Below are 47,307 nucleotides of genomic sequence, written 5' to 3' on the forward strand. Positions count from 1 at the left end.
GCACAGACCGAACAGGATCGCGAAGCCGGCCGCGCACCAGTACGCCGCCGTCGAGTACACCCGGGTCGCCGCCATCACGCCGATGTTCTCCGCGTACGTCGTCGTCGCCGGGCCGCCCACCGCGGTGGAGAGCACCGTCGCCGCGCCGTCCGCCATGATCGCGGTGCCCATCCGGTCGTCCAGCGGGTCGCCCGTCATCTCGGAGACCGCCTTCACGTGCCCGGCGTTCTCCGCGATCAGCGCCACCACCACCGGCAGCGCGACCAGGACCGCGGACGCCGAGAAGCTCGGCGCGTGCAGGGACGGCAGGCCGATCCAGTCCGCCCTGCCGACGCCCGACAGGTCCAGGCGCCAGTGCTCGGTGGCCGCGCCGCCGCCCACCGGCGAGTCGATCCGCCCGAAGACCCGGTCGAACAGCCACGACACCGCGTACCCGAACACCAGCCCCAGGAAGATCGCGATCCGCGACCAGAACCCGCGCAGCACGACGAGCGCGAGCGCCGTGAACGCCATCACCAGCAGCGCCGTCCACTGGTCCTGCGGCCAGTACGTCCCCGCCGCGACCGGCGCCAGGTTGAAGCCGATCAGCATCACCACCGCACCCGTCACCACCGGCGGCAGCACCGCGTGGATCACCTTCGCCCCGAACCCCTGCACCACCGCCCCGCACGCCGCCAGCACCGCACCCACCACCAGCAGCGCACCCGTCAGCGTCGCCGCGTCCCCGCCCTGCGTCTTGATCACCGCCGCCACGCCGACGAACGACAGGCTGGAGCCCAGGTAGGACGGGATCCGCCCCTGCGTCACCAGCAGGAAGAACACCGTCGCCACACCCGACACCATCACCGCGAGGTTCGGGTCCAGCCCCATCAAAATTGGGGCAACAAAAGTTGCCCCAAACATAGCCACCACGTGCTGCGCCCCGAGCCCGACCGTCCGCCCCCACGCCAACCGCTCGTCCGGCCGCACCACCGCCCCGGGCCGCGGCGCCCGCCCGTCCCCGTGCAGCTTCCACCCGAACCCGACCTTCATGCCGCTCCCTGTTCCACTCGACTGAACCACCCCGGCGCCGAGCTCCGGGGCCGTACGCTAACCGCACCATGATCCCCCGGCCGCAGAGCAGGCCGTTTGAAGAAGCTCCGATGTCGGAAACCGCGCTTGAAGAAGCGCACGCTACTTCGGCCAGGACGGGAGCCACCGGCCCCCTTGGAGGGATAGCAGCCGGCGCTACTGAGTGGTGGTGCGGTCGACGTCCATCGCCCGCACCACCGAGGCCACCGGTCAACGGCGCCGAACCCGCTGGCCTCTGCGTGGGCGTCAGCGGACTCCGCAGATCGCCAGCGGTCCGTATGGAGGGAGAAGCCGTTCGAAGCACTGCCGGGCACGACCTGAGAGGGCGTTAAGTCCGTTTTTGGTAGAGGCCTCGTCCGGGTTGGGTGAGGGTGCCTTGGCGGACGAGTCTGCCGAGACGGCTCCGGGTGATGTTCACCGAGGCTTCGTCGGTGGGGAGTTCGAGCAGTTCGTGCAACTCACGGGGGCGGAACGGCTGCCCGGGGTGGTCGTTGAAGACGGTCAGGAGCCTTTGGTAGGAGTCCGGTGTCGCGGCGGTCTGCGGCTCGTTCCCGGGCTGGACGAGACCTTCGACGATCTTGCGCGCGGTCTGCAGCTCCGCGAGGTGCGTCTGGGCCTGGGCGAGGGCTGCCGCGAGGTCGTCGAGCTGTCGTTGCAGGCTGTCGACGTGCGCGGTGGCCAGGTCCTGCCCGGCTTGGAGCTGGCTGAGGAGTTCGGTGACGTTCATGCGACGCACTCGGTCTCGCGCCAGGCCGGCGTGGGGGCGGTGAGCCGGCGGGCCATGTTGGCCGTGGTGGCCCAGTAGACGCGGGAGGCGGAGTTCTCGGGCCGGTGGTCGTACTCGCGCACCAGCCGCCGGTGCAGTATCAGGGTGCCGTTGACCTGCTCGACCACCCACCGCTTGGGTTGCGGCACGAACCCTCGATCCGCAGGATTGCGGCGCACGACGTCGACCGTGATGCCCAGCAGTGCGCCGTGGATGATCACGGCGTCCTTGAAGCCCTGGTCCACCAGCACCTTCTCCAGGCGGTTGCCGCAGCGCCCGGCCGCCTGGTCCAGCAGGGCGATACCGGCGGTGTTCTCGTGGGCGGAGGCGGCCAGGACCACCACGCCGATGACCAGGCCCAGTACGTCCACGGCCAGCCCGCGCTTGCGACCGGGCGTCTTCTTGGCCGCGTCCAGTCCCGTGGTCCTCTTCGGCACGGCGGCCGCCGCCCGCAGCGTCTGGGTGTCGATGATCACCAGGGACGGGTCCTCTAATCGGCGGGCCCGCTCGCGCACCTGGCAGCGCAGCAGTTCCTGGATTTGCTGGTCCAGACCATCCTGGCGCCACAGGGTGAAGTAGTAGAACACCGCCGACCAGGCCGGTAGGTCGTGCGGGAGGTAGCGCCACTGGCAACCGGTCCGGTTCTGGTAGAACAGCGCGTTCACGACCTCCCGCAGATCACACGAGCCCGCATCGCCGGTCGCGCCACCCGCCTCTGCTTCCACGACGTGATCACGGGCTCGATCAAGGTCCACTGATCATCCGTCAGATCACTCGGATACGCACGTCGTCCCATAGCCGCCATGGCACCACCCACGATCCGGCAGGCACCCCGGAACTGCAGCCACCCCCACGATCGAGCGACGCCAAACCATCAAGAATGGGACTTAACGCCCTCTGAGACCTCGCGCTCTGCCTGGGAACAGTAAAGCGGCGAGTTACTATCGGACTTCGGTCTCATCATGCTTCTGCGGGGGCGACGAACGTCGCCCCGAACATCGCCACCACGTGCTGCGCCCCGAGCCCGACCGTCCGCCCCCACGACAGCCGCTCGTCCGGCCGCACCACCGCCCCGGGCCGCGGCGCCCGCCCGTCCCCGTGCAGCTTCCACCCGAACCCGACCTTCATGCCGTTCCCCGCTCCACTCGACCGACCACCCCGAAGGGGCATCCAGGACCACACGCTGACGCACCATGATCCCCCGCCGGTGCAGACCGCCCGCGGAGGCGCCGGTATCGGCCCCGACACGCCCCGGGCAGCGGGGCGGACGCCCTCGGCATCCGCGAGAAGGGAAAACCGGTGTCCCGGTGGGAGCACCTGGTCACGGGCTTCACCGCATTCCTCGCCGCCGTCCTCTATGGCGGATTCGGCTCAGCCGTGAGGCAAGTCCGGGCGTTCCGTCTCGCGGGTAACTCCCCGAGACGGAACGGCCGTTGCGATCTGACGGACGGCACCGGTTCCTGGCCGCGCCGGAGGGCCCGGGTGGGCTAGACGATGGGGGTCATGCGAGTTCGGCGGTCGTGAGCCAGCCTCCGGTGAGGGTTTCGCGCGGGCCGAGTTGGATGGGGGCCTGCCACTTCTGGTCGGTGTAGTCGGCGCAGTTCCACAGGATGAGGCGGGTGAGGTCGGCGGTGCTGGAGCCCGGTGAGGCGAGGCACTGGTTGTAGCCGGTGTTGCGCAGGTTGCCGTTGGGGAGGGCTTCCCACCGTTGGCTGGCGGAGCCGGTGCAGGTGGCGATGAGCGCGAGCGGGTTGGAGTTGGCGGGGTGTTCGATGTCGAGGCACTTGCCGAGCGTGGTGAGGGTGCTGTTGTTCCAGGTCCAGTGCTGGTTGTTGCCGCCGTTGCAGGTGAAGAGGATGACCTGGGTCTGGGAGTTGGTGACGTCGACGCACTTGTTGCCGATGCCGGTGATGCTGCCGGTGAGTGAGCTGGCGAAGCCGGCGGCGTTGTTGCCGTGCCAGAAGCGCATGCTGCCGGTGTTGGTGGTGCCGACGAGGTCGATCCTGCCGTCGAGGTCGATGTCACCGGGCGCGGTGAGGGTCGGGAGGGCGGCGGTGTCCCAGCCGATGGTGCCGATGGCGACGCGGGTGCTGCCCATGCCGAGGCCGACAGGTCCGTTGGTGGCGGAGTAGGGGTACATCCGCAGTCCGTCGGTGGTGGAGGTCTTGTTGCGGGCGATCAGGTCGGGGTTGCCGTCGCCGGTCAGGTCGGTGGCGCGCAGGATCTGCATGCTGTTCCAGCCGCTGATGCCGATCTCCTGGGGCTGGCTGAAGGTGCAGTCGCCTTCGGTCGTGCAGGGTCGGCCGTAGACGGCGTAGAGCTTGTCGGTGGCGACGACGAGCAGGTCGGGGTTACCGTCCTTGGCGGTGTCGGTGGGCGAGGTGCCGATGTCGCCCGCGGTGGCGAGTTGGGTGACGTCGTTCCAGCCGAAGGCGGCGCCGCCGACCTTGGGGTCGGTGACCGGGGTGCCGAGGGTGCTCTGGAAGCGCACGGCTCCCGCTTCGGGGCCGCCGCCGTCGTTGGCGTAGAGGTAGAGCGTGCGCAGCGCGGGGTCGTTGGAGATGTCGGGCTGGAGGGCCAGGACGTCCTCGGTGCCGTCGTCCCAGCTCTGGCGCGGTTGGCCGGCGGGCGGGGTGTCGGCGATGCCGTCGTTGACGAAGTCGCCGCCGCGGGCGATCAGCGCGTTCGTCCACGGCGGCAGGTCGGCGCTCAGCGGGTCGGTGTTGCGGGTGAAGCCGGTGGTGACGAGGGTGGTGGCGGGGTCGATGGAGGCGGTGCCCTTGTAGAGGTAGAGCTTCTCCTCGTCGTTCGCGGTGCCGATGAGGTCGACGTAACCGTCGTTGTCGAGGTCGCCGGGGACCTTGGGGGCGTTGGCCGGGCGCACGGGGTAGAAGCGGTAGGCGGTGGTGGAGGAGCGGTTGCCGGCGGTGTCGACGCCGACCGCGTAGAGCGTGTGCAGTCCGGCGCTCATGGGCTTGAACTCCGGGAGCGTCACCTTGGCCCCGGCGGTGGTGCTGACGGTCTGGCCGAGGGCGTCGCTGTCGTACGAGTAGCGGTAGCCGACGATGTCGGGGTCGCCCCTGCCGTCGAGCGTGAACTTGGTGGCGGTGCCGGCGGGTGCGCCGAACTGCTGCTGCGGGTACTCGGGGGACGCGGCCAGTGGCGGGTACTTGGGGCCGACCGGGTCGACCTTGAAGTGGCAGGGCGTGGCGGGCACGCTGGGCGAAGCGTCGGAGCCGTCTTCTGCCCGGACCTGCCAGCGGAGGCTGACGGGGCGGTCAGTGGGGATGAGGTTGCTCGGAACGGCGAAGCTGACGGGTGTTCCGCTGTTGACGAAGCCGGACGTCCATTCGGTCAGTTGGGCGTTGGTGTCGGCGTTGGTGAGCCAGAAGTGGGCCCGGACCTGGTCGCCCTGCGGGTCGCTGACGGTCGCCTGCAGCTGGATCGGGTTGGTGGCGGTGGTCGCCCCTAGGGTTGTCGCGCCGGCCGCGGTGGTCGCGCAGGCGGTGTACGGGTTGGTGCCGTAGTTGGTGGGGCTGTTGGGCGGGTAGTTGTAGGTGACGACCAGCCGGGGGTTGTTGTCGAACTTCTTCCAGGCGTAGGTGTCGTTCTCGTCGCTGGCGCGCAGGCCGAGGGTGAGGTTGGACGACTGGGCCTGGACGGCGGCCGCGACGGCGTTCCAGGCGTTGAACTTGACCCAGTCGTCGCCGCAGCCCTTGCTCTCGTTGCCGTGGGCCACGTCCTGGGTGTCCGAACGGCCGATCCAGCCGGGCTGGTTGTTCCAGGTGGTCGAGGAGTTGATCGCGCCGGTCCACCAGAGTTCGACGGGGCGCGCACTGCAGCTCCAGGAGTGGGTTTCGACGATCTCGAACCTGGCGTCCGTGACGTGGACGCCGGGCCGGGTGAAGGCCCAGGTGTCCATCTGGAAGAACGAGCGGCTGGTCATGCCGTCCTCGGTCTCGTGGCCGACGCGGGCGATGTCGTTGGCGTTCCAGTAGGGCTGGTTGGGGAACGCCTTCTCCACCCGGGTCCAGACCTGCCGCCCGAAGGCGGTGACGGAGGGGTCGATCACGAGCGGGAACTCGGTGTCGGCGGCGGTCAGCAGGCTCTGGTCCGGTGTGACCTCCAGGGTGGTGCCGGCGACGGTCATCGGCACGGGGGCGGTCCGGTCGGTGGGGTCCGGTGCCTGCTCCGCGGGGATGCCGGTCAGCTCCGGAGGGGTGGTGGTGTCGCCCTCCGCGGATGCGGCCACGGCTGCCGTGGAGGTTGCTGCGGAGGGATCGGTGGAGGGATCGGCGGCACCGGAGTCACCGCGGGAGTCCCACATCAGGGCGCCCGGTCCCGCCCAGACGGTGGCGCCCGAGGCGTCCGTGACCTGCAGCCCGCCGGTGGGGCCGGTGGAGACCTGGACGTTCTGGGTGTTCAGGTCGAACTTGAGGGAGGCCAGTTTCGGGTCGAGCGCGGCCTGACGTGTCTTCACGACCAGGACCTGGGTGTAGCCGTCGCCGGTGGCGGTGACCTTGAGGTCGACGTCGGGCAGGACCGCGTAGGTGGCGGTGGGGCCGTCGAGGGTGGGGGCGGGCAGGGGCTCGGGCCAGTCGATGCTCAGTTTCCGCGGGCCCTTGGCGAGGGTGATCAGGGGAGCCGATCCGCCGTTGGAGAAGGACACGTCGACGGTGGACACGGCAGGTTTCACCGTTCCGTCGCCTGCGGCCTCCAACGTAGCGTCGATCGGCGCCCACTCTCCCCCCTTGCGGGCCCGGACAGGTCGCAGGTGCTGGGTGAGCGTATGGCTGCCGTCGGGGTTGACGACCTGCTCGCTGGTCTCGGTGCGCGCGTTGAGGATCTCGACCGGCTGCCCGGTCGCCGCGGCGCGCTGTTGGGCGCTCTGCTCCTCGGTCGAACTGTCGGCAGCCAGGACGGGTGCCGCGGGAAGCGTCAGAAGGGCGAGCAGCAAGCCGCTCGCCGTGAGCGCGGATATCGGCTTCCCATTTCTTCTCGTGAATCTCATGCACATTCCTTATGAGAAATACGGGTGACTGCGGCCAGAGTACTAGTGCCCCCCGTCAGGCCATGCGCGAATATGAGCAGGAGAACTTTTATGCAGATTGGTGGGCCGGGCTCCCAAAGCTGGCGACCCATGACCTTCTGTCAGCCGGTGCCCGCATTCGCAGGGGGCATGACGCTATGTCAGTTTTGCGTGAGATCATGCCAACTTGCCTGGCATTGGCTTGAGTTGGATGCATGTGGGGACCGCGGTCTTTTACCTTTCCAAGAGGAAAGAAGGACTGATAGATTCCATCGGCCGCTAATCCGTCTGGGGGGTGCAGACATGCCCGGGTCCGCCATGAGGACGTACCGGAAATCTGGGATATCGGGGGCACCATTGCGCCACCGAAGACTGGCGACTCTTGCGTCGTCGGTCGTTCTGGCACTGGGCGTTTCACTTCTTTCCCCGGTTCCGTCCCTGGCCGAACAGTCGGCCAAGGCCCGTGAGCTGCAGCAGGACCGGCCGCTCAAGGGCAGCCCCATCGCCTCGAAGCCGTTCGACGCCGCACGGCTGGCTGAGAACAGGTGGCCGGGGGCCTCGTCCGTGCAGTGGCCTGACGCCCGGTCGGCCGAGGTGGACCTGCAGACTGCAGCAAGCCCTGCCCCGGGGGCGCGGCCGGTCGCGTCGCAGGCCGGATCGCTGCCGGTGCGGATCTCCGCGCCGCAGGCCGGGGGCGCGGTCAAGGCCCAGGTCTCCAAGGTCAAGGTCACGATGGCCGACCGCTCGGCGACCGAGCGGGCCGGCGTCCACGGTGTCCTGTTCGGGGTGTCGCGCACCGACGGCGCCGCGGCGGCGGGCCGGGTGGCGGCCGAGGTCGACTACTCGTCCTTCAAGGACGCCTACGGCGGCGACTGGGCGTCACGGCTGACGCTGGTCGAGCTTCCCGCGTGCGCCCTCACCACACCGGAGTTGGCCGAGTGCCGCACCCGCACGCCGCTCAAGTCGTCCAACTCGGTGGCGCAGTCGAAGCTGAGCGCCGAGGTCGACCTCGCGGCAGCGACGGAAGCCCCTGCCGCGGACGGCGGTTCCCGTGCGGCGGCCTCCGCGGGTTCCGGTGTGATGCTGCTGGCGGCGGAGGCAGCCCCAGCGGGCCCCGGCGGCACGTACAGCGCCACCTCGCTGGCGCCGTCCGGCTCGTGGCAGTCCGGCGGGTCGGCGGGTGACTTCACCTACTCGTACCCGTTCGAGATGCCGCCCTCGCTCGGCGGCCCCTCCCCGCAGGTCGGGCTGACGTACTCCTCCGGATCGGTGGACGGCCGCACGGCCGCCACCAACAGCCAGGCCTCCACGGTCGGTGACGGCTGGGAACTGGGCACCGGCGGCTACGTCGAGCGCCGCTACAGGCAGTGCGCCGACGACAAGGGCAAGAACCCCGCCGGGCAGAGCCCGAACAACACCGCCGACACCGGCGACCTGTGCTACGCCGGTCCGGTCGTGGCGATGTCGCTGAACGGGCGCACCACCGAACTCGTCCTGGACGACGCCACGCAGAAGTGGAAGCCCGCGAGCGACGACGGATCGAGCGTCGAGCTCAAGTCCGGCGCGGCCAACGGCGCCTACGGCGGCGAGCACTGGGTCGTCACCACCACCGACGGCACCCGCTACACCTTCGGCGCGGGCCGCCTGCCGGGGTGGGCCTCCGGGAAGCGCGAGACCCAGGCGGTGTTCACCGAGCCCGTCTACGGCAACCACCCGGGCGAACCGTGCCACGCGGCCACCTACGCCGCCTCCCAGTGCGCGAACCTCGCCTGGCGGTGGAACCTCGACTTGGTCGAGGACGTGCACGGCAGCGCCATGTCGTACTACTACGCGGCCGAGACCAACAGCTACGCGCCCAACATGGGTACCACTCCGTCCTCGTACGTACGCGGCGGCCAGTTGGAGCGGATCGACTACGGGCTGCGCTCCGACAACCTCTACGCCACCGCCCCCGCCCAGGTGTTCTTCAGCACCGGCGAGCGCTGCACGGCCGACTGCGGCACCTTCGACTCCGCGCACGCGGCGAACTGGCCCGACGTGCCGTTCGACCAGGTCTGCTCCACTGCCACCTGCACGCAGCACACGCCGTCCTTCTTCAACCGCAAGCGGCTGACCGGCATCTCCACCCAGGTCTGGAACGGCACCGCCTACCAGCCGGTCGACAGCTGGGCCCTGGACCAGGAGTTCAAGAGCGCCAACGACGGCTTCGCCCCCGCCCTGTGGCTGAACTCGATCACCCGCACCGGCAAGGCCGCCGGCACCGGCATCACCGGAGCGGAGGTCAAGCTCCCGCGCACCACGTTCGTCGGCACGCCCATGGCCAACCGCGTGACCGGGAGCGCCACCACCGACCAACTGCCCTACCTGGCCCGCCTGCGCATCACCGCCGTCGGCCTCGACACCGGCGGCCAGATCGACGTCACCTACTCCGACCCCGAGTGCCGCCGCGACGCCCCCGCGGTGATGCCCACCGCGCTCGACCAGAACACCCTGCGCTGCTACCCCGTCCACTGGACGCCCCCGCAGTCCCAGATCGCCGCCGACGACTTCTTCCACAAGTACGTCGTCCGCCAGGTCACCGAGACCGACCGCCTCGTCGGCGCCAGGAGCACCACCGTCCGCTACGAGTACCTCGGCGGCGCCGCCTGGCACTACGACACCTCCGAGACCGCCGACGACGCCGACCGCACCTGGAACGACTTCCGCGGCTACGGCCGCGTCCGAACCGTCACCGGTGACTCCGCGCAGGGCGACAGGGCCACCCGCACCGAGACGGTCTACTTCCGCGGCATGAACGGCGACAAGCTCGCCAACGGCACCCGCAGCGCCTCGGTCGCCGACTCCCAGGGCGTGGCGATCGCCGACGAGGAGGGCCTCGCCGGGACGCAGCGCGAGACGGTCACCTACTCCGGCGAGAACGGCACCCCGACCGGCAGCGTCTCCACCGAGCCCTACCGATCCGCCCCCACCGCCACCCGCAACCGCCCCGGCGCCCCGGGGGCGCTGAACGCCTACCAGCGCGACACCGCCAGGACCGTCTCGTACACCCTGACCACCACCAGCTCCGCCGGCGCCACCGCCTGGCAGCGCACCGAACTGTCCAAGTCCTTCGACAGCCTCGGCCGCACCACCCAGGTCAACGACGAGGGCGACCCGACCCGCTCGGACGACGACTCCTGCACCCGCTTCTGGTTCACCGACTCCAGCGGCCGCATCAAGGACAAGCCCTACCGCACCGAGAAGGTCGCGGTCGACTGCGCCACCACGCCGGTCTACCCGCAGGACGCCGTCCAGGACGCCCGGATCTACTACGACGGCTCCACCAGCCTGACGGCCGCCCCCGGCCGCGGCCTGGCCACCAGGACCGAGGAAGTCGCCTCCTACAGCGGACAGAGCCCGCAGTACCAGACCCTCACCCAGGCCACCTACGACGCCTACGGCCGCCCCGAGTCCAGTACCGACTCCTACGGCGACACCACCCTCACCAGTTACACGACCAACCCGGGCGGCCTGGCCACCTCCATCACCACCAAGGCCCCCCTGGACCGGCCCGCCACCAAGTGGCTGACCAGCGTCGCCTACCTCGACGGCCTCCGCGGCGACCAGATCGCCTCCCAAGACGCCAACGGCAACCGCACCGACCTCGAGTACGACGCGGTCGGACGCCTCGCCAAGGTCTGGAGCCCGCTGTGGACCAAGGCCGCCCACCCGACCGAGCCCAGCAGCAAGTTCGGCTACGGCCTCCCCGTCAACGGCGCCAACGACGTCAGCGACGACATCTCCTCCAGCACCTCGACCCGCCTGGAGGCCGGTGGCTACCGCACCTCCTACCAGATCTTCGACGGACTCGGACGCGCCCGCCAGAGCCAGGAACCCGGTGCGAAGTCCACCAGCACCACCGTCACCAACCGCAACGTCAGCGACACCTACTACAACTCCCTCGGCCAGGTCGTCCAGACCAACCCGCCGCACCTCGTGAGCGGAGCCCCCGCGGGAACGGCCGTCGGCAACATCCCCGACAACGAGATCCCCGCCCAGAACGGCTTCCTCTTCGACGGCCAGGGCCGCCCCACCGACGAGATCACCTACACCGGCGGCGTGGAGAAGTGGCGCACCCGCACCCTCTACGGCGGCAACTGGACCACCACCATCCCGCCCACCGGCGGCACCCGCACCCTCACGCTCACCGACGCCACCGGCCGACCCACCGAGCTGCGCCAGTACCACTCCCAGAGCGCCGTCCCGGCGATCGACGCGCCCGAGACCGACTACGACGCGACCCGCTTCACCTACACCAAGCGCGGTAAGCAGGCCTCCGTCACCGACGCCACCGGGCAGAACACCTGGAGCTGGACCTACGACCTCAGGGGCCGACCGACCGTCACCACCGACCCCGACAAGGGCACCACCACCAGCACCTACGACTTCGCCGGTCGGCTCCTGTCCACCACCGACGCCCGGGGCCGGGTCCTCACCCCCCAATACGACGTCCTCGGCCGCAAGACCTCCCTGCAGGACGGCACCGGGACGACCCTCGCCACCTGGGCCTACGACACCGCCACCAAGGGCCTCGGCCTGCCCGCCAGTTCCACCCGCATCAGCGGCGGAGCCTCCTACACCACCGCGGTCACCGGCTACAACGCCGCCGGTTCCCCCCTCGGCGTCAAGGTCACCGTCCCGTCCGTCGCGGGCGAGGAACTCCTGGCCAACACGTACAGCACGACGATCGCCTACAGCTCGACCGGCGCGCTGTCCTCCACGCTCCTGCCCAAGGCCGGCGGGCTGCCGCTGGAGAACCTCGGCTACGGCTACACGGCGATGGGCCAGCCCAGCAGCCTCTCCGGGGCGAGCCCCTACGTCCGCTCCACCGTCTACAGCGACAGCGGCGAAATCCTGTCCCACGTCGTCGGCACCGCGGCCAACCCGATCACCCAGGCCTACTACTACGAGGACGGCACCCGCCGCCTCACCGACTCCGTGGTCTCCCGCACCACCGGCACCGTCCCGGAGATCTCCGCCACCAGCTACAGCTACGACGACGCCGGGAACGTCACCGGCATCAAGGAGAAGGCCGACACCGGGGCCGTCGACCAGCAGTGCTTCCGCTACGACCACCTGCAGCGCATGACCGCCGCCTGGACGGCCAGGACCGACTGCTCCACCACCCCGACCCCGCAGAACGCCGCCACCACCGTTGGCGGACCCGACGCCTACTGGAACACCTACGGCTTCGACGTCACCGGCAACCGGCTCTCCGAAACCGTCCACGACCCCGCCGGTGACACCACCAAGGACATCGGCCGCGCCTACGCCTACCCCGCCCCCGGCAGCCCCCGGCCGCACGCCTCCACCTCCACCACCTCCACCGGCCCCGCGGGCCAGCGCCTCGACGAGTACGTCTACGACGAGGCCGGCAACCAGATCACCCGCCGCGTCTCCGGCTCCGAGCAGACCCTCGAATGGGACGCCGAAGGCCACCTCGCCAAGGTCACCGGAGCCACCGGGACCACCTCCTTCCTGTACGACGCCGACGGAACCCGCCTGCTCAAGCGCGCCCCCGACGGGGTCACGCTCTACCTCGGCAACACCGAACTCAAACTCACCGGCTCCGGCTCCACCGGCACCGTCTGCGGCACCCGCTACTACAGCCACGGCACCTCCCCGACCCTGGTCCGCACCTGCGACGGCAAGATCTCCATCCAGATCGCCGACCACCACGGCACCGCCCAACTGGCCGTCGACAGCGCCACCGGCACCGTCACCCGCCGCAGCACCACCCCCTTCGGCGCCGACCGCGGCACCCCGCCCACCCTGTGGCCCGGGAGCAAGGGCTTCGTCGGCGGCACCAAGGACGACTCCACCGGCCTCACCCACCTCGGCGCCCGCGAGTACGACCCCGCCACCGGCCGCTTCATCTCCGTCGACCCGGTCCTGAACCCCTCGGACCCACAGGCGCTGAACGCCTACGCCTACGCCAACAACGCGCCCGTCTCCAGCAGCGACCCCAGCGGCTTGATGCGCTCCATCGACTACGGCGGCAGCGACGACATCGGCGGCGAGCCGCCCATCCCGGCACCCCCGGCCGAGAAGGTCGAAGAAGCCAAGAAGATCCAGAAGATGACCCTCGTCGACGTCATCGTCGAAGCCGGCGGCGAGATCCTCATGGAAGTCCTCGGCATCAACGACATCCGCGACTGCTTCACCAAGGGATCCATCGGTGCCTGCGCCTCGATGATCATGGGTGCCATCCCCTGGAGCAAGATCTTCAAGGCCAAGAAGGTCATCAAGGCCCTCGAAAAGGCCTACGACGCCTACCGGGCCTTCGACAAGCGCCTCGCCGAAGCCAGGTCCCTCCTCAAGTGGGCCGACGACGCGGCCGCCTACGCCTCCCGCAAAGCCGACGAGTTCCGCAACCTCATCGCCAAGAAGGGCACACCCGACTCCAACGGGCCGAACGTACCGACCGCCTGCGAAAGCAACAGCTTCACCCCTGACACACCCGTCCAGATGGCCGACGGCACCACCCAACCCATCGACCAGGTCCAGGTCGGCGACCAGGTCCTCGCCACCGACCCCGAACAGGGCACCACCGAAGCCCACACCGTCCTCGCCACCATCATCGGCACCGGCACCAAGAACCTCGTCGAAATCACCGTCGACACCGACGGCCTCGCCGGAACCACCACCGCCACCATCACCGCCACCGACCACCACCCCTTCTGGACCCCCGAAACCGGCCAGTGGACCGACGCCACCGACCTCCAACCCGGCCAGTGGCTCCAGACCAGCGCCGGCACCCACGTCCAGATCACCGCCGTCAAACGCTGGACCCAGCAAGCCACCGTCCGCAACCTCACCGTCGCCGACATCCACACGTACTATGTGCTCGCGGGAAATACGCCGGTCCTCGTCCATAACAGCAATGGTGGAGTTTGCGATCTCCCTGGTGCCACTGCTGACCTTCCGAAGGACTATCCCCGAAGGACAACCGGAATTCTGGACGTGGGTGGCGATCGGCTGCCTATCTCAAGTGGTCCAGATGGTCAATCTCAACTGCTTTCAGATCTCCCCGGGCGGACCAAGCAGAACTTTGATCACGTCGAGACTCACGCTGCTGCGTTCCTGAGGATGAACCCGGGAATTCGAAAGGCCGTGCTGTATATCGACAATAAGTTTGGAGTCTGCCCGTACTGTGCGGGTGGCCTGGAAGATATGCTCCCCGAGGGAGTCAAAATGTGGGTGATCGCGCCCGGCAGGGAGACTAGGATGTTCACTGGTAATGAACGCTAACTGCAAGTGATATAAAAATGGCCCTCCCGGTCGAACTTTCGACCGGGAGGGCCATTTTTGTTGGCTTGGACGACTTTGCTTGGCCCTTGCTTCAGCGTCGCCTAGCGTAGAAAGTCAGGGATCGGCTCAACGGCGGATCCTCCATGGCTGGAGGCTGCCGGACGCACTCTCCAGGCGACGTCTGGCACGTTGGCGAGATGTGCCAAAAGCTCTGGCGATGGTGCAGCGATCGACACGTCGAAGCTTGGACGTTCGGTAGCTGGATCACTGTTCATGCTCACAGACGCCTCGGCCAGCAGATCCCTACCTACCAGGATCCTGACATCGGGCGCAGGCCACCTCCAGTTCGGCAGGGGGAGGGGGCGAAAGCCCGTCAGGATCTGCGACAGCTGATCGCCGGTGACATTCTCCGCACTCCACAGGTTGGTTGCTCCGAGGATTGCCTCGAATACCGTGGCCTGAAGGAGAAATTCAGACAGCGTCTCGCCTGTTGAGGTCCATGGATCTGGATCTGCACTTGACTGCCGATCGAACACGAGTGGATCGTCCCCATCTGGAGACGTAGCCCATGTCCAGCAGCCCTGATTCTCGACCCAGAAGACCAGTTTGCCATCTTCGAGTTCTAGCTCGTGCGGCCCGACCGGGTAATTGAAAGACGTCACCCCTGCCGACCAGCGGGAAGTGATTTCGTGCCACGTCCGCAAAGGGATTGGCATCTCATTCACTACTGACAGATCTACGGCAGCGGGGAGATCCGGCTCACCGTACCATCGTGTCAAGAATCGGATAAGACTGTCGCTGGTGACATTAAGGAGCTCTTCCACCTCCACAGTATGCGCCATGTTCCGCCAGGCTGGGGCTGCTGGGGGCAGTTGTTGTCTGGTCGTTGCTCTTCGTATGCTCAGAGGTCGAGCTGGTGCACAGATGAGCGGGCAGACCGGATATCCACTGTTCTCCCTTTCCCTTGGTCGCGGCGGATAGGCAGATGCCCCGCCGAGGCAGTCGCTCGGCGAGGCATCTGGCCGCCTTGACGGCAACGCTGACGGCAACGTCAGCGGACGGGTTCTGCACGTGGCGGATCGTCAGGGCTCTCGGCGGCTCGGAGGGCGTCGCCGAGAGTGTCGATGGCCTGGCGCTGGAGGCGGAGGCGGACGTGGGCGTACACCGAGGCGGTGACGCCGATGTGGGAGTGGCCGAGTAGCTCCTTGATCACTACGAGCTCGACGCCCCGTTCGAGGAGCAGGGTCGCGGCGGTGTGTCGGAGATCATGAAACCGTATGCGGCGAAGCCTGGCCGCCCGGCACAGCGCGGTGAAGTGTCGGGTCAGGGTTGACGGGTCGGTGGGTGAGCCGTTGGGCGAGGTGAAGACGTGCCCGCTGTCCGTCCAGGCCGCGCCGGCGGTCTCGCGCTCTCGGTCCTGTTGTTCGCGGTGGCGCTTGAGGGCGTGAATGCATTCGGTGGGGAGGGCGATGCGGCGTTCGGAGCTGACGGTCTTGGTGGGCAGGGTGGTCAGGCCGCCGGTGGGGGTGCGCTGGAGGGTGCGGCGGATGCTGGCGGTGCCGCCGTCGAGGTCGAGGTCTTCCCAGCGCAGGCCGAGCAGTTCGCCCTTGCGCAGTCCGGTGCGGAGCGCGAGGTCGAAGAGGGCCTGCAGCCGGTGGCCTTCGATTGACGCGAGGAAGCGCCGGGCCTCGGCGACGGTGAGCGGTTCGAAGCGGCGGGGCCGCGGCGTTCCAGCCTTGATGTTCCGGGCGACGTTGCGCGGCAGCTCGTCCTCCCGGACGGCGTGCTCCAGGACGGACTTGAGGACCGAGTGCACGTAGGTGACGGTGAGAGGGGACAAGCGCTTGTTGCAGCACTGGCCGATGGCGCAGCAGCCCTGCTGCTTGTCGAGCCCGCGGGAGCAGCATTGGCAGGTGGTGCGGAGCCGGTCGAGCCAGGTGCGGATGTCCTTGGCTGTGAGATGGGCGATCTTCTTCCGGCCGAGGCCGGGTATGACGTAGAGCCGGGCGCAGGTGCGGTAGCGGGTGTGTGTGTTCTCGCGGAGGCGGTGGACGGCGACGCTGTCCAGCCAGTAGGTGAGGTAGGCGGCCACGGTGCTGTCGGCTGCGGCGACGGGTCGGCCCTGGTTGCTGGCGGCGATGCGTTCGGTGAGTTTGACGGCGGCTTCCTTGCGGGTGGTGCCGTAGACGCGGACGCGTTTGCGGCTGCCGTCGGTGGCCAGGACGTAGCCGGCGGCTTCCCAGCGGCCGTCCTTGCGCTGGTAGATGGTCCCTTCGCCGTTGGCGCGGTTCTTGCGGGGTGTGGTCATCAGGCTGCTTCCTGTTCGAGTTGGGTGCGGATGAGTTCGGTGAGCGCGTGGGCCGGAATGCGTCGGGCGCGGCCGAGGGTGAGGGAGGGGAGCTGGTGGGAGCGGAGCAGGTCGTAGACGGCGGTGCGGCCGAGTTGGAGGCGTTCCATGACCTGGGGGACGGTGAGGAGTTCAGTGGCGGTGGTCATGCGACTGCTCCCGTCAGGGCAGCCCTCATCGGGTGACCGACCGGCTGACCGGCGGAGTGACCGGGTTGTAGCGGCCGGCGGATTCGGTTCGGGCTCTTGCGATGTGTCGGTCGCCTCTCGGCGAGGAGTGCGGAGAGGTGGGTGAGTTCGGGTAGCAGACCCGTTCCTGCGTACTGCCAGTGGGAGATCACCAGCGTCGAGCCCGAGACCCCGCGCTGACCGGTGCTGTCGCGGTGACCGGCGGAGTGACCGGGGTGCTGACCGTGACCGGATCGGTGGCCGGCGGTCAGGTCGGTGGAGTGACCGGGCCGGTCACCGACCGGACGGCGGTCGGTCACCTGACCGGGCTGTGGCTCGGCCGACGCCGAGGCCGCCCCCGGCGCGTCGGACCGGCTGGTGCGCCAGGCGGTGCGTTCGGCTCGGAGGTGGGTGAGGGTGGTGGAGTAGTGGCGGGTGCGGGTGGAGAAGTGGCCTCGGAATCCGAGCATGTGGGCCCACTGGCGCAGGCGGAGGTGGGTGTGCTGGGGTTGGGTGCCGAGGTGCCAGGCGGTGTGGATCATGCGGCGGGCGTGGTCGGTGAGGTCGTGCTGGGCGAGTTCGGCGAGGAAGCGGAGTCGGCGGTCGAGGGTGCCGGTGGTGGTTTCGGCGCCCTTGGTGGCGTATTTGGCGATGTAGGCGGCGACGTGGCGGTCGGTGACGGGGGCGTCGCCGGTGAAGTCGGTGCTGCGGATGGCGCGGACGTCGATCTGCCGCCCGAACCCGAACACCGAGGGCTCCGGCGGCTGTGCCGGGTCGGCCTCCCCGGTCCGGGAGGGGTGTTGGTGCTGGACGCGGGTGCGCTTGGCAGCGGCGCGGACGGAGTGGTCGAGGAGTTCGGTGGTGGCCCAGGCGGGCGGGGTGCTGGCGGGGCCGGTGGGTCCGTCGAGGCGGATGACGGTGTGGAAGTGGATCTGGCCGCGCTTTTGGTATTCGGCGACCTTGGCGTAGGAGAGCGTGGCGTGGTGGCGCAGGGTGCGCTGGGTCAGTCCGGCGGCCTTGGCGATCTCGCGGCGCAGGTGGGTGGTGAAGCGGGCCCACAGGGCGGGGGCGTGGGCGTTCCACAGCACGGCGCCGGTGTAGTCGTAGCGCTGCGGGTTCAGCGGCGTGCCGAGGAGCGGGTCGCCGTCGGCGTGCCGGGTGCCGCAGGCGCAGGGGGCGGTGCCGGGTTGGTTGTGTACGGGGCCGAAGCCGGGGGCGGTGAGGGTGGCGAAGACGCGGGGGTGGGTGGCGACGGTTGTGGGGATGGTCTTGCCGCCGCGTAGTCCGGCGGCGATGAGCTGGTAGGTGTCGTAGCGGTAGAGGGTGGAGCAGGCGGGGCAGCGGGTGGTGCGGCGGTTGCCGCAGCGCACCAGGAGTTCGCCGGCGGGCAGGTGGCGGGTGTCGAGGTGGTCGAGGATCTGGCCGGTGGCGGTGTCCAGGCGGGTGCGGTGTCCGGTCATCCGGATCGGGCGGGCGCAGCCGCCCAGTGAGCCGATCTGCCGGGCCAGGGGTGCGAGGTATCCGGCGGCGGCGAGCTTGGCCAGCCTGGCGGTCAGTCGCGCCCGGCGTTCCAGCGCCGAGTTCCTGCTTGCGGACGCGTCGGCCTTCCTGTCGTGCGCCGGTGCGGCGAACGCCGCGCCGGCGTGAGTGGAGGTGGTTGCGGGGGTGAGGAGTGGGAGCTGCGCGGGCATGGGGACAGACCTCCGGCAGGAGTCGGGAGAAGAGGAGAGGCGATTGAGGGGCGACCCGGGTGATCGGCGCACGTGGGCACGGTGCGCGTGACGGCGGGCGCGGATGGTGGGCCGGGGACGTCTGGCCTGGTCAGCGGTGGTGTTCACCAGCGGTGCGTGAAGGTAGCATCGCTTCAAGTGCGCATTCAAGTGCATCCCTCCTCATCTATTTCGGTGGCCGGTGGCGACGCGAGTACTGTGGCCCCGGTCTTCCGTTTTGGACGGGCCGGATTTCGGTGGTAGAGGCGCGGAGAAAGCGGGGTGACCTGCGGTGACGGTGGGGCGGCGGGGACGTAGACCGGCGGGCGGCACGGTGTTGCTGACGTTCGAGGTCATCGCCGAGGCCCTGCGGGAGCGGATCCGCTCCGGGGAACTGAACCCCGGGGACGCGCTGCCGACGCAGGCCGTGCTGATGGCGGAGTACGGGGCCTCCAGCCTGTCCGTGCAGAAGGCCATGGCCCTGCTGAAGCAGGACGGCTACGCGATCTCCCGCCCCGGCAAGGGAGCCTTCGTCGCCCACCCCGACGCCGACACCGACGGCGACTCAGATAATGGGGCGGCGGGGAACACGCCCGTCGGCGGGACGGCGGCGCGCGTCGAGGCGCTGGAGCTGGCACTGGCCGAGACGCTTGATCAGCTCACCGCCCTGCGTGCCCGCGTCGAAGCCCTCGAAGCGGGCAGCACCGAGCGAGGCTGCTGACGCGTCGGCCCCTGGACGGCCAGGGGCTGGAGCTGTGCGTCCAGATTTTCTCTACGAGGTTCAAGGCGGGCCCCGCCCGCTGGAGGTGGCCCGACGTCGCCGACCGAGCCAGAGTCGGACCGACCCCGAGGTCTGCACGGGTGTCGGCGGTCAGCGGTCCGCCGGGTCGTGAGCGGGGCTCGACTGGTGCCCGATGGGAGCAAGTTGTGGGGTAAGCGCTGCTTACCCCAGCACTGCCCAGGATCGGAGCAAGTTGTGGGGTAAGGACTCCTTGCGCCTTGCGGAGCAAGTTGTCGCCTGCGACCGTCCTACGGTCGGATCGCGGGCAGAGGGTCGGCCAGGAGTCCGACCCTCCCTCTCCCGCCACCGGGCCCGCCGTGGGCGATGTCCGACGCCGCCTCGACTCCGCAGCGCAGGCTCCCCGCCGACCCGCCGACCGCTCCTGTGCCGAGCGATCAGAGCGCGCGCAAGCCCGCCGAGTGCCGAGACGCCCGCAAGCAGCAGTCCGAACTCGACCCCCGCGCGATCGGGACGATCAGGACGCCAGCAGCTCGGCGACTTCGGGAACGTCGCGGAACGCTCGCAGCCGGTCCATCACGATCCGTGCGCGCTCGGTGGTGCGTTCGCTGCCGCTCTGCCCCAGGGCGAGCATCCGGCCAGCGGTCCCGGCTGCGGCCTCGGGCTCGTTCGCGTCGGCGTAGGCCACGGCCAGCCAGGACAGGTACAGCGCCAACTCCCTCGCGTGACTTGCGTCGTAACGGCCCAGGACGTCCGTCAGCAGCGGTACGGCGCGAAGCGGCCGGTGCAGCTCGGTGTAGACGCGGGCCTCCATGACCTGGAGTTCCCCGGCGTCCATCCAGTACAGGTACGACGGCGATTCGGTGCCGGCCGAGTCCTGGGCCAGCGCTTCGCCCGCTTCCCCGAGGGCGGTCATCGCCGGGCGGTCCTGCCCGGCGCGGGTGTGGGCCCAGGCCACGCGGTCCAGGTAGAGCGCGCGAGCCTTGGGCGGGGCGTCCGGCCCGGCGCTGTCCAGGGCGGCGCGGGCCAGGTGCACCGCGTCGGTTGCCCGTCCGGTGTTGCTCCACTGGTAGGCCAGCGAGCCCGCGACGTTCCCCGACAGCACCCCGTCCCCCGCCGCACGGGCCGCACTCATGCCGAGCCGGTAGATCCGCTCGGCCTCGGCATGCTCGCCCGCGTCGGAGGCCACCCACCCGGCGATCTGAGACAACTCACCGATGACCCGAAGCAGTTCGCTTCCCACCTCCTCGGTGTGGGTGCCCTCCCGGTAGAGCTTCACCGCCGCCCGCAGCTCCCGCAGGGCGGGGCCGATCAGGTCCTTGCCGTACACCACGTCGTCGGCCAGCCGCAGGCCGTGGACCCGCTGAGCCAGGTCGGCCACCTGCCCAGCCCCGATCCGACGGCCCGTACGGGCGCTCAGCAGGGACAGCGGGTCGCCCTCGGGCAGGAAGTCGGCCACGGTCAGCACACGCGGCGCGGGCTCGGCCAGTGGGACGGTCTTGGCCGCCTCCATCAGCTCGCGCGGCACCTCCAGCACCAGGGCGAGGAAGGGCAGCCACTCGCGCGGGGACCGCGTGCCGATCTCCCAGCGGGACACGTCGTTGCGCGTCGGAGGAACGCGCTCAGGAGCAGCATCGGCCAGCGCCTCGGCCAGCCGCCGCTGACTCCAACCGCGTGCCAGGCGCAGCCGCCTGACCAGTTCCCCGACCGTCTCCCTCACCTGGCCAGCTTGGCAGACACAGAGGCAGACACGCTGGCTACTCCGCAAGGTTCGCGCCAAAGGGGACCCTGATCAACAGTCACAGCGGAGCCGACCACGGGCGGGCACGATGAACCAGAACAGCAGCCAAGCGGAACGCTTGCCTCACGGGAGTGCGGAGTCCGTAGGGGAGGGGCCTCGGTTGCTCCCTTGGACCACCTCGGACGGGAACCCCTGCTACCTGAGCACCGACGGCAGGGGCTACCTCTCGACCCTCGCCGACGACATCGAAACCGTGCAGATCGGCATGGGCGAGGAACTGTTGGAGTACGCCCGAGGCGTCCTGGCGCCTGGAACGCTCGCGCGGCCGGCCGTCGAATACCGCTGGCTGGCCTGCCGGCTGACCGAGGCCCTGTCGGATGCCCTCAGAATCGCGGACTCACGCGGGCAGCGCATCCCCGCCCCGCAGGAGGCGACCGAGGGTGCCCGACCTGACGAGCAGTGACGGCCAAGTCCGCTACGTCTCCACGGCAGCAGACCTTCGATACCAGATGAAAGGACACGCTGATGGGCACGACCACCCGCTACCGGTTCCGCGAGTACAACGTGACCACCGACCCTGACCCCCTGGCGCTGCCGATCTTCGAAGCCGTCTGCATCACCGGCGAAGAACAGGACTGCGGAGCCGCGTCCGGCGAGCTGCACACCCCGGAAGAGCTGACGCGCTGGATCGCCGGACACTGCGCTCAGACCGGCCACCAGTCGTACGAGCAGACCACCCGCACCGTCGTCCGCGCCGAGCCCGGAGCTTGGCAGTAGGATCACGCGCGCGGCCGACAACAGCACGACTGGTCTATACCTCTGACGGCAGTAGTGACGGCAACAACCACGGACTTCAGCGCACATCTACGGACGCCGACGGACCGTCAAACCACCGTTGACCTGCGAGAAAGCAGGTGGGGAGGGGTCGCGTAGCACACGTACTATGTGCTGGCGGGGACGACGCCCGTACTGGTGCATAACTGCAATGACCCTGTTTATCGAGGCGATGCACGGCCACCGGAAGAGATTAAGGCTGCCGGGGGGTTCATACCTCAGGATCCTTCGAGCGAAAGGTCGCTTCTCGACTACGCCAGCGATATCCGCAACAAGAGTCGCTTTGTCGGAACTTCGAAGAGTGCCGATATAGCCGCGACCTACTTTGGCGGAAGAGAAGGGTATGTGTATGAGATCAGCGGGGCGCCTGGCGGAATTGATGTGAATAAGGAGCTTGGCTCCCTCAGCCCATCGCCGCACGAAAGGGAAATCGCTTTCGATGGCGGGATACCCTGGGAGTATGTGACTAGGGTCTGGAAGAAGGATGAATGGGGCGAGGTTGATTTCGACTATGACGAACCCATCTGGGAAAGGTGATCTCCTCTTCACTAGCCCATCCCTGGCGGATCCAGTCTCAACTGTGCGGCATGGAGGTAGAGCTCATGGGCATGCTTGAGCGGGAGCAGCGTGGGTTGGTCTATGCCGCGGACATCACGATCGGTGACGTAGAGGCGATCGACTCGTTCCTGACTGCACGAACCGCACGGCCCGCCCGTGCGGAGCGCGGCAGTGACGAGCGTCAGGTGGCTCGTAGCGTAAGGGCGGCGCTGATTCATGTAGTGGGCACGCTGCAGCACGCGCTACCCCTGTCCAGGGAAACAGTTGAGGATATCGATGCTCAGAGGTATCTACGCCTGCAGGTGCAGGGGGCATGGAATACTCTGTGGGCGCTGGTATCCCCATGGCAGTCGCACGACGAGTACGACCACGAGCGCTGGCGGCACGTAAAGTACTGGGATGCAGAGCAAGAAGCGGAAGGGAAATCCCTTTTGGCGCATGCACTGGACCGCAATGCAAAATAGGCGAAGTTCGCTTGGGAATTAGTTAGGCAAGAAGCCCCGCCGGGCATTCCCGGTGGGGCTTCTTCACGCCTTGACGGCAGTAGTTGACGGCAACGTCAGCGGACGGGTGCTGCACAAAGCGGCGGGCCGTCGCCGTCGTCGGGTTCGCTGGTGGCCTCCAGGGGATGGCGGAGGGCGCGGCCGAGGAGGTCGATGGCGTCGCGCTGGAGGCGGAGGCGGACGTGTGCGTAGACGGTGGCGGTGACGCCGATGTGGGCGTGTCCGAGGAGTTCCTTGATGACGACGAGTTCGACGCCCTGTTCCAGGAGGAGCGTCACGGTCGAGTGCCTCACTGGGCGTTTCACCCCGGATTCTGATGGTCAGGTTCCGCGCCAGGTAGGGGTTGATTCGCCGGTGAGGCGGCGGGTCATGAGGCTGATCATGGCGACGTGGACCATGGCTTCGGAGCGGGCCGGGAGGGCTTCGTAGTCGCGGGCGAGACGGCGGTGGTTCACGAGCCAGCCGAAGGTCCGCTCGACGACCCAACGGCGGGGCTGGACGACGAATCCCCTGGTGGCGGGGTCGCGGCGGACGATCTCGACGTCAATGCCGAGGGTGGCGCCGTGTTCGACGACGGCGTTCTTGTAGCCCATGTCGGTCCAGACCTTGCGGACGGCGGGGTGCTCGACCGCCACCGAGGTCAGCAGCTGTCGGCCGGCGGTGCCGTCGGGCACACTTGCGGCGGTGACCAGGACCATCAGCAATAGGCCGATCGTATCGGTGACGATGCTGCGCTTCCTGCCCACGATCTTCTTCCCGGCGTCGACGCCCTGCGAGGAGGCGGGGACGTTCGTGGAGGTCTTCACGCTCTGGGAGTCGACGATGCAGGCCGTCGGCTCCGGACTGCGGCCCTCGGCGGTGCGGACCAGGCGCCGCAACAGCCCGTTGAGCTGCTCGAACACGCCTTCCTTCTGCCATCGGGCGAAGTAGGCGTAGACGGTTTCCCAGGGCGGGTAGTCGTGCGGGAGGTAACGCCAGGGAATGCCGGTGCGGTCGACGTAGAGGATCGCGTCCAGCAGGTCGCGCAGCTCGTGCTCGGGAGGCCGGCCGAACGCCAGGGCCCGCTCGGTGCGGGCCCTGCGCCAGGCGGTCAGGGTGGGTTCGACCAGGGCCCAGCGGGCGTCGGACAGGTCACTCGGATACGGTCGACGATCCGTCATGACAACGGCATACTGCGGGATTGCCGCGCTGCCCAGGACTCGCGCCACTCGAGAGACAAAAGCCAGTGGACTCGACTTCTTGGGATGAGACAGGAGGAACCGCGCAGTTCCGGCGGACATAGGCGCAACAGTGGCCCTCCTGCCACCAGGACCCCAAGCGTCACCGAACGCCAGCAGCCCGAGCTCCCCGGCAATCAGGATGAACCATCACGACTACGGGTGAAACGCCCAGTGAGATCCTTTCGCCCTTTACCATCCACGTGCGAGTAGAGCTACCGCGAGTTCAAGGTGCCTTGGCATATATCGAAAGGCAATTCAGTCGGTCGGCCGAAGGTACGTACCCGCCATACACCCCCGGCAGGCAGAGTTGTGTAACCTACTGCATGAACGTACTCGAGGCCGGCGGAATCGAAGGGCTTCCTAAGACCACGAAGCGCGCGACAGAGTGGCTCCTTGAGCATCACGGGTGAAGAAAGGAGCGGAGTGTCACTACCGCCGAACTGGGGATGGCTGGATGGAATTCCGGATGAATGGGAACCTCCTGAGGAACTGCTAACCCCATCCAACTCCATCGAAAACAATCTGGCTATCAAGATCCTTTCGTCCGAACTTGTCGGAGCTGAAATCTCAGAATGGACAGGTCGCTTCGTCGTGGAGCAATCGCTCGTTTTGGCGTGGCTCCACCAGGCCAAGCAGGGCGACGCGGAGATGGCTATGCGACTTTCAGGGGAAGCGCTTGAGCAGACACGTCTCGTCTTTGAGGCGTGGAAGCCCCTCGAAACGCTTCTGTCTCCGCAGAGTGCGAGCCCTGAAGGTCGCAAAGAGGTTCGGCAGCAGGCTGCCAGATTGGTGGACACGCTTCGGCGGTCTGTTGATGCACTGAGAGCCATGCGTGGTGCTACCTCCTGATTTTCGGAAAACGATCTGGAGGTGCCACTAAACCGTCCTGGGCTCAGTGGAGACTCGATTTGGTGTAAGAACTCGTAACACGATCTTGGTGATCGTTGCTGGTGGGCGTGACCGATGTGACGATTCGTCCGTTCGCCACCCTCAACCTCAAGGACTACGAGGACTTCCAGGCCCACCACGGCCTACGCATTCTCGGCGCCGAGTAGCCGACGCGGCGAACGCCGACGTGTCACCCGAACCACGCCAATGGTCTATACCTCTGACGGCAGTGCTGACGGCGACAACCACGCACACCCGGGTACATCCACGGACGCCAGCGGAGCACCAAACCGCCGTTTACCTGAATAAACGCAGATGGGGAGGGGTCGCGTAGCACGCGTACTACGTGTCGGCAGGCGCCACTCCGGTCCTCGTTCACAACTGCCCGCCAGGTATCTGGCGCTTCTCCAAGAAGGCGAACGAGGAACCGCCGGCTCCGAACGCGACAGTCGCAGACCTGACCCGCATCACAATCCGGGACGTCGGCGGGACCAAGAAGAGCAGAGAACAGATGGACGCCCTGAAGGGGTTGAACCAAGAAGAACTCCTGGCATCTGTTTTCACGCCAAAGAGCGGCCCTGGAGACGTCCTGACCGTCGGAACAGTGGAAAAGGCAATGCTGAACGGCAATCATCGCGCCCATCTACTGAAGGCGGCAGCGGATCATCACAGGCGGACCGACGAGGGGATAATCACCTGGGACACTCCCATTTGTATTCGAAACTACGAACAATGGGCGGACTGACCGATGGTGGGATTCTGGCGTGGGCGCACAGCGCCTCGGCAGGCAACGGTGGCAGGCGCACTGTCCTGCCTCATGGCGAACGGATTGCTGGAGATTCGTTACATGGCGGAGAACGGCCGCGTATTCCAAGGAGTGGAGAACCTCGACCCCGACGAACCGAGCGACAACGATCCGATATCCCGGATTGCCATGATCTCGGATATTTGCCACAGCTTTCCCGGGGCGCTCGCCGAGCACAGGAGCCACCAGAGGGAGCGAGTCGCCGCCGAGGCGATGAAGTGGCGCTGGAAATGCTCCGGAACCTCTGCCCGGCGGTGGATCAGAGCAAGATTGACGGATTGCGACAAGGACTACCGGAACGAAATGTACAAAATTGGAATAGACCTGGACGGCATCGGCCAGGGCTGAAGGAAGGCCGGGCATCCGCCTACTGCCGAATTCACCACTCGATTGAAAAGTCGAGACATCGAACCGAAACGGCAAGGTTCCGGACTCGTCGGTCTGGGTGCGACGAATCTGGTGGGGGATGCGCGGCGGTTGTCGCCGGACGCGCAGGAGGCCTTGCGGATGCGGGCAGTGGCCGCCGTCATGGCCCTCGACTGCCCGGCCTCGTCCTCCGACCGGCCCGAACACGTGTCGCGCCGTGATCCCCCATCGCCCGGCGCCGCGGGCGGAGGGTGTGGTCGGGGGGTGGCGGGAAGCTACCTGGTGGCGGGGGTTCAAATGGGCGGGGTGGGGGCGGAGACTGGGAGGTACGGGGCAGGTCGAGCCCCGGGAGGCGATTTCCCATGCACACCCCCCGTCTCCGCCCGGGCCGCGACGACGACTACGACTACGACTACGACTACGACTACGACTACGACGCAGAGTCACGTGACGGCCTGGACCAGCGACGGCTGGGGCGGCGGCACCGTGGTCAGCAACCCGGCCGGCATCAACTGCCACCAGAGCGAGTGGAACCCGTACGAGGAGGACCCGGCGCCGCAGCCCGACACGTCCGGTACGTGTGACGCGCTCTTCCCGGTGGGGACCGTGGTGACGTTCACCGCCACGCCGGACCCCGGATCGAACGTCAACTACGGTCCGGACCCGGCGAGTCTGACCGTCCGGGCCGGTTACAACGCGACGTACGTGGTGTTCTGCCCGAACGACGGCCTCTGCTCCGCCTGGTACTGACCGCACGCACCGGGGTTGATCTAGAGCGGACTCCAAGCCCTACTGTGGCCGGCGGCGCGCCCGAGCGGGCGCGGTCGGAGGGGGTTGGAGCATGCGTTACCGGTTTCTCGGCGGCACCGGCATCGAGGTGAGCACGCACTGCCTGGGCACGATGATGCTCGGTGCGGTCGGCAACCCGGACCACCGGGAGGGCGTGCGGATCGTGCACGCCGCGCTGGACGCCGGGATCAACTTCGTCGACACGGCCGACATGTACTCGGCGGGCGAGTCCGAGGAGATCGTCGGCAAGGCGCTGCAGGGGCGGCGCGAGGACGTGGTGCTGGCCACCAAGGTGCACTTCCCGATGGGTGAGGGGCCCAACCGGGGCGGGAACTCGCGGCGGTGGATCCTGCGGGCGGTGGAGGACAGCCTGCGGCGGCTGCGCACCGACTGGATCGACCTGTACCAGGTGCACCGGCCCGACCACCGCACCGACGTGGAGGAGACCCTGTCGGTGCTCGGCGACCTCGTCCGGCAGGGCAAGGTCCGGGCGTTCGGCTGCTCGACGTTCCCGGCCGCGGAGATCGTCGAGGCGCACTGGACGGCCGAGCGGCGCGCCCTGCCCCGGTTCCGGACCGAGCAGCCGCCGTACTCGCTGCTGGCCCGCGGCATCGAGTCCTCGGTGCTGCCGGTGGCCCGCCGCCACGGCATGGGCGTGCTGACCTGGGCGCCGCTCGCCTCCGGCTTCCTGACCGGGCGCTACCGCAAGGGCGGCCCGGTCGACCTGGGCGGCGGGCGGGCCGCGCTGACCCCGCACCGCTTCGACCCGGCGCTGCCGGAGAACGCCCGCAAGCTGGAGGTGGTCGAGCAGCTCGTCGAGCTGGCCGACGGCATCGGCTGCACGCTGCCCGAACTCGCCGTCGCCTTCCCGCTCGCCCACCCGGCCGTCACCTCGGTGATCCTCGGGCCCCGGACGCCCGGACAGCTGGACGGGCTGCTCAAGGGGGCCGCACTGGTCCTGGAGGACGAGGTGCTGGACCGGATCGACGAGATCGTCCCGCCCGGCACCGACCTCTACCGGCCGGACGGCGCCTGGCGCTCCCCCGCCCTCGCCCCGGCCGCCCTGCGCCGCCCGCGCGCGGAGCGGGCCGCGGCCGGTGGTGAGTGACCGGACGTCCCCTTCGAGCCGCCGCACGACGACTGCGTCGGCTCGTCGGGTCCTCGCCGACAGACGAGGGCGCCCGCGAGGGGGGCGGGTGAGCCGTGGAGCTCGGGGCGCCGGTCCCGGCGGGGGCGGGGAACCGGGAGGTGACGGTGCGACAGGGCCGTCCGTGGCCGGTCAGGAATCGATCTCGTCGTAGAGGTCGGCGGCGTCCTCCTGAGTGATCAGGTTGCGCTGGCGGAGGGACCTGACGACCGCGCGGGCGATGCCCTTGTCGTGGGCACAGGCGTCCATCACGGCAGCGTCGAGGAGGCCGGTGAGGCCGCTGGCGATGGCGAGTTCGGCCATCAGCAGCCATCCCGCCTGCGAAGCGTGCTCCTGGGCCTCCTCCACGAGGATCTGCCTGCCGACCGGGTACACCGGCGCCCGGTGCTGCGCGATGGCGGCCAGGTGCCGCTGCACCGCGGGGACGGCGTGCAGCACCAGCTCGTGCAACAGGCCCTGGTACAGACCGTCACCGCGGGCAGCGATCTCCACGGTGACCGATATCTGGGTGTCCGGCGCCGCCCAGGAGACCCGGGTGTTCTGGTTCCGGTCACCGTCCACGGCGTCCACCAGCACCATCAGCCGGATGTTGGGGTCGTCGATCGCGGTCTGGACGGAGGTGTTCAGCCCGCCGATCCCCCGGATGAGCTGTTCGGCGCGGGTGCGCAGCAGTTCTGTGGCGTTTCCCCTGATGGAGAGCACGGCATCCCCCCGGTCGGTGCTGGTCGGCAGTGCACGGTCGCGGCCCGCCGTACGGACAACGTTAGGGCGGAGCCGCGCCCGTCACCCGCTGTTTGGGGGAACCGGCCCCGATCGCGCCGGTGGTGGGTGGAACTCCCCTTCCAGCAGCGCCGCGAAGACGCCGCGGGGGCGCCTGCCGACGGTCGGTCGGTGGGCGCCCCCGCGGGCTTGGGCCGGGTCGGGCCGGGCCGGGTCGGGCCGGGCTTGGGTCGGGCCGGGCCGGGTCGGGATCAGTCCAGGTCGGCGGCTCCGCCGATGACCAGGTTGATCAGGGCTTCGCTGTCCATCTCGTCGATCGAGCTGTCCGAGAGGGGCTCGCGGTCCTCCGTCCCGTCCTCCTCGCCCTGCGGGGCGCGGACGCCCGCCAGTTCGAGCAGGCTGTCCAGCAGTCCGGCGTCGCGCAGCCGGGTGAGCGGGATGGCGCCGAGGATCTCGGTGATCCGCTCGTCGGTGAGGGGTTCCTCGCCCGCTTCGTCCTCCTGCGGGAGCAGTTCGGTGGCCAGGTGGTCGGCCAGCAGCTGGGTGGTGGGGTAGTCGAAGATGAGGCTGGTGGGGAGCTTCAGGCCGGTGACGATCATCAGCTTGTTGCGCAGGCCCATCGCGGAGAGCGAGTCGAAGCCGAGTTCGCTGAACGCCCGGTCGACGGCGACCTCCTGGGGGTCGGCGAAGCCGAGGAGGGTCGCGGCCTGGCCGCGGACCAGGTCGATCAGGGCGGGGACGCGCTTGGGGGCGGGCATCGCGGCGAGGCGTTCGCGCAGCGAGCCGCCGGTCTCGGCCTCCGGTTCGGCGGTGCCCGCGACGCGCTTGGCGGTGCCGCCCTGGCCGCGGACCAGGCCGCGCAGCAGGACGGGCAGTTCGTCGCCCGCCCGGTCGAGGGCCTCGCGGTCGAGGTTGACCGGCAGCAGGACGGCGTCGGTGAGGTCGGCCGCCCGGTCGAACAGGGCCAGGCCCTGTTCGGTGGTGAGCGCGCCGACGCCGGTTTCGGCGATCCGGCGCAGGTCGGCCTCGCTCAGCCCGGAGGCCATGCCGGTGCCGCCGCTCTGGTCCCAGACGCCCCAGGCCAGCGAGGTGCCGGGCAGGCCGGCGGCGCGCCGGTCCGCGGCCAGTGCGTCCAGGAACGCGTTGGCGGCGGCGTAGCTGCCCTGGCCGGGGGCGCCGAGGACGCCGGAGGCGGAGGAGAACAGGACGAAGGAGGTCAGGTCGAGGCCCGCGGTGAGGGCGTGCAGGTTGGCGGCGGCGGTGGTCTTGGGCCGCAGCACGGTGTCGACGCGCTCGGGGGTGAGCGAGGCGATCACGGCGTCGTCGATGACGCCGGCGGCGTGCACCACACCGCGCAGCGGCCGGTCGGCCGGGATGCCGGCGAGCAGCGCGGCGAGTTCCGCGCGGTCGGCGACGTCGCAGGCCGCGAGGGTCGCGGTGGCGCCCAACTCCTGGATCCGGGCGGTGAGTTCGGCCGCGCCGGGGGCGTCGGCGCCGCGGCGGCCGACCAGCAGCAGGTGCCGGACGCCGTGCCGGGCGGCGAGGTGGGTGGCGACCGCGGCGCCGAGGGCGCCGGTGCCGCCGGTGATCAGGACGGTGCCGTCCCGGTCCCAGGCCGGGGTGTCGGCGGCCCCGGCTGCGGACCCGGCGGACCCGGTGTCGGACCCGGTGTCGGGCCCGGTGGCGGGTTCGATCCGGGGGGCGAGCAGGGCGCCGCCGCGGATGGCGATCTGCGGTTCGCCGCCGGCGACGGCGGCCGCGAGGCTCGCGGCGACGGGCGCCGCCTCGTCCAGGTCGACCAGGACGATCCGGTCGGGGTGCTCGGCCTGGGCGGAGCGCACCAGGCCGGCCACCGCGGCGCCGACCAGGTCGCGGGGCTGCTGCCGGCCGGTGTCCTGGGCGCCCCGGGTGACGACGAGCAGCCGGGTGGCGGCGAAGCGCTCGTCGGCGAGCCACTCCTGGAGGAACCCGAGGGTGCGGTGCAGGGCGTCCCGGGCGGCGGCAGCGGGGTCGGCGGCAGCGGGGTCGGCGGGGTCGGCGGCAGCGGGGTCGGCGGGGTCGGCGGCAGCGGTGTCCGCGCCGGCGGCGAGGACGAAGGTGCGGGCGCCGTAGGCCTCTTCCAGGTCGGGCCGGGCGGGGGTGCCGAGGGCGGCGGCCAGGCCCCACGGGTCGGCGCCGACGACGGTCCAGTCGGCGGTGCCCGCGGCCCCCTTGCCGCCTTCGGTGCGCTGCCAGCCGAGGCGGTACATCGCGTCGGCGCCGGTGTCCGGCTCGGCGGGGCGGGCCAGGGCGGCGGCGGGCCGCAGCACCAGGGCGCCGACGGTGGCGACGGGCCGGCCGGTGGTGTCGGCGAGGTCGAGGGCGGCGGTGCCGGTGCCGGTCGGGCGGACCCGGACCCGCAGTTCGGCGGCGCCGACCGCGTGCAGTTCGACCTGCTCCCAGGAGAACGGCAGGACGGGTTCGCCGCTGCCCGCGCCGCTGAGGCCGATGGCGTGCAGGGCGGCGTCGAAGAGGGCGGGGTGCAGGCCGTAGCCCTCCGTCTCCAGGGTCGCGGCCGGGTCGGCGCCGATCTCGGCGTAGACCTCCTCGCCGTGCTTCCAGGCGGCGCGCAGGCCGCGGAAGGCCGGTCCGTAGGCGAGTCCGGCGTCGGCGAGTTCCTGGTAGCGGCCGTCCAGGGCGATCGGCCGGGCCCCGGCGGGCGGCCAGGCGGCCAGGTCGAAGCCGGGCCCGGTGCCGCGGGTGAGCTGTCCGGTGGCGTGCCTGGTCCAGGGGCGGCCGGCCGGGCCGGACTCGGTGCGGGAGTGGACGGTGAAGGTGCGGCCGCCGCCCTGGCCGGGGGCGCCGACGGTGCACTGGACGCGCACGCCGTCGGTCTCGGGCAGGATCAGCGGGGCCTCCAGGACGAGTTCGTCCAGGCGGTCGAGGCCGAGCTGCTCCCCGGCGTGCAGCGCGAGTTCGACCAGGCCGGTGCCGGGGAAGACGAGGGCGCCGGAGACCCGGTGGTCGGCGAGCCAGGCGTGGGTGCCGAGCGAGATCCGGCCGGTGAGCAGCAGGCCGCCGTCCCCGGCGAGTTCGGTGGCGGTGCCGGCCAGCGGGTGCTGGACGCCGCCGGCGGCACCGGCGGCACCGGCAGCAGCGCCCTGGTACCAGTAGCGCTTGCGCTGGAACGGGTAGGTGGGCAGGTCGACGGGGGCGGGGGCGTGGCCGGTGCCGCGGTAGACGGCGGCCCAGTCCGGGGTCAGGCCGTGGGCGTGCAGGGCGGCGAGGCCGGTCCACAGGGCGCGCAGCTCGTCCTGGTCCTTGCGCAGCAGCGGGGTGAGGACGGCCTGTTCGGCGGCCTCGGCGCCGAGGGTCTCGGCGGCGAGCGCGGTCAGGGTGGCGTCCGGGCCGAGTTCCAGGTACCGGGTGACGCCCTGCTCGCGCAGGGTGGTGACGCCGTCGGCGAAGCGGACGGCGTGGCGGACGTGGCGGACCCAGTACTCGGGGTCGGTGAGCTCCTCGGGCGCGGCGAGGGCGCCGGTGAGGTTGGAGACCACCGGGATGCGCGGCGGCGCGTAGGAGATGCCCTGCGCGACGCGGCGGAACTCGTCGAGCATCGGGTCCATCAGGGCGGAGTGGAAGGCGTGCGAGACGGCCAGCAGCTTGGAGCGGCTGAAGCCCGCGCCGACGGCGAGGACGGCGTCCTCGGGGCCGGAGACCACGGTGGAGGCGGGGCCGTTGACGGCGGCGACGTCGACGCCGTCGACCAGGGCGGCGCGCACCTCGGCCTCGGGGGCGGCGATCGCCATCATCGCGCCGCCCCCGGGCAGCGCCTGCATGAGGCGGCCGCGGGCGGCGACCAGGGCGGCCGCGTCGGGGAGCGTCCAGACCCCGGCGACGTGGGCGGCGGCGAGTTCGCCGACCGAGTGCCCGGCGAGGTAGTCGGGGCGCAGGCCGAAGGACTCGACCAGGCGGTACAGCGCGACCTCGATCGCGAACAGCGCGGCCTGGGCGTAGCCGGTGCGGTTGAGGGTGCGCTGGTCGCCGTCGATCACCTCGCGCAGCGGCCGGTCCAGGTGCGGGTCGAGCGCGGCGCAGACCTCGTCGAAGGCGGCGGCGAACACCGGGGAGGCGCGGTGCAGTTCGGCGCCCATGCCGATCCGCTGGGAGCCCTGTCCGGAGAACAGGACGGCGCTGCGGCCGGTGGCGGTGGCGGTGCCGGTGAGCAGGCCGGGGGTCTGCTCGCCGTCGGCGAGGGCCATCAGGCCGCGCAGGAAGTCGCCGCGCTTGCTGCCGACCAGGACGGCCCGGTGGGCGAAGGCGGAGCGGGTGGTGGCCAGGGCGTGGCCGGTGACGGCGGGGTCCTGGTCGTAGGCCTCGTCGAGGTGGGCGAGCAGCCGTTCGGCCTGGGCGCGCAGCGCGCCGGGGGTGCGGGCGGAGACCGGCCAGGCGATCGTGGCGGGCGCCTGCGGGGCCGGGGCAGCGGCCGGGGCCGGGGCAGCGGCGGGGACGGGGGCGGGCGGCTCCTCGATGATGACGTGGGCATTGGTGCCGCTGATGCCGAAGGAGGAGACGCCGGCCCGGCGGACCCGGGCGCCGCGCGGCCAGGCGACGGGCTCGGTGAGCAGGCTGACGCTGCCGGCCGACCAGTCGACCTCGGGCGAGGGCGCGGAGACGTGCAGCGTCCGCGGGAGCTCCTCGTGGCCGAGCGCCAGCACCATCTTGATCACCGAGGCGGCGCCGGCCGCGGCCTGGGCGTGCCCGATGTTGGACTTGACCGAGCCGACCCGCAGCGGCCGGTCGGCGGGCAGTTCGGCACCGTACGTGGCGAGCAGCGCCTGGGCCTCGATCGGGTCGCCGAGCCGGGTGCCGGTGCCGTGCGCCTCGACGGCGTCGACGTCGGCGGCGGTGAGCCCGGCGTTGGCCAGGGCCTGGCGGATGACGCGCTGCTGGGCGGGGCCGTTGGGCGCGGTGAGGCCGTTGGACATGCCGTCCTGGTTGACCGCGGAGCCGCGGACCAGGGCGAGCACGGGGTGGCCGTTGCGGCGGGCGTCGGAGAGCCGCTCCAGGACGAGGACGCCGACGCCCTCGGCCCAGGCGGTGCCGTCGGCGTCCGCGGAGAAGGCCTTGCAGCGGCCGTCGGCGGCCAGGCCGCCCTGGCGGGAGAACTCGACGAAGGTCTCCGGGGTGGCCATCACGGTGACGCCGCCCGCGAGGGCGAGCGAGCACTCGCCGCCGCGCAGCGCCTGGGCGGCCCAGTGCAGGGCGACCAGCGAGGAGGAGCAGGCGGTGTCGACGGAGACGGCGGGGCCCTCCAGGCCGAGGGTGTAGGCGATCCGGCCGGTGACGATGGAGCCGGTGCTGTTGCTGCCGACGTAGTCGTGGAACTGGACGCCCGCGTAGACGCCGGTGGGGCTGCCCTTGAGCTGCTGCGGGTCGATGCCGGAGCGCTCCAGGGCCTCCCAGGACGCCTCCAGCAGCAGGCGCTGCTGCGGGTCGACCAGGGCCGCCTCCTTGGGGGCGACGCCGAAGAAGGCCGGGTCGAAGTCGCCCGCGTCGTAGAGGAAGCCGCCCTCGTTGACGCTGGTGGTGCCGGGGCGTCCGCCGGTCGGGTCGTGCAGGGCGGCGAGGTCCCAGCCGCGGTCGGCGGGGAACGGGCCGATGCCGTCCTCGCCGTCGGAGAGCAGCCGCCACAGGTCGGCCGGGGAGCCGACGCCGCCGGGCAGGCGGCAGGCCATGCCGACGATCGCGATCGGCTCGTCGTGGTGGTTCTGCTGGGCGGTGACGGCGGCGGCCGGGCCGGAGGTCTCGCTGAGCAGGTGCTCGGCGAGCACGGCGGGCGTCGGGTAGTCGAAGACCAGGGTCGCGGGCAGGCGCAGCCCGGTGGCCGCGTTGAGGTGGTTGCGCAGTTCGACGGCGGTCAGCGAGTCGAAGCCCAACTGCTGGAACTGGCCGGTGGGTTCGACGTCGGCGGCGGAAGCGTAGCCGAGCACCGCGGCAGCGTGGGTGCGGACCAGTTCGAGGACGGCCGCGGGGCGTTCGGTGACGGGCAGCGCGGCCAGCGTTCGGTCGAAGGCGGTGGCGTCCCCGCCCGCCGCGGCGGTGGCGGCGGTGCGCAGCCGGGACGGTCCGGCCAGGTCGTGCAGCGGCCGGGGCAGGGTGTCGGCGGCGCGCTCGCGCAGCGCCCGGAAGTTCGGCTTGACCGGGGCGAGCGCGGCCAGGCCGGTGCCGAGCGCGGCGTCGAACAGGGCCAGGCCCTCCTCGGCGGTCAGCGGGGCGAGGGCCGCGGTGCCGACGGTGCGGCCGGTGCCGGCCATGCCGCCGGGCTGCTCCCACTGGCCCCAGGCGAGGGCGAGCGCGGGCAGGCCGCGGGCGCGGCGGTGGGCGGCGAAGGAGTCCAGGAAGCTGTTGGCGGCGGCGTAGTTGGCCTGGCCGGGGGTGCCGAGGACGCCGGAGACCGAGGAGAACAGGACGAACGCGGCGAGCGGGGCGTCCGCGGTCAGCTCGTGCAGGTTGAGGGTGCCGTCGACCTTGGGGCGCAGCACGGCGGCGGTGCGCTCGGCGGTCAGGGCGGTGACGACGCCGTCGTCGAGGACGCCCGCGACGTGCACGACGGCGGTCAGCGGGTGCGCGGCGGGCACGTCGGCGAGGACGGCGGCGAGGGCCGCCCGGTCGGCGACGTCGCAGGCCGCGGTGCGGACCTCGGCCCCGGCGGCGGCCAGTTCGGTGGCCAGGGCGGCCAGCGCGGCGGGGCCGGTGCGGCTGAGCAGCAGCAGGCGGCGCACGCCGTGCGCGGCGACCAGGTGGCGGGCCAGCAGGGTGCCGATCGCGCCGGAGGCGCCGGTGACCAGGACGGTGCCCTCGGGGTCGAGCGCCGGGGCGGTGTGCTCCGGCCGGGGCAGCCGGGCCAGCCGGGGGGCGCGGGCGGTGGTGCCGCGCAGGGCGAGCTGCGGTTCGCCGGTGGCGAGCAGCGCGGGCAGCAGGGCGGCGAGGGCCTCGTCGTCCCGGTCGGTGCCGGGGTCGGTGTCGAGCAGGACGAAGCGGCCGGGGTGCTCGGACTGGGCGGAGCGGACCAGGCCCCAGACGGCGGCGCCGGCCGGGTCGGTGACGTCCTCGCCGTCGGTGGACAGCGCGCCGCGGGTGGCCACGACCAGGACGGGGGCGGCGGCGCGCTCCTCGGACAGCTGCTCCTGGACGGCGGCCAGGGCGGCGGCGGTGGCGGCGTGCACGGCCCCGGCGTCGCCGCCGGGGGCGCTGGTCAGCAGCGCGTACGGGGTGTCGGCGGCGGGGGCGGTCGGGACGGTCCGCCACTCCAGGCGGTACAGCGGGGCCGCGGCGGTGGCGGCGGGCAGCACCAGGGGGCGGAAGGCGACGGAGTCGATCCGGGCGACGAGGCCGCCGGCCGGGTCGGTGGCCTCGACGGCGAACGCGTCGGGGCCGGCCGGGGTGAAGCGGACCCGCAGCACGCTCGCGCCGGTGGCGGCGAGTTGCACGCCGGACCAGGAGAACGGCATCCGGCCCGGCCCGTCGTCGCCGTCCTCGCCGCCGCCGGTGGCGCGCAGCGCGTGGGTGGCGGCGTCGAGCGCGGCGGGGTGCAGGCCGAAGGCGGCGGCCCGCCGGGTCTCGCCCTCGGGCAGCCGGACCTCGGCGAGGATCTCCTCGCCGTGCTGCCACACCGCCTCGAGGGCGCGGAACGCGGGCCCGTAGTCGATGCCGGTGGCGGCGAAGGACTCGTAGAGGCCGTCCAGGGCGACGGGCCGGGCCGCGCTCGGCGGCCACGGGGCGGCCGGGGCGGCGGGGAGGTCGGCGGCGGGGGCGACGGTGCCGGTGGCGTGCACCGTCCAGTCGGTGCCGGGGCCGTCCTCGTCGGGGCGGGAGTGGACGGTCAGGGTGCGGCGCCCGGCGGGGTCGGGGGCGTGCACGGCGACCTGGATCCGGACGGCCGCTCCGGCGGGCAGCACCAGCGGGCTGCTGAGGGTGAGTTCCTCGACCCGGCCGCAGCCGACCAGGTCGCCGGCCCGGACGGCGAGTTCGACGAACGCGGTGCCGGGGACGGTGACGGCGGTGCCCAGGACGTGGTCGGCGAGCCAGGGCTGGGCCTCGGCGGAGAGCCGGCCGGTCATCACGGCGCCGTCGGTGTCGGCGAGGGTGACGGCGGCGCCCAGCAGCGGGTGCTCGCCGCCGCCGTAGCCCGCGGTGGCCAGGCCGGCCGCGGCGACGGTCGCGCCGCCGTCGCCGCCGCCGCGGGCGTCGAGCCAGTAGCGGCGGCGCTGGAAGGCGTACGTGGGCAGGTCGGTGCGGCGGGCACCGGTCCCGGCGAACAGGGCGGCCCAGTCGACCGCGGCGCCGCTGACGTGCAGCCGGGCCAGGGCGGTGAGCAGGGTGGCCGCCTCGGGGCGGCCCTTGCGCAGGAGGGGGACGAACGCGGCCGGGCCGGTCGCGTCGGCGAGGGTCTCCTGGGCGGGGGCGAGCAGGACGCTGTCGGGGCCGACCTCGGCGAAGCGGGTGGCGCCCTCCGCGGCGAGGCGCTGCACGCCGTCGTGGAAGCGCACGGTGCCGCGGACCTGGCGGACCCAGTGCTCGGGGTCGGTGAGCTGCTCGGCGGTGGCGACCTCGCCGGTCAGCGAGGAGACCAGGGTGAGGGCCGGGGCGTGGTAGGTGAGCTGGGCGGCGACCGCGCGGAACTCCTCCAGCATCGGGTCCATCCGGGCCGAGTGGAAGGCGTGCGAGACCGTCAGCTGGTGGGTCCGGCGGCCCTGGTCGGCGAAGTGCGCGGCGACCTTCAGGACGGGGTCCTCGTCGCCGGAGAGCACCACCGAGCGGGGGCCGTTGACGGCGGCGAGGGCGACGCCCGCGCCGAGCAGTTCGGCGGCCTCCTCCTCGGTGGCCTCGACGGCGACCATCGCGCCGCCGGACGGGAGCGCCTGCATGAGGCGGCCGCGGGCGGTGACCAGGGTGGCGGCGTCGGCGAGCGACAGCACCCCGGCGACGTGCGCGGCGGCGATCTCGCCGACGGAGTGGCCCAGCAGCAGGTCCGGGGTCAGGCCCCAGGACTCGACCAGGCGGTACAGCGCGACCTCGACGGCGAACAGCGCGGGCTGGGTGTACCGGGTCTGGTCGAGCAGCCGGGGCTTGCCGAACACGACGGTGCGCAGCGGGTGTTCGAGCTGGAAGGCGGCGCAGACCTCGTCGAAGGCGGCGGCGAACACCGGGTGGGCCTCGTACAGCTCCTTGCCCATGCCGACGTGCTGGGCGCCCTGGCCGGAGAACAGGAAGGCGGTCAGGCCGGGGTCGGCGGCGCCGTGCACCGCCTCGGGGCCGGGGGTGCCGGCGGCGAGGGCGGCCAGGGCGGTGCGGGCGGCGTCCCGGTCGGACGCCAGGACGACGGCCCGGCGGTCGAGCGCGGCGCGGCCGGTGGCCAGCGAGAGGCCGAGGTCGGCGGGGTCGGTGTCGGGGTGCGCGTCGAGGTGGGCGAGCAGCCGGGCGGCCTGGGCGCGCAGGGCGTCCTCGCCGTGGCCGCCGAGCAGCCACGGGACGGGCTCGGCGGCGGGGGCCCCGGCGTTCTCGGCGATCCCGGCGGCCGGTTCGGGGTCGGGCAGTTCCAGGACGACGTGCGCGTTGGTGCCGCTGACGCCGAAGGAGGAGACGGCGGCCCGGCGGGGCGCGCCGGTCTGCGGCCACTCGCGGCGGGCGCTGAGCAGCCGGACGTTCCCGGCGGTCCAGTCGACCCGCTCGGAGGGCTTCGCGGCGTGCAGGGTCTGCGGCAGGACGCCGTGGCGCATCGCCTCGACCATCTTGATGACGCCGCCGACCCCGGCCGCGGCCTGCGCGTGCCCGATGTTGGACTTGATCGAGCCGAGCCACAGCGGGCGGCCGCCGGTGCGCTCCTTGCCGTAGGTGGCGAGCAGCGCCTGCACCTCGATCGGGTCGCCGAGGACGGTGCCGGTGCCGTGGCCCTCGACCGCGTCGACGTCGGCGGCGGTCAGGCCCGCGTCGGCCAGCGCCTGCCGGATGACGCGCTGCTGGGACGGGCCGTTGGGGGCGGTGAGGCCGTTGGAGGCGCCGTCGGAGTTGACCGCGGAGCCGCGGACCACGGCGAGGACGCGGTGGCCGTTGCGGCGGGCGTCGGAGAGCCGCTCCAGCAGCAGGGTGCCCGCGCCCTCGGCCCAGCCGGTGCCGTCGGCGCCCTCGGCGAACGCCTTGCAGCGGCCGTCGGGGGCGAGGCCGCGCTGCTTGCTGAACGCGACGAACGGGCCGGGTGCGGCCATCACCATCACGCCGCCCGCCAGCGCCATCGTGCACTCGCCGCGGCGCAGCGCCTGCACGGCCAGGTGCAGGGCGACCAGCGAGGAGGAGCAGGCGGTGTCGACGGTGAGGGCGGGGCCCTCCAGGCCGAAGGAGTACGCGACCCGGCCGGAGATCACCGAGGCGGCGTTGCCGGTGCTCAGGTAGTCGTCGATGACGGCGGCGACGGCGCCGGGCGCCAGGTCCTCGTAGTAGTCCTGGCTGCCGCTGCCGAGGAACACGCCGACGCGTTCGCCGCGCAGCCCGTCCGGGGCCAGCCCGGCCCGCTCGAACGCCTCCCAGGCGAGTTCGAGGGCCAGGCGCTGCTGCGGGTCCATGGTGAGGGCCTCGCGCGGGGAGATCCCGAACAGGCCCGCGTCGAACTCGGGCGCGCCGTAGAAGAAGCCGCCCTGGTTCACGTAGCTGGTGCCGGGGCGGTCCGGGTCGGCGTCGTAGAGGGAGGCGGTGTTCCAGCCGCGGTCGGTGGGGAACGGGCCGATCGCGTCGGTGCCCTCGTCGACAAGCCGCCACAGGTCCTCCGGGGAGCGCACGTCCCCGGGGTAGCGGCAGCTCATCGCGACGATCGCGACGGGCTCCCGGTCCGCCGCCTCCACCTCGCGCAGCCGGTTGCGGGTCTCGTGCAACTCGGCGGTCGCCCGCTTGAGGTAGTCGAGCAGCTTTGCTTCCTCAGCCATCAGAAACCCTCGCCGTTTCCGCTCGATCCGAGCTCTTGGTCCAGCAGGTTGAACAGGTCTTCCGCGCTTGCGGATTCGAGTACGTGGGCCAGTTCGGGCCCGGGTGCGGCGCCGCGGGCGCCGTTCAGCCGGGCCGCCAGGGCCTGGAGCCGGGGGCCGATCCTGGCCCGGTCGGCCTCTTCCGGGGCGAGGCCGTCGATCAGGGCCTCCAGCCGGTCGAGTTCGGCGGCCACCGCGGCGGCGCCGCCGGGGGCCAGGTCGGCCAGTTCGGCCTCCAGGAACTCGGCCAGCGCCCGGGGGTTGGCGTGGTCGAACACGACGGTGGCGGGCAGTTTGACGCCGGACGCGGCGCTGAGCCGGTTGCGGAAGTCGACCGCCGAGACCGAGTCGAAGCCGAGGTCCTTGAAGGTGCGTCCGGGTTCGACCGCGCCGGCCCCGTCGTGGCCGAGGACGGCGGCCGCCTGCTCGCGGACCAGGCCCAGCACGATCCGGGCCCGTTCCGGGGCGGAGCGGCCGGTGAGCCGTTCGGCCAGCGACGGGCCGTCCGCGGACGTCCGCTCCTGGTCGTCGCCGTCCAGGGCGCGGACGGCGGCGGGCAGTTCGTGCAGCAGCGGCCGGGGCCGGGCCGCGGCGTAGACCGGGGCGAACCTGGCCCAGTCGATGTCGGCGACCACCAGGTGGCCCTCGTCCAGGGCCAGGGCGCGCCACAGTTCGTCGAGCGCCGCGTCGGGGTCCAGCGAGGCCAGGCCGAGGTGCCGCAGGTGCTCGTCGGCCTCGGCGTCGACCATGCCGCCGCCCGCCCAGGTGCCCCAGGCGACGGAGGTGGCGGCGGCGCCGCGGGCCCGGCGGTGCTGGGCCAGGCCGTCGAGGTAGGCGTTGCCGGCGGCGTAGGGGGCGCGGCCCGCGGTGCCCCAGACGGCCGCGCCGGAGGCGAACAGCACGAAGGCGTCCAGCGGGCGGTCGCCGACGGCCCGGTCCAGGTGGTGCGCCCCGGCGATCTTGGCGCGGGTGGCGCGGGCGAACTCCTGCGCCGTCAGCTCGCCGAACGCGGTCTCCGCGGGCAGCTGCCCGGCGGCGTGCACCACCGCGGTCAACTGCGGTAGCCCGGCGACGAGTTCGGTGACGGCCGGGCCGTCGGTGACGTCGCAGGCGGCGATCGTCACCTCGGCGCCGGACGCGGCGAGCTCGGCGGTCAGCTCGGCCGCGCCGGGGGCGTCCGGGCCGCGGCGGCTGGTCAGCACCAGGTGCCGGGCGCCGGAGCGGGCCAGCCGCCGGGCGACGGCCGCGCCGATCGCGCCGGTGCCGCCGGTGACCAGCACCGTGCCGTCCGGCCGCCACGGCAGCCCGGCCGGGACCGGGCCGTCGGCCGGGGCGGGGACCAGGCGGCGGGCGTGCGCCCGGCCGCCGCGGACGGCGACCTGGTCCTCGCCGGAGCGGCCGGACAGCACCGCGGCCAGCAGGGCGGCCGCCTCGGGGCCGAGGTCCGCGGGCAGGTCGACCAGGCCGCCCCAGACGGCGGGCAGGTCGAGGGAGAGCACGGTGCCCGCGCCCCACAGCGCGGCCGCCGACGGGTCGACGTCCTCGTCCGGGTCGACGGCCACCGCGGCGCGGGTCGCGCACCAGAACGGCGCGGTGATCCCGGCGTCCAGGACGGCCTGCAGCAGCGGGACGGTCGCGGTGACGCCCGGCGCGGGCACCTCGGCGGCGTCCGGGCCGCCCAGGGCCAGCAGCGAGAGCACGCCCGCGGGCTGCTCCTCGCCGAGGAGCGCGGTGATCCCGGCGGCCAGTTCGGCGCGGTCCGCGGCGGCCGGGTCCACGGCGAGGCGGAGCGTCTCGGCGCCGTGCTCGGCCAGGGCCGCCAGCACCGCGTCGGCCCCGGGGGTGCGGTCGTCGGCCGCGACCAGCCACAGCCCGGACAGCACGGCCCCGGACGGCGCGGCGGCAGGGGCGGCGGCGGTGAGCGGCTCGACCGGGGACCACCGCACCCGGTGGCGCAGCCGGTCCGCCGCGGCGTCCCGAGCGGGGGCGGCCGGAGCGGTGAACGGCTCGGGCAGCGTCCAGTAGTGGGTGTGCCGGAACGGGTAGGTGGGCAGGTCGACGGTCCGCCCGGCCGGGAAGAACCCCTCCCAGCGCACGGTGGTGCCGTGCACGTGCAGGGCGGCGGCGGCGCGCGCGAACCGCTCCAGGGCGTCGGGGCCCGGGGCGAGCGGGGTGTCGACGGCCGCGGCCCCGTCGCCGGACGCCTCCCCCAGCAGGGCGGCGAGTTCCGGGTCGGGTCCGATGCCGACGAAGGCGCGGTGGCCGTTGACGGCGAGTTCCTTGAGCACGGGCGCCGGGTCCGCGTCGCGCTCCAGCGCGGCGAGCCACGGGCCGGTGCCGACGGTCTCCGGGTCGACCCGGCCGCCGGTGGCGGCCGAGTAGAGGGCCGGGCGGCGCACGGACGGGTCCGCCGCCGGTGCGGCGCTCCCGGTCAGGTCGGCCGCGTCGCCGCGGCCCAGGGCGACCGCGGCCCGGGCGCCGTCGGCCAGGGACAGCGCTCCGGCGACGGTCGCCGCGGCGACCTCCCCGGGGCCGTGGCCCAGCACGGCGTCCGGTGCGACGCCGTGCGCCCGCCACAGCGCGGCCAGCGCGACCTGCACCGTCCAGCGGACCGCGGCGGCGACCTCCGGGAGGTCCGCCGCGGGGGCGCCCGGGGCGCCGCGCAGCACCTCGGCCACCGATCCGCCCAGCAGCGGGGCGAGTTCCCGCTCGCAGTCGGCGACCTGCCGGGCGAACGGCTCGGAGCCGTCCAGCAGCCCGGCGGCGGTGCCGGGCGGCAGCGGGTCGCCGCCGGTGAACACGAAGGCGGTCCGGCCGGGCGCCTCGACGCTGCCGGTGACCACGAACGCCGTCCGGTCGGACGCCTCGGCTCCGCCGGTGACGGCCGCGGCGGACGGTTGTCCGGCGGCCAGCGCGTCCAGCCCGGCCAGCAGTTCGTCCCGGTCCCGGCCGACCAGCACCGCCCGGTGCTCGAACGCGGAGCGGCCGGTGGCCAGCGAGCGGCCCAGGTCGGCGAGCGCCAGTTCGGGGCGGCGGCGCAGGTGCGCGGCCAGCCGCTCGGCGGCCGCGGCCAGCGCGGCGGGCGTCTTGGCGGCGAGCGCGAACGGGACGGCCGCGGGGTCGGCGGCGGGCCCGGCGGGCTCTTCCTCCGGGGCCTGCTCCAGGATGACGTGCGCGTTGGTGCCGCTGATCCCGAAGGAGGAGACCGCGGAGCGGCGCGGCCGGTCGACGGCGGGCCAGTCCTCGTTCTCGGCGAGCAGCCGCACCGTGCCCGCCGACCAGTCCACGTGCGGGGTCGGCTCGGCCAGGTGCAGGGTGCGCGGCAGGACGCCGTGCTCCATCGCCAGCACCATCTTGATGATCCCGGCGACCCCGGCCGCGGCCTGCGGGTGCCCCAGGTTGGACTTGACCGAGCCCAGCCGCAGCGGCTCGGCGTCGCCGCGCCGCCCGTAGACCTCGATCAGCGACTGCGCCTCGATCGGGTCGCCCAGCGTGGTGCCGGTGCCGTGCGCGTCGACCGCGTCCACCTCGGCCGGGGTCAGCCCGGCGGCGGCCAGCGCGGCGCGCAGCACCCGCACCTGGGCGGGGCCGTTGGGCGCGGTGATGCCGTTGGAGGCGCCGTCCTGGTTCATCGCAGAGCCGCGCACCACCGCGTGCACCCGGTGGCCGTTGCGGCGGGCGTCGGAGAGCCGCTCCAGCAGCAGCACCCCCGCGCCCTCGGACCAGGAGGTGCCGTCGGCGTCCGCGGAGAACGCCTTGCTGCGCCCGTCGGGCGCCAGGCCGCGCTGGCGGCTGAAGTCGACGAACATCTCCGGGGTGCCCATCACGGTGACCCCGCCCGCGAGCGCCAGTTCCACCTCGCCGCGGCGCAGCGCCTGGCAGGCCAGGTGGACCGCGACCAGCGAGGAGGAGCAGGCGGTGTCCAGCGAGATCGCCGGCCCCTGGAGGCCGAGGCTGTACGCGACCTGGCCGGAGACCAGGCTGCCGCCCGGGCTGCCCTGGATGTAGTCGTGGTACATCAGGCCGGTGTAGACGCCGGTGTCGCTGCCGTGCAGCGCCAGCGGGTCCAGCCCGGCCCGCTCGAACGCCTCCCAGCAGACCTCCAGCAGGATCCGCTGCTGCGGGTCGGCGCGCCGGGCCTCGTTGGGGCTGATGCCGAAGAACTCGGCGTCGAAGCCCCCGGCGCCGGGCAGGAAGCCGCCCTGGCGCACGTACGTCCGGCCCGGCTTCCCGGGTTCCGGGTCGTAGATCGCCTCGACGTCCCAGCCGCGGTCGGCCGGGAAGTCGCCGATCGCGTCCCGCCCCCGGGAGACCAGCTCCCACAGGTCCTGCGGCCCGGCGACGCCGCCCGGGTAGCGGCAGGCCATGCCGACGATCGCGATCGGTTCGGCCGCGGCCTCCTCGACCTCGCGCAGCCGCCGCTTGGTCTGCTGCAGGTCGGCGGTCGCGCGTTTGAGGTAGTCGCGCAACTTGTCCGCGGTGCCCGCGTCCTGCCTGTCCGTGGTCCGGTCTTCCATCCCCCGCCCCTTCGCACCCGGCCCGTTCACTGAGTCCCCAACTCCTGGTCGAGCACGTGGAAGAGCTCGTCGTCACTGGCCTGTTCCAAGTCCTGCTCCGGCTCCCCGTCGGCGGGGAGGCCGGTGTTCGCGCCCTGCGCCTGCCAGCGGCGCAGCAGCGCTTCGAGCCGGGCGGCGACCGCCGGACGGCCCGGGGCGGCCGGATCGGCCGCGGTCAGCAGCGCCTCCAGCCGGTCGAGTTCGGCGTGCACGTGCGCGGCCGGGTCGGCGGCCGCCGGGTCGATCAGCTCCCGCAGGTGGCGGGCCAGCGCGGCGGGCGTCGGGTGGTCGAAGACCAGCGTCGCCGGGAGCGTGCGTCCGGCCAACGCGCCCAGCTGGTTGCGGAGTTCGACCGCGGTCAGCGAGTCGAAGCCGAGTTCGGACAGCGCCCGGTCGGGCCGCACCGCGGCCTCCGAGCCGTGGCCGAGGACCGCGGCGACCCGCCCGGTGACCACGCCCAGCAGGTACTCCTCGCGCTCCGCGGCGGGCAGCCCCGCCAGCACGCGCGGCAGCGTCCCCGCCGCGGCGCCGCTGCCGCTGCCGCTGCCGCTGCGCTTCCCCGCCGTGGCCGGGAGGCGCAGCACCGCGGGCAGCACGTCGGTACGGGCCCGCAGCGCCGCCGCGTCCACCCGCAGCGGGACGAGCAGCGCCGCGTCCCCGCCGGGCGCGGAGCCGGACGCGGAACCGGACGCGGAACCGGACGCGGAACCGGACGCGGAGCCCGGTGTCGACGCGACGCCCAGCGCCGCGTCGAACAGCGCCAGGCCCTCGGCCGCGGTGATCGGCGGCAGGCCCAGGCGGCCCAGGCGGCGCAGGTCGGCCTCGTCCAGTTCGCCGGCCATGCCGCCGCCGTCCGCCGCCCAGGCGCCCCAGGCCAGCGACAGGCCGGGCAGCCCGGCGGCCCGGCGGTGCGCGGCCAGCGCGTCCAGGAAGGCGTTGGCGGCCGCGTAGTTGGCCTGCCCCGCGCCGAGCACCAGGCCCGCCGCCGAGGAGAACAGCACGAACGCCGCGAGGTCGAGCCCCTTCGTCAACTCGTGCAGGTGCCAGGCGCCGTCGGCCTTGGGCCGCAGCACCGCGTCGAGGCGCTCCGCGCCCAGCGTCTCCACCAGGCCGTTGTCGACCACGCCCGCGGCGTGCACGACCGCGGTCAGCGGGTGCGCGGCGGGCACGTCGGCGAGGAGCGCGGCGACGGCGTCCCGGTCGGCGACGTCGCAGGCCACGGCCTGCGCGTGCGCGCCGAGCGCGGCCAGTTCCCCGCACAGCTCCCGGGCACCCTCGGCCGCCGGGCCGCGGCGGCTGGTCAGCAGCAGGCGGCGCACCCCGTGCTCGACCACCAGGTGGCGGGCCAGCAGCGCGCCCAGGCCGCCGGTGCCGCCGGTGACCAGGACGGTCCCGTCCCGGTCCCAGCCGCCCAGCGGGTCCGCCGCCGGGGCGGGCGCCCGCCGCAGCCGCGGCACGAGCAGCGCGCCGGAGCGGACCGCCACCTCGGGCTCACCGCTGCGCAGCGCCCGCTGCAACTCGCCTTCCCCGGTGGAGGGTTCGGCGTCGACCAGGACGAAGCGCCCCGGGTTCTCCGCGGTCGCGGCCCGGAGCAGGCCCCACACCGGCGCCGTTCCCGGGTCGCCGGACTCCCCCGCGCCCACCGGCAGCGCGCCCTCGGTCACCACCGCCAGCACCCCGCCCGACGGGTCGGCCAGGTGCGAGCGGACCTCCGCCAGCACTCCGCCCAGGACGGTGCGCACCGCCCCCGGCAGGTCGTCGTCCCCGGTCGGCGCGGGCACCCGCAGCACCCGGGCGTCCACCGCGGACGCGCCCCCGTCCGGGGCCGCCTCCCAGTGCACCTGGTGCAGCAACTCCCCTACTCCGGACTTGACTTGACCGATCGACAGCGGCCGGGCCACCAGGCCCCGCACCGCCGCCACCGGCAGGCCGGACGCGTCCGCGACCGTCACCACCACCGTGTCCGGGCCGTCCGGGCTGATCCGCACCCGCAGCGCGGCCGCACCGGCCGCGCCGAGCGTCACCCCGTTCCACGCGAACGGCACCATCGGCGCCGCCGCGCCCTCGCGCCCGCCGTCCGCGGGCAGGTCCGCGGGCAGGTCCGCGAGCAGTTGCACGTGCAGGGCGGCGTCCAGCAGCGCCGGGTGCAGGCCGTAGCGGGCCGCGTCGGCCCGGGACGCCTCGGTCTCCGGCAGCGACACCTCCGCGTACAGGTCCTCGCCGTCCCGCCACGCGGCCCGCAGCCCGCGGAACACCGGACCGTACCGGTACCCCTCCTCGGCCAGCCGCTCGTACCCGCCCTCCCACTCGACCGGCACCGCCCCCGCGGGCGGCCACCGCACCAGGTCCGGCCCCACCGGCTCGACCGACCCCTCCGGCGCCAGCACCCCGGCCGCGTGCCGCACCCAGGCGCCGTCACCGCCCCGGACCCGGGCGTGCACGGCGAACGGACGGCAACCGTCCCCGTCCGGCTCCTGCACGCTCACCTGGACGGCGGCCCCCTGCTCGGGCACCGCCAACGGCGCCTCCAGCGTCAGGTCCCGCACCACCGGGCACCCGGTCTCCGCCCCGGCCCGCAACGCCAGCTCGACGAACCCCGTCCCCGGGAACAGCACGGTGTCCAGCACCACGTGATCCCCCAGCCAGGGCTGCGCCGCCGTGGACAGCAGACCGGACAGCACCACGCCCTCCGAGTCCGCCAGCACGGTGGCCGCCCCCAGCAGCGGGTGGCCGACGGCCTCCAGGCCGAGCGAGGACGGGTCGCCGTCGTTGGCGGACGGCTCCAGCCAGTAGCGCTGCCGTTGGAAGGGGTAGGTGGGCAGGTCGGGGAGGGTGGTGGTGTCGGGGTAGAAGGCGTGCCAGTCGACGGGGGTGCCGTGGGTGTGCAGGGTGGCGAGGGCGGTGACGGTGGTCTGCTCCTCGGGGCGGCCCCGGCGCAGGGCGGGCAGGACCACCTGGTCGTCGGTGGTGCTGTGGGCGGCCATTGCGGTCAGGACGGCGTCGGGGCCGAGTTCCAGGAAGCGGGTGACGCCGTGGGTGGTGAGGGTGGTGACGGCGTCGGCGAA

At 72.3% G+C, this 47,307-nt stretch carries 25 protein-coding genes and 2 pseudogenes; 11 read left to right on the forward strand and 16 right to left on the reverse strand.

What is annotated here, in order from left to right; all coding sequences use genetic code 11:
* From OO57_RS24040 to OO57_RS24055, 5 genes and pseudogenes are all read right to left on the reverse strand, one after another.
* The coding region (locus OO57_RS24040) for a uracil-xanthine permease family protein (protein WP_033254726.1) at positions 1-1,032 on the reverse strand (1,032 nt) is incomplete at its 3' end.
* Between the two features lie 367 nt (positions 1,033-1,399).
* Positions 1,400-1,798: a type IV toxin-antitoxin system AbiEi family antitoxin domain-containing protein gene (locus OO57_RS24045; RefSeq protein ID WP_199811313.1), complete on the reverse strand. Its 399-nt coding sequence runs from the start codon at positions 1,796-1,798 to the stop codon at positions 1,400-1,402.
* Positions 1,795-2,633: pseudogene (locus OO57_RS38590) on the reverse strand (IS5 family transposase). The gene OO57_RS24045 and the pseudogene OO57_RS38590 overlap by 4 nt, the downstream one beginning before the upstream one ends.
* Before the next feature lie 176 nt (positions 2,634-2,809).
* Positions 2,810-2,965 (reverse strand): annotated as a pseudogene (locus OO57_RS42845) (nitrate reductase); the annotation flags it as partial.
* Positions 2,966-3,338: 373 nt separating this feature from the next.
* Positions 3,339-6,794, reverse strand: coding sequence for a ricin-type beta-trefoil lectin domain protein (locus OO57_RS24055; RefSeq protein WP_033254711.1), 3,456 nt, complete (start codon positions 6,792-6,794; stop codon positions 3,339-3,341).
* Between the two features lie 738 nt (positions 6,795-7,532).
* Here OO57_RS24055 and OO57_RS46905 point away from each other — a divergent pair.
* Positions 7,533-14,156 carry a polymorphic toxin-type HINT domain-containing protein gene (locus OO57_RS46905; RefSeq protein WP_051778172.1) on the forward strand — a complete coding sequence of 2,208 codons (6,624 nt, stop codon included), beginning with the start codon at positions 7,533-7,535 and terminating at the stop codon, positions 14,154-14,156.
* 101 nt (positions 14,157-14,257) lie between these two features.
* Here OO57_RS46905 and OO57_RS44060 read toward each other — a convergent pair whose 3' ends face one another.
* The 4 genes from OO57_RS44060 to OO57_RS24075 form a co-directional block, all read right to left on the reverse strand.
* Positions 14,258-14,980: a hypothetical protein gene (locus OO57_RS44060; protein WP_158715207.1), complete on the reverse strand. Its 723-nt coding sequence runs from the start codon at positions 14,978-14,980 to the stop codon at positions 14,258-14,260.
* Positions 14,981-15,207: 227 nt separating this feature from the next.
* A complete protein-coding gene (locus OO57_RS24065; protein ID WP_033254712.1) occupies positions 15,208-16,464 on the reverse strand; it encodes a tyrosine-type recombinase/integrase in 1,257 nt (418 codons plus the stop codon).
* A complete protein-coding gene (locus tag OO57_RS24070; protein WP_033254713.1) occupies positions 16,464-16,652 on the reverse strand; it encodes a helix-turn-helix domain-containing protein in 189 nt (62 codons plus the stop codon). The genes OO57_RS24065 and OO57_RS24070 overlap by 1 nt, the downstream gene beginning before the upstream one ends.
* A complete protein-coding gene (locus OO57_RS24075) occupies positions 16,649-18,361 on the reverse strand; it encodes a replication initiator (RefSeq protein ID WP_033254714.1) in 1,713 nt (570 codons plus the stop codon). Before OO57_RS24075 ends, OO57_RS24070 begins: the two co-directional genes overlap by 4 nt.
* Positions 18,362-18,713: 352 nt before the next feature.
* Between OO57_RS24075 and OO57_RS24080 the strand changes: the two genes are divergently transcribed.
* Positions 18,714-19,100, forward strand: coding sequence for a winged helix-turn-helix domain-containing protein (locus OO57_RS24080; RefSeq protein WP_051778173.1), 387 nt, complete (start codon positions 18,714-18,716; stop codon positions 19,098-19,100).
* Positions 19,101-19,635: 535 nt separating this feature from the next.
* Here the strand turns inward: OO57_RS24080 and OO57_RS24085 are convergent.
* On the reverse strand, positions 19,636-20,715 hold the full coding sequence (locus OO57_RS24085; RefSeq protein WP_234337482.1) for a transcriptional regulator: 1,080 nt from the start codon (positions 20,713-20,715) through the stop codon (positions 19,636-19,638).
* Positions 20,716-21,019: 304 nt separating this feature from the next.
* Here OO57_RS24085 and OO57_RS24090 point away from each other — a divergent pair, with 304 nt between their 5' ends.
* The 4 genes from OO57_RS24090 to OO57_RS24100 all read left to right on the forward strand — a co-directional run bounded on the left by OO57_RS24090 (position 21,020) and on the right by OO57_RS24100 (position 22,715).
* The gene (locus tag OO57_RS24090; protein WP_324606795.1) at positions 21,020-21,322 is read left to right on the forward strand and encodes a hypothetical protein; all 303 of its coding nucleotides are present in this window, start codon (positions 21,020-21,022) and stop codon (positions 21,320-21,322) included.
* 62 nt (positions 21,323-21,384) lie between these two features.
* Entirely contained in the window at positions 21,385-21,636 is a 252-nt protein-coding gene (locus OO57_RS24095) for a hypothetical protein (protein ID WP_033254718.1), read from the forward strand.
* Positions 21,637-21,804: 168 nt separating this feature from the next.
* On the forward strand, positions 21,805-22,230 hold the full coding sequence (locus OO57_RS41410; protein ID WP_081973912.1) for a scabin-related ADP-ribosyltransferase: 426 nt from the start codon (positions 21,805-21,807) through the stop codon (positions 22,228-22,230).
* Between the two features lie 50 nt (positions 22,231-22,280).
* Positions 22,281-22,715 (forward strand): hypothetical protein, encoded by a 435-nt coding sequence (locus OO57_RS24100; RefSeq protein WP_033254719.1) that lies wholly within the window; start codon positions 22,281-22,283, stop codon positions 22,713-22,715.
* Positions 22,716-22,810: 95 nt separating this feature from the next.
* Here the strand turns inward: OO57_RS24100 and OO57_RS41415 are convergent, their stop codons facing one another.
* Together OO57_RS41415 and OO57_RS24110 are read right to left on the reverse strand one after the other, a co-directional pair.
* Positions 22,811-23,032, reverse strand: a complete 222-nt coding sequence (locus tag OO57_RS41415) for a hypothetical protein (protein WP_081973913.1) — start codon at positions 23,030-23,032, stop codon at positions 22,811-22,813.
* A gap of 42 nt (positions 23,033-23,074) precedes the next feature.
* Complete coding sequence (locus OO57_RS24110; RefSeq protein WP_033254721.1) at positions 23,075-23,914, reverse strand: IS5 family transposase; 840 nt, start codon at positions 23,912-23,914, stop codon at positions 23,075-23,077.
* A gap of 453 nt (positions 23,915-24,367) precedes the next feature.
* Here OO57_RS24110 and OO57_RS44065 point away from each other — a divergent pair, with 453 nt between their 5' ends.
* The 5 genes from OO57_RS44065 (at position 24,368) to OO57_RS24125 (ending at position 27,930) form a co-directional block, all read left to right on the forward strand.
* Positions 24,368-24,823, forward strand: coding sequence for a hypothetical protein (locus OO57_RS44065; protein WP_158715208.1), 456 nt, complete (start codon positions 24,368-24,370; stop codon positions 24,821-24,823).
* Positions 24,824-25,373: 550 nt separating this feature from the next.
* Positions 25,374-25,607, forward strand: a complete 234-nt coding sequence (locus OO57_RS44070; protein ID WP_158715209.1) for a hypothetical protein — start codon at positions 25,374-25,376, stop codon at positions 25,605-25,607.
* 72 nt (positions 25,608-25,679) lie between these two features.
* Positions 25,680-26,015, forward strand: coding sequence for a hypothetical protein (locus OO57_RS24115; RefSeq protein ID WP_033254722.1), 336 nt, complete (start codon positions 25,680-25,682; stop codon positions 26,013-26,015).
* Positions 26,016-26,480: 465 nt separating this feature from the next.
* Positions 26,481-26,783 (forward strand): hypothetical protein, encoded by a 303-nt coding sequence (locus tag OO57_RS24120; protein WP_051778174.1) that lies wholly within the window; start codon positions 26,481-26,483, stop codon positions 26,781-26,783.
* A 91-nt stretch (positions 26,784-26,874) separates the two neighbouring features.
* Positions 26,875-27,930 (forward strand): aldo/keto reductase, encoded by a 1,056-nt coding sequence (locus OO57_RS24125; protein WP_033254723.1) that lies wholly within the window; start codon positions 26,875-26,877, stop codon positions 27,928-27,930.
* A gap of 171 nt (positions 27,931-28,101) precedes the next feature.
* Here OO57_RS24125 and OO57_RS24130 read toward each other — a convergent pair whose 3' ends face one another.
* From OO57_RS24130 to OO57_RS24145, 4 genes are all read right to left on the reverse strand, one after another.
* Positions 28,102-28,671 (reverse strand): hypothetical protein, encoded by a 570-nt coding sequence (locus OO57_RS24130; RefSeq protein ID WP_033254724.1) that lies wholly within the window; start codon positions 28,669-28,671, stop codon positions 28,102-28,104.
* 269 nt (positions 28,672-28,940) lie between these two features.
* Positions 28,941-39,674: an SDR family NAD(P)-dependent oxidoreductase gene (locus OO57_RS24135; RefSeq protein WP_418909910.1), complete on the reverse strand. Its 10,734-nt coding sequence runs from the start codon at positions 39,672-39,674 to the stop codon at positions 28,941-28,943.
* On the reverse strand, positions 39,647-44,203 hold the full coding sequence (locus tag OO57_RS24140; protein WP_051778175.1) for a type I polyketide synthase: 4,557 nt from the start codon (positions 44,201-44,203) through the stop codon (positions 39,647-39,649). Before OO57_RS24140 ends, OO57_RS24135 begins: the two co-directional genes overlap by 28 nt.
* 26 nt (positions 44,204-44,229) lie before the next feature.
* The coding region (locus OO57_RS24145; protein WP_158715210.1) for a type I polyketide synthase at positions 44,230-47,307 on the reverse strand (3,078 nt) is incomplete at its 5' end.

The sequence above is a fragment of the Kitasatospora phosalacinea genome, assembly GCF_000717185.1.
In the GTDB taxonomy this organism is placed as follows: Bacteria; Actinomycetota; Actinomycetes; order Streptomycetales; family Streptomycetaceae; genus Kitasatospora; species Kitasatospora phosalacinea_A.

Coding starts and splice junctions, on each gene's coding strand:
- OO57_RS24125 (WP_033254723.1), top strand. CDS start 26,875: ATGCGTTACCGGTTTCTCGGCGGCACCGGCATCGAGGTGAGCACGCAC.
- OO57_RS44070 (WP_158715209.1), top strand. CDS start 25,374: ATGGACGCCCTGAAGGGGTTGAACCAAGAAGAACTCCTGGCATCTGTT.
- OO57_RS24070 (WP_033254713.1), bottom strand. CDS start 16,652: ATGACCACCGCCACTGAACTCCTCACCGTCCCCCAGGTCATGGAACGC.
- OO57_RS24095 (WP_033254718.1), top strand. CDS start 21,385: ATGGGCACGACCACCCGCTACCGGTTCCGCGAGTACAACGTGACCACC.
- OO57_RS24065 (WP_033254712.1), bottom strand. CDS start 16,464: ATGACCACACCCCGCAAGAACCGCGCCAACGGCGAAGGGACCATCTAC.
- OO57_RS24075 (WP_033254714.1), bottom strand. CDS start 18,361: ATGCCCGCGCAGCTCCCACTCCTCACCCCCGCAACCACCTCCACTCAC.
- OO57_RS24045 (WP_199811313.1), bottom strand. CDS start 1,798: ATGAACGTCACCGAACTCCTCAGCCAGCTCCAAGCCGGGCAGGACCTG.
- OO57_RS24115 (WP_033254722.1), top strand. CDS start 25,680: ATGGCGAACGGATTGCTGGAGATTCGTTACATGGCGGAGAACGGCCGC.
- OO57_RS24110 (WP_033254721.1), bottom strand. CDS start 23,914: ATGACGGATCGTCGACCGTATCCGAGTGACCTGTCCGACGCCCGCTGG.
- OO57_RS24140 (WP_051778175.1), bottom strand. CDS start 44,203: ATGGAAGACCGGACCACGGACAGGCAGGACGCGGGCACCGCGGACAAG.
- OO57_RS24100 (WP_033254719.1), top strand. CDS start 22,281: ATGGAGGTAGAGCTCATGGGCATGCTTGAGCGGGAGCAGCGTGGGTTG.